Source organism: Alterinioella sp., assembly GCF_058343375.1.
Genome location: NZ_JBTUJH010000023.1, coordinates 1 through 56044, shown reverse-complemented (window position 1 = coordinate 56044; position 56044 = coordinate 1). Strand labels below are relative to the sequence as shown.

General features: G+C 60.6%; 55 protein-coding genes and 1 pseudogene (1 of these 56 cut by a window edge). 28 read left to right on the top strand and 28 right to left on the bottom strand.

Annotated elements, in window-relative coordinates; translation table 11 throughout:
* The 3 genes from ACW8PS_RS04720 to ACW8PS_RS04710 form a co-directional block, all read left to right on the top strand.
* Positions 1-1211 carry the 3' portion of a DUF4910 domain-containing protein gene (locus ACW8PS_RS04720; protein ID WP_491526142.1) on the top strand. It extends 139 nt beyond the left edge of the window, so the window shows 1211 of its 1350 coding nt (coding positions 140-1350); its start codon lies off the left edge, out of view; it ends in the stop codon at positions 1209-1211.
* 148 nt (positions 1212-1359) lie between these two features.
* Entirely contained in the window at positions 1360-2379 is a 1020-nt protein-coding gene (locus tag ACW8PS_RS04715; RefSeq protein WP_491526141.1) for a translocase, read from the top strand.
* A 23-nt stretch (positions 2380-2402) separates the two neighbouring features.
* Positions 2403-3962 carry a phosphate ABC transporter substrate-binding/OmpA family protein gene (locus ACW8PS_RS04710; RefSeq protein ID WP_491526140.1) on the top strand — a complete coding sequence of 520 codons (1560 nt, stop codon included), beginning with the start codon at positions 2403-2405 and terminating at the stop codon, positions 3960-3962.
* Positions 3963-3975: 13 nt separating this feature from the next.
* On the opposite strand, the gene radC is transcribed toward ACW8PS_RS04710, so the two are convergent.
* From radC to map, 3 genes are all read right to left on the bottom strand, one after another.
* Complete coding sequence (gene radC, locus ACW8PS_RS04705) at positions 3976-4761, bottom strand: RadC family protein (RefSeq protein WP_491526139.1); 786 nt, start codon at positions 4759-4761, stop codon at positions 3976-3978.
* Between the two features lie 63 nt (positions 4762-4824).
* Entirely contained in the window at positions 4825-5508 is a 684-nt protein-coding gene (locus ACW8PS_RS04700; RefSeq protein ID WP_491526138.1) for a hypothetical protein, read from the bottom strand.
* A gap of 58 nt (positions 5509-5566) precedes the next feature.
* A complete protein-coding gene (map, locus tag ACW8PS_RS04695) occupies positions 5567-6379 on the bottom strand; it encodes a type I methionyl aminopeptidase (protein WP_491526137.1) in 813 nt (270 codons plus the stop codon).
* A gap of 141 nt (positions 6380-6520) precedes the next feature.
* Between map and ACW8PS_RS04690 the strand changes: the two genes are divergently transcribed.
* The 4 genes from ACW8PS_RS04690 to ACW8PS_RS04675 are packed head-to-tail and all read left to right on the top strand — an operon-like array spanning position 6521 to position 9466.
* Entirely contained in the window at positions 6521-7249 is a 729-nt protein-coding gene (locus ACW8PS_RS04690; RefSeq protein ID WP_491526135.1) for a competence/damage-inducible protein A, read from the top strand.
* Between the two features lie 2 nt (positions 7250-7251).
* Positions 7252-7977, top strand: a complete 726-nt coding sequence (locus ACW8PS_RS04685) for a GNAT family N-acetyltransferase (RefSeq protein ID WP_491526160.1) — start codon at positions 7252-7254, stop codon at positions 7975-7977.
* Positions 7974-8546, top strand: coding sequence for a peroxidase-related enzyme (locus tag ACW8PS_RS04680; protein WP_491526134.1), 573 nt, complete (start codon positions 7974-7976; stop codon positions 8544-8546). The genes ACW8PS_RS04685 and ACW8PS_RS04680 overlap by 4 nt, the downstream gene beginning before the upstream one ends.
* The gene (locus tag ACW8PS_RS04675) at positions 8543-9466 is read left to right on the top strand and encodes an OmpA family protein (protein ID WP_491526133.1); all 924 of its coding nucleotides are present in this window, start codon (positions 8543-8545) and stop codon (positions 9464-9466) included. The genes ACW8PS_RS04680 and ACW8PS_RS04675 overlap by 4 nt, the downstream gene beginning before the upstream one ends.
* Before the next feature lie 110 nt (positions 9467-9576).
* On the opposite strand, the gene ACW8PS_RS04670 is transcribed toward ACW8PS_RS04675, so the two are convergent.
* The 6 genes from ACW8PS_RS04670 to ilvD form a co-directional block, all read right to left on the bottom strand.
* Positions 9577-10482, bottom strand: a complete 906-nt coding sequence (locus ACW8PS_RS04670) for a LysR family transcriptional regulator (RefSeq protein ID WP_491526132.1) — start codon at positions 10480-10482, stop codon at positions 9577-9579.
* Between the two features lie 246 nt (positions 10483-10728).
* Positions 10729-12762, bottom strand: a complete 2034-nt coding sequence (locus ACW8PS_RS04665; protein ID WP_491526131.1) for an FAD-dependent oxidoreductase — start codon at positions 12760-12762, stop codon at positions 10729-10731.
* A gap of 82 nt (positions 12763-12844) precedes the next feature.
* Positions 12845-13222, bottom strand: coding sequence for a hypothetical protein (locus ACW8PS_RS04660; RefSeq protein WP_491526129.1), 378 nt, complete (start codon positions 13220-13222; stop codon positions 12845-12847).
* Positions 13223-13235: 13 nt separating this feature from the next.
* Positions 13236-13991, bottom strand: a complete 756-nt coding sequence (locus ACW8PS_RS04655) for a DUF6478 family protein (RefSeq protein ID WP_491526128.1) — start codon at positions 13989-13991, stop codon at positions 13236-13238.
* 58 nt (positions 13992-14049) lie between these two features.
* Positions 14050-14820: a hypothetical protein gene (locus tag ACW8PS_RS04650; protein ID WP_491526127.1), complete on the bottom strand. Its 771-nt coding sequence runs from the start codon at positions 14818-14820 to the stop codon at positions 14050-14052.
* Positions 14801-16534: a dihydroxy-acid dehydratase gene (gene ilvD, locus ACW8PS_RS04645; RefSeq protein WP_491526159.1), complete on the bottom strand. Its 1734-nt coding sequence runs from the start codon at positions 16532-16534 to the stop codon at positions 14801-14803. Before ilvD ends, ACW8PS_RS04650 begins: the two co-directional genes overlap by 20 nt.
* Positions 16535-16660: 126 nt before the next feature.
* Between ilvD and ACW8PS_RS04640 the strand changes: the two genes are divergently transcribed.
* The 3 genes from ACW8PS_RS04640 to ACW8PS_RS04630 all read left to right on the top strand — a co-directional run bounded on the left by ACW8PS_RS04640 (position 16661) and on the right by ACW8PS_RS04630 (position 19856).
* Complete coding sequence (locus ACW8PS_RS04640; protein ID WP_491526126.1) at positions 16661-17551, top strand: CPBP family intramembrane glutamic endopeptidase; 891 nt, start codon at positions 16661-16663, stop codon at positions 17549-17551.
* 74 nt (positions 17552-17625) lie between these two features.
* Positions 17626-18579: an acetyl-CoA carboxylase, carboxyltransferase subunit beta gene (gene accD / locus ACW8PS_RS04635; protein WP_491526125.1), complete on the top strand. Its 954-nt coding sequence runs from the start codon at positions 17626-17628 to the stop codon at positions 18577-18579.
* Positions 18580-18611: 32 nt separating this feature from the next.
* Entirely contained in the window at positions 18612-19856 is a 1245-nt protein-coding gene (locus tag ACW8PS_RS04630; protein ID WP_491526158.1) for a bifunctional folylpolyglutamate synthase/dihydrofolate synthase, read from the top strand.
* Positions 19857-19965: 109 nt separating this feature from the next.
* Here the strand turns inward: ACW8PS_RS04630 and ACW8PS_RS04625 are convergent, their stop codons facing one another.
* From ACW8PS_RS04625 to ACW8PS_RS04595, 7 genes are all read right to left on the bottom strand, one after another.
* Positions 19966-21006 (bottom strand): lipocalin-like domain-containing protein, encoded by a 1041-nt coding sequence (locus ACW8PS_RS04625; protein WP_491526124.1) that lies wholly within the window; start codon positions 21004-21006, stop codon positions 19966-19968.
* On the bottom strand, positions 20996-23395 hold the full coding sequence (locus tag ACW8PS_RS04620) for an FtsX-like permease family protein (RefSeq protein ID WP_491526123.1): 2400 nt from the start codon (positions 23393-23395) through the stop codon (positions 20996-20998). Before ACW8PS_RS04620 ends, ACW8PS_RS04625 begins: the two co-directional genes overlap by 11 nt.
* A 1-nt stretch (position 23396) precedes the next feature.
* Positions 23397-24056, bottom strand: a complete 660-nt coding sequence (locus ACW8PS_RS04615; RefSeq protein WP_491526121.1) for an ABC transporter ATP-binding protein — start codon at positions 24054-24056, stop codon at positions 23397-23399.
* A 139-nt stretch (positions 24057-24195) separates the two neighbouring features.
* Positions 24196-25284, bottom strand: a complete 1089-nt coding sequence (gene zapE, locus ACW8PS_RS04610) for a cell division protein ZapE (protein ID WP_491526119.1) — start codon at positions 25282-25284, stop codon at positions 24196-24198.
* 185 nt (positions 25285-25469) lie between these two features.
* Complete coding sequence (locus ACW8PS_RS04605; protein ID WP_491526118.1) at positions 25470-26093, bottom strand: HAD family hydrolase; 624 nt, start codon at positions 26091-26093, stop codon at positions 25470-25472.
* The gene (fghA, locus tag ACW8PS_RS04600) at positions 26090-26929 is read right to left on the bottom strand and encodes an S-formylglutathione hydrolase (RefSeq protein ID WP_491526117.1); all 840 of its coding nucleotides are present in this window, start codon (positions 26927-26929) and stop codon (positions 26090-26092) included. The genes ACW8PS_RS04605 and fghA overlap by 4 nt, the downstream gene beginning before the upstream one ends.
* A 61-nt stretch (positions 26930-26990) precedes the next feature.
* Positions 26991-27923 carry an AEC family transporter gene (locus ACW8PS_RS04595; RefSeq protein WP_491526116.1) on the bottom strand — a complete coding sequence of 311 codons (933 nt, stop codon included), beginning with the start codon at positions 27921-27923 and terminating at the stop codon, positions 26991-26993.
* A gap of 108 nt (positions 27924-28031) precedes the next feature.
* On the opposite strand from ACW8PS_RS04595, the gene ACW8PS_RS04590 reads away from it, so the two are divergent.
* On the top strand, positions 28032-28670 hold the full coding sequence (locus ACW8PS_RS04590) for a TetR/AcrR family transcriptional regulator (RefSeq protein ID WP_491526115.1): 639 nt from the start codon (positions 28032-28034) through the stop codon (positions 28668-28670).
* Here ACW8PS_RS04590 and ACW8PS_RS04585 read toward each other — a convergent pair.
* From ACW8PS_RS04585 to ACW8PS_RS04575, 3 genes are all read right to left on the bottom strand, one after another.
* Positions 28644-29354 carry an NYN domain-containing protein gene (locus ACW8PS_RS04585; RefSeq protein WP_491526114.1) on the bottom strand — a complete coding sequence of 237 codons (711 nt, stop codon included), beginning with the start codon at positions 29352-29354 and terminating at the stop codon, positions 28644-28646. The genes ACW8PS_RS04590 and ACW8PS_RS04585 overlap by 27 nt on opposite strands.
* 66 nt (positions 29355-29420) lie before the next feature.
* The gene (locus tag ACW8PS_RS04580) at positions 29421-29834 is read right to left on the bottom strand and encodes a hypothetical protein (RefSeq protein WP_491526113.1); all 414 of its coding nucleotides are present in this window, start codon (positions 29832-29834) and stop codon (positions 29421-29423) included.
* A gap of 56 nt (positions 29835-29890) precedes the next feature.
* Positions 29891-31003 carry an S-(hydroxymethyl)glutathione dehydrogenase/class III alcohol dehydrogenase gene (locus ACW8PS_RS04575; protein WP_491526112.1) on the bottom strand — a complete coding sequence of 371 codons (1113 nt, stop codon included), beginning with the start codon at positions 31001-31003 and terminating at the stop codon, positions 29891-29893.
* A gap of 269 nt (positions 31004-31272) precedes the next feature.
* On the opposite strand from ACW8PS_RS04575, the gene rimP reads away from it, so the two are divergent.
* From rimP to infB, 4 genes are read left to right on the top strand one after another with little or no spacing between them, the layout of a single operon-like run.
* Positions 31273-31863 (top strand): ribosome maturation factor RimP, encoded by a 591-nt coding sequence (gene rimP, locus ACW8PS_RS04570; RefSeq protein WP_491526111.1) that lies wholly within the window; start codon positions 31273-31275, stop codon positions 31861-31863.
* 3 nt (positions 31864-31866) lie between these two features.
* Positions 31867-33489, top strand: a complete 1623-nt coding sequence (nusA, locus tag ACW8PS_RS04565; RefSeq protein WP_491526110.1) for a transcription termination factor NusA — start codon at positions 31867-31869, stop codon at positions 33487-33489.
* Positions 33490-33514: 25 nt separating this feature from the next.
* Positions 33515-34144, top strand: coding sequence for an RNA-binding protein (locus tag ACW8PS_RS04560; protein WP_491526109.1), 630 nt, complete (start codon positions 33515-33517; stop codon positions 34142-34144).
* Positions 34141-36624: a translation initiation factor IF-2 gene (gene infB / locus ACW8PS_RS04555; protein ID WP_491526108.1), complete on the top strand. Its 2484-nt coding sequence runs from the start codon at positions 34141-34143 to the stop codon at positions 36622-36624. Before ACW8PS_RS04560 ends, infB begins: the two co-directional genes overlap by 4 nt.
* Before the next feature lie 116 nt (positions 36625-36740).
* Here the strand turns inward: infB and ACW8PS_RS04550 are convergent, their stop codons facing one another.
* The gene (locus tag ACW8PS_RS04550; RefSeq protein ID WP_491526107.1) at positions 36741-37244 is read right to left on the bottom strand and encodes a c-type cytochrome; all 504 of its coding nucleotides are present in this window, start codon (positions 37242-37244) and stop codon (positions 36741-36743) included.
* Positions 37245-37408: 164 nt separating this feature from the next.
* Between ACW8PS_RS04550 and hslV the strand changes: the two genes are divergently transcribed.
* The 4 genes from hslV to ACW8PS_RS04530 are packed head-to-tail and all read left to right on the top strand — an operon-like array spanning position 37409 to position 41477.
* Positions 37409-37966, top strand: a complete 558-nt coding sequence (hslV, locus tag ACW8PS_RS04545) for an ATP-dependent protease subunit HslV (protein ID WP_491526106.1) — start codon at positions 37409-37411, stop codon at positions 37964-37966.
* On the top strand, positions 37963-39048 hold the full coding sequence (locus ACW8PS_RS04540) for a hypothetical protein (RefSeq protein WP_491526104.1): 1086 nt from the start codon (positions 37963-37965) through the stop codon (positions 39046-39048). The genes hslV and ACW8PS_RS04540 overlap by 4 nt, the downstream gene beginning before the upstream one ends.
* The gene (gene hslU, locus ACW8PS_RS04535) at positions 39045-40352 is read left to right on the top strand and encodes an ATP-dependent protease ATPase subunit HslU (protein ID WP_491526103.1); all 1308 of its coding nucleotides are present in this window, start codon (positions 39045-39047) and stop codon (positions 40350-40352) included. Before ACW8PS_RS04540 ends, hslU begins: the two co-directional genes overlap by 4 nt.
* Positions 40353-40388: 36 nt before the next feature.
* Positions 40389-41477, top strand: a complete 1089-nt coding sequence (locus ACW8PS_RS04530; protein WP_491526102.1) for an alpha/beta hydrolase — start codon at positions 40389-40391, stop codon at positions 41475-41477.
* A 215-nt stretch (positions 41478-41692) separates the two neighbouring features.
* Here ACW8PS_RS04530 and ACW8PS_RS04525 read toward each other — a convergent pair whose 3' ends face one another.
* From ACW8PS_RS04525 to ACW8PS_RS04515, 3 genes are read right to left on the bottom strand one after another with little or no spacing between them, the layout of a single operon-like run.
* Complete coding sequence (locus ACW8PS_RS04525; RefSeq protein ID WP_491526101.1) at positions 41693-42289, bottom strand: Smr/MutS family protein; 597 nt, start codon at positions 42287-42289, stop codon at positions 41693-41695.
* A gap of 2 nt (positions 42290-42291) precedes the next feature.
* Positions 42292-43317 (bottom strand): murein transglycosylase A, encoded by a 1026-nt coding sequence (gene mltA / locus ACW8PS_RS04520; protein ID WP_491526100.1) that lies wholly within the window; start codon positions 43315-43317, stop codon positions 42292-42294.
* 3 nt (positions 43318-43320) lie between these two features.
* Complete coding sequence (locus tag ACW8PS_RS04515) at positions 43321-43983, bottom strand: Tim44/TimA family putative adaptor protein (protein WP_491526157.1); 663 nt, start codon at positions 43981-43983, stop codon at positions 43321-43323.
* 132 nt (positions 43984-44115) lie between these two features.
* Between ACW8PS_RS04515 and ACW8PS_RS04510 the strand changes: the two genes are divergently transcribed.
* Together ACW8PS_RS04510 and secB are read left to right on the top strand one after the other, a co-directional pair.
* The gene (locus ACW8PS_RS04510) at positions 44116-44583 is read left to right on the top strand and encodes an FxsA family protein (RefSeq protein WP_491526099.1); all 468 of its coding nucleotides are present in this window, start codon (positions 44116-44118) and stop codon (positions 44581-44583) included.
* Positions 44584-44637: 54 nt separating this feature from the next.
* Entirely contained in the window at positions 44638-45150 is a 513-nt protein-coding gene (secB, locus tag ACW8PS_RS04505; RefSeq protein WP_491526098.1) for a protein-export chaperone SecB, read from the top strand.
* Here the strand turns inward: secB and dnaQ are convergent.
* The 4 genes from dnaQ to ACW8PS_RS04485 are packed head-to-tail and all read right to left on the bottom strand — an operon-like array spanning position 45147 to position 47846.
* Entirely contained in the window at positions 45147-45836 is a 690-nt protein-coding gene (gene dnaQ, locus ACW8PS_RS04500; protein ID WP_491526097.1) for a DNA polymerase III subunit epsilon, read from the bottom strand. The two genes, secB and dnaQ, sit on opposite strands and share 4 nt — an antisense overlap.
* On the bottom strand, positions 45836-46423 hold the full coding sequence (gene coaE / locus ACW8PS_RS04495; protein ID WP_491526096.1) for a dephospho-CoA kinase: 588 nt from the start codon (positions 46421-46423) through the stop codon (positions 45836-45838). The genes dnaQ and coaE overlap by 1 nt, the downstream gene beginning before the upstream one ends.
* Positions 46420-47253, bottom strand: coding sequence for a shikimate dehydrogenase (locus ACW8PS_RS04490; protein ID WP_491526095.1), 834 nt, complete (start codon positions 47251-47253; stop codon positions 46420-46422). The genes coaE and ACW8PS_RS04490 overlap by 4 nt, the downstream gene beginning before the upstream one ends.
* Positions 47250-47846, bottom strand: coding sequence for a Maf family protein (locus ACW8PS_RS04485; protein WP_491526094.1), 597 nt, complete (start codon positions 47844-47846; stop codon positions 47250-47252). The genes ACW8PS_RS04490 and ACW8PS_RS04485 overlap by 4 nt, the downstream gene beginning before the upstream one ends.
* A 416-nt stretch (positions 47847-48262) precedes the next feature.
* Between ACW8PS_RS04485 and hemJ the strand changes: the two genes are divergently transcribed.
* The 7 genes from hemJ (at position 48263) to ACW8PS_RS04450 (ending at position 55627) form a co-directional block, all read left to right on the top strand.
* Positions 48263-48721 (top strand): protoporphyrinogen oxidase HemJ, encoded by a 459-nt coding sequence (gene hemJ, locus ACW8PS_RS04480; protein ID WP_491526093.1) that lies wholly within the window; start codon positions 48263-48265, stop codon positions 48719-48721.
* Positions 48722-48857: 136 nt separating this feature from the next.
* Positions 48858-50129 (top strand): transcription termination factor Rho, encoded by a 1272-nt coding sequence (gene rho, locus ACW8PS_RS04475; protein ID WP_491526092.1) that lies wholly within the window; start codon positions 48858-48860, stop codon positions 50127-50129.
* Between the two features lie 22 nt (positions 50130-50151).
* Complete coding sequence (gene mnmE / locus ACW8PS_RS04470; protein WP_491526090.1) at positions 50152-51441, top strand: tRNA uridine-5-carboxymethylaminomethyl(34) synthesis GTPase MnmE; 1290 nt, start codon at positions 50152-50154, stop codon at positions 51439-51441.
* A gap of 11 nt (positions 51442-51452) precedes the next feature.
* The gene (mnmG, locus tag ACW8PS_RS04465) at positions 51453-53318 is read left to right on the top strand and encodes a tRNA uridine-5-carboxymethylaminomethyl(34) synthesis enzyme MnmG (RefSeq protein ID WP_491526089.1); all 1866 of its coding nucleotides are present in this window, start codon (positions 51453-51455) and stop codon (positions 53316-53318) included.
* Positions 53315-53941 (top strand): 16S rRNA (guanine(527)-N(7))-methyltransferase RsmG, encoded by a 627-nt coding sequence (rsmG, locus tag ACW8PS_RS04460; protein ID WP_491526088.1) that lies wholly within the window; start codon positions 53315-53317, stop codon positions 53939-53941. Before mnmG ends, rsmG begins: the two co-directional genes overlap by 4 nt.
* Positions 53934-54725, top strand: coding sequence for a ParA family protein (locus ACW8PS_RS04455; RefSeq protein ID WP_491526087.1), 792 nt, complete (start codon positions 53934-53936; stop codon positions 54723-54725). The genes rsmG and ACW8PS_RS04455 overlap by 8 nt, the downstream gene beginning before the upstream one ends.
* Before the next feature lie 14 nt (positions 54726-54739).
* The gene (locus ACW8PS_RS04450; protein ID WP_491526086.1) at positions 54740-55627 is read left to right on the top strand and encodes a ParB/RepB/Spo0J family partition protein; all 888 of its coding nucleotides are present in this window, start codon (positions 54740-54742) and stop codon (positions 55625-55627) included.
* Positions 55628-55726: 99 nt separating this feature from the next.
* Here ACW8PS_RS04450 and ACW8PS_RS04445 read toward each other — a convergent pair.
* Positions 55727-56044, bottom strand: a pseudogene (locus tag ACW8PS_RS04445) (radical SAM family heme chaperone HemW); the annotation flags it as partial.

Here is a 56044-nt window from a genome sequence, read left to right as displayed (position 1 = left end):
TGTTTGATTGGACGGTGCCGCCGGAATGGAGCCTGAAGCGCGCAACCCTCACCGGTCCGGACGGGGCGTTGATTCTGGATACCGACGTCTCGAACCTGCATGTCCTGAACTTCTCAATCCCATTCGAGGGCGAGGTCGAACTTGATGCATTGCAGGCCCATCTGCATTCGATCCCCGAACTGAACGATGCCGTGCCCTATGTCACCAGCTACTACCAGCGCCGTTGGGGCCTGTGCCTGTCGCATCGCCAACGCCTGAGCCTGGAACCGGGTGTCTACAAAGTGTCCATCGACACTGAAATCCGCGATGGCAGCCTGGCTTACGCACAGTGCGAATTGCCCGGTGAGACCGATGAGGTTGTCCTGATCGCCAGTTATCTCTGCCACCCCAGCCTGGCAAATAACGAATTGTCCGGTCCGCTCGGGTTGGTTCGGGTCTTTGAGCTTCTCAAATCCATGCCGTCGCGGCGCTACACATACAGGTTTCTGTTGGTCCCCGAGACCATCGGTTCGATTTCGTTCCTTGCGACCGAGGGCAAGGAATTGGACGATCGGATTGTCGGGGGGGTCGTCTTGACCTGCCTGGGCGGTCCGAGCACGACCGTATCGTTCAAGCTGTCCCGCCAGGACTGGACGGAATCGCCGTCGAAAATGGATGCTCTTGCACGCGAAGTTGCGGCGCTGGATCATGACACCTATCAGGTGCGGCCCTTCACGCCTGCCAGCGGCTCGGATGAACGCCAGTTCTGTTCGCCCGGCGTGAACTGGCCCGTTCTGCAAGCCGCCCGAACGATCTATGGCGAGTATAACGCGTATCACACCAGCCTGGACAACAAGGCCCTGATGACGATCGACGCGATTGAACGCTCGGCATTGGCGGTGTTCCGGTTCCTGCAATTGCACGAGGTCTGCGACCTGTTCCCCGCCTCGATCATCGAAGGCGGTGAGCCGCAGCTTGGCAAGCGCGACCTCTATCCGACGATGAATGGTCCGATGTCGAACACGATGTCGAACGATTCGACAAAAGACGGCCGTTATCTTCTGGATCTGCTGTTGAACATGCTGTCCCTGGCGGATGGCCAAAGAACGATTGTCGACATCGCCCGCAAGATCGATGTGCCTTTGATGGACCTGCTGCCGATTTTGCAAACGCTTGTCGAAAAAGAAATTGTGAGCCTGAAAGCGGGTGCCGGATCATGCGCATCACCCTGATTGCCGGGCGGCAGCCAGGCCTGATATCCGTGATCTGAGGCCAATGCCCTGATCGGCGCGGGCATTTCCCCCGGATTTCCCTATAAGCTCCGTATTGTTGCCCCAATTGGAGGCGATTGTTTTCGGCAACGAGAACCCGGAGACAGACATGCGCATTACCCCCAAAGCAGCGATTGCCCTCAGCCTGGGCCTTGGCGTGATCGGCAGTGCCGCGCTTTACGGGCAGGCCAATGGCACGGGTTTGCGCGGTGATATGGCCCCGCAGCCGGTGACTGCCACGCCGGAAATTATGCCGGTCCCTGTCGCCATGAATGTCGGTCCCTCCACTGCCGTGACAGCGCCCGCCGAGGTCGCGCTGATCTTGCCATCTGATGGCCCGAACACGCCGCCGCTGTCCAATCCCGGTGCCGCCCTTCCGGAACGTCTGGCGCAAGCGGACGCCGCGCAGCCCGTCATGACCGATCAACCGCTCAGCCCCTTTGGCCTGCCCTGCGGGTTGACGGTGACGGCCGAAGCTTTGCCTGCGGCCACTGTCGCGCTTGATATCATGGAGCCTTGCCAGCCCAATGCCCGCGTCGTGGTGGAACATTCGGGCCTGAACCTGACCGGCCGGACCGATGCGATGGGTATTCTGACGATGGATATCCCCGCCTTCGAAAGCCCGGCCTTCTTTACCGTGCGCATGCCCGATGGGGCGACGGCCTCGGCCCTGTCCAGCCTGCCTGATATCACCGGCTATACCCGTGTCGGGGTGCAATGGCAGGAAGACCGCGCGCTGGAACTGCACGCCATGGAGTTCGGGGCCAGCTATGGCGATCCCGGCCATATCTGGCGCGACAATCCCGGCTTTGCCACACGGGCCGAAAATGGCGAAGGCGGCTTCATGACCTATCTGGGCAGCGCGGCGGTGGACAACCCGATGCTGGCCGAGATCTACACCTTTCCGCGCGATACGCTGAACACTGACGGCACCGTGCGCCTGACCATCGAGGCCGAGGTGACACCGGCAAATTGCGGTCAGGACACTGTGGCCCGAACCCTGGAATCCGATGGCGACGGCGATGTCGCGATCATCGAATTGACCTTCACCGTGCCGGGTTGCGACGCTGTGGGTGAATTTCTGGTGTTGCAAAATCTGTTGCAGGACCTGAGAGTCGCCGCCAACTGAGACCTAACCGGCGCACGATTTTCATGCCCTTTTTTGCCCGGGCGGCTGTCATGGCCGCCCTGATGTTCTTGATCTCCGGCCTTGGTGCCGCTGCGCAGGATGTTTCCCTGCGCAGCCATGATGGCAGCGTGGAACTGGCCGGATCGCTGATCGGGTTTGACGGCGAATATTATCGCATCGACACCATCTATGGCCCGCTGACTGTCAGCGCCGAAGGCGTGACCTGCCGGGGGCCCGGTTGCCCTGATCTGGAAAATTTCGTGGCCGAGATCCGGTTTGCCGGGGCGGTGGCCATCACCGAACAACTGTTTCCGGCCCTGATCGAACGCTTTGCCGCCAGCCGCGATTTTACCCTGCGCCGTCAGGTGCTGGATGCCAACAGGTCGGTCTTTTCGCTGATCCGCGCCGATGCCGGCATTGCGGCGCGGTTTTACGTGACCGCCACCAGCACCGATGCCGGGTTGGCCGCGCTTTTGGCGCGTGAGGCCGATATTGCGCTGGCCACCCGCCAGCCCGACCCGGTGGAGGCCGCCGCCGCGCGCGCCGCTGATCAGGGTGACATTTCAATGGTGGCGCGCAGCCGCATCATGGGGCTGGATGCTTTGGTGCCGCTGGTGGCGGCGGGCAACCCGATTGATGCCTTGTCGCTGGAAGATCTGGCGCGGCTCTTTGCCGGAGAGATTGCCAATTGGCAGGATCTTGGCGGGCCGGATGCGCCGATTGCGCTGCATCTGATGGATGCCGCCACTGGCCAGGCGCAGGATGTCGAGGCCCGGGTGCTGGCCCCGTTTGATCTGACCCCGCTGGCCAGCATCACCCGCCACGCCAGCACCGCCGATCTGGCCGATGCGGTGGCCCAGGATCCGTATGCCATTGGCATTGGCAGCTTTTCCGAGATCGGCAATGCCCGGCTGGTGCCTTTGCGGGGTCTTTGCGGGTTTCGCCAACCGGCCACCATCGCCAGTATAAAATCCGAAGATTACCCCCTGACCGCGCCGATGTTTGTCTATTTGCCCCTGCGTCGGATGCCGCAGCTTGGCCGTGATTTTCTGGCGTTTTTTGACAGTCAGGAGGCCGACCGCGTGATCCGTCGGCTTGGATTTGTCAATCAGGCTATCACCGCGCAACCCCTTGGGGCGCAGGGTGATCGGCTGGCCAATGCGGTGATGGCGGCAGGGGATGAGATCGATCTGGGCGATCTGCAGGCCATGATCACCGCCATGACGGGGGCCGAGCGGCTGTCGCCCACCTTCCGGTTCGGCGATGGCACCTCGGAACTGGACGCCTATTCGCTCAGCGCCGTTGCCCGTCTGGCGCGCGCCATTGAGCGCGGGGCCTATGATGGGCGCGAGCTGGTTTTCGCGGGCTTTTCCGATGGTCAGGGCGGGGCGGATGCCAATCTGCGGCTGGCGCGGGGCCGGGCCGAGACGGTGCGGCTGGCCATCATCGCGGCGGCATCGGGCGGCGATCTCAACCGCGTCCGCCTGCGGGTCGAGGCCTTTGGCGAGGCGCTGCCGATGGCCTGCGATGATACCGCTACGGGCCGGGCCGTGAACCGGCGGGTCGAGGTCTGGCTGCGATAGGGATGGCCTGCCCCTACAGATACCCCTCGCTGCGAAAACTGATCTGGGATGCCTTGCCGATGATCAGGTGATCATGGATCACGATGCCCAAGACCTCGGCGGCGTCACGGATGGCGTAGGTCATGGTAATATCGGACTCGGACGGGGTCGGGTCGCCGGAGGGGTGGTTATGGACCAGGATCATCGCCGAGGCGTTCAGTTCCAGGGCGCGTTTCACAACCTCGCGCGGATAGACCGGCACGTGATCGACCGTGCCGCGTTGCTGTTCCTCATCGGCGATCAGCACATTCTTGCGATCCAGATACAGAACCCGGAACTGTTCGATATCCTGATGCGCCATGGCGGTCTGGCAATATTCCAGCAAGCTGTCCCAGGATGACAGAAGCGGCTTCTTGAGGATCCGCGCGCGCGCCATGCGGTGGCCGACCGCCTGCATCAATTTCAGTTCGAACACCACGGCATCGCCGACACCCTGCACATCCTTCAGCCGGGGCGGCGGGGCGGCAATGACATGGTTGAGATCGCCGAACGCCTTCAGCAGCCGCTTGGCCAGCGGTTTGGTATCGCCGCGGCGGATGGCGCGAAACAGGATCATCTCCAGCAATTCGTAATCCGGCACCGCCTCTGCGCCGCCTTGGGTAAAGCGCTGACGCAGGCGCAGGCGATGGTTCTTGCGGTGATCCTCTGCCAGATCGGCACCGGGGCCGGGCCGCGGCGTTCGGGCGGTGACAACAGCGCTGTCGCCCAGATCAAACCCCGGCTGTGGCGCTTCGCAGAATCGGTCAAGGAAACGGGTCATGCCCGCAACCATGCCGCAAGATTGGTTAACGATAGGTTAGGGCCTTGATCCTATGGGGTGACCTCAGCGATAGACCCAGGAATTCAGCACCCGCCCGGTCAGCGATGCGGCCAGCGTTTCACCGTCAACCACCGGCACCAGCGTCGCGTTGATGTTGGATATGGTAAAATAGCTTTCCGGCCCATCGGGGTTCAGCATCATCGTCAGCCGCACCACCATCGGGCCAACCGCCGGGTCACCATAGGTGCCTATCAGATGCACACCCACGACATCACCGAAATTGATCTGCTCGATGGCCAGAATCCGCGGCTCGTCAAACCCTTCCACGGCTTGCGGAAAGACCTGTTCCTGCAACAGGCGCGCGGAAATCTGGATCCGGGTCGTGGTGGGGTCTTCGGCATCTTCTGCCATCGGGATGCTGGCGGTTACAACCTGGATATTCTCCAGAAACTGGCGCGGTTCGGTATCGGTGGCAAAGGTGAATTTCACGAATGCTCCGCCATCGGGCGCGCCATCGGCAATCAGCACCACACCGTCACGGTTGGGCACCGATACCGAAAACGGCACCGGCACGTCGATGCCGAAACGTTCGGTATAGGTTTCGTCGAAATCGAAAGCCTGTCCCACATAGAGGCCTTCAAACTCGAAAAGATTGAAGGTGATCTGCCCCGAAGCGCTTTGCGCCAGCGCCGCGCCCGCCATGCCGACAAGCATCGCGCCTGCGGCCAGAATGGTTTTGAATGTCACAATAGTTCTCCTGTCAAATTCAGGCCCACCCTAGGTCGGGGCGCGCCCCGCCGTCAAATCAGTTGGCATAGGTGGGGTGGAACCTGTTCCCGGGCGACAGGGTGAAAATCTCATACCCGTCCGCGGTCACGCCGATGGAATGTTCAAATTGCGCCGAAAGGCTCTTGTCGCGGGTCACGGCGGTCCAGTCATCGGCCAGAACCTTGGTTTCGGCGCGGCCCAGATTGACCATCGGCTCGATGGTGAAAAACATGCCTTCCTCCAATACCGGCCCGCTGCCGGGGCGCCCGTAATGCAGCACATTGGGCGGCGCGTGAAACACCTGGCCCAGACCATGGCCGCAGAAATCACGCACCACCGACATGCGGTTGCCCTCGACGAAAGACTGTATCGCATGGCCGATATCGCCAAAGGTCTTGCCGGGCCGGACCGCCTCGATGCCCTTGAACAGCGCATCATGCGTGACCTGCACCAGCCGATCCGCCTTGCGCGGCATCCGCCCGGCCACAAACATCCGTGAGGTGTCGCCGAACCAGCCATCGACAATCACCGTGACGTCGATATTCAGGATATCGCCATCCTTCAGCACCTTGGTGCCGGGAATGCCGTGACAGACCACGTGATTGACGCTGATACAGCTGGCATGCTGATAGCCCTTGTATCCGATGGTCGCCGAAATGGCCCCTGCATCCGCCACCATCGCCTCGATCGCGGCATCTATCGCGGCTGTTGTGGCCCCCGGCACGACATGGCTGATGATGTCATCAAGAATGCGGGCAGCCAATGCGCCCGCTACGCGCATCCCGGCGAAATCCTCAGGATTGTGAATGCGGATGCCGTCGCGGGTCAGCCGGCCTTTGAAATCGTCCAATGGGTCTCTCCACCTCGGGTGTCAGAGCCTAGATAGGCCAAGGGCGCGCGGGATTCCAGTGATGGAAATCACCCAGTCTTGCCATCTGGCCCTGCGCCGCGCGGCGCGATAGGCTTGGCCCGACTGACAAGGGGCACGCATATGGCAAATCCAACCGCGGCAATGCTGGTCATCGGCGACGAGATCCTTTCCGGCCGCACCCGCGACACCAATACCACCCATCTGGCGCAGCAACTGACCTCGCATGGCATCGACCTGGCCGAGGCGCGCGTGGTGCCCGACAAGATGGAGGCCATCATCGACGCGGTGCGCAGTTTGAGCGCCGCCTATGACCATGTCTTCACCTCGGGCGGGATCGGCCCGACCCATGATGACATCACCGCCGATGCCATCGCCGCGGCCTTTGATGTGGATCTGGAGGTGCGCGAGGATGCCCGGGCCCTGATGCAGGCGCATTACGACCGCTCCGGGATGGAGTTGAACCCCGCCCGCCTGCGCATGGCGCGCATCCCCATTGATGCCACCCTGATCGACAACCCGGTTTCGACCGCGCCGGGGTTCACGCTGCGAAACGTGCATGTGATGGCAGGCGTGCCGGCGGTGTTTCAGGCCATGGTCGCGAATGTCATTCCGACATTGACCGGCGGCGCGCAGATCCTGTCGCAAAGCCTGCGGGTGCTGCGCGGTGAGGGCGATATCGCCGGGCCGCTGGCCGAGGTGGCGGCGGCGCATCCCGAGGTCTCGGTCGGATCCTACCCGTTCACGCGCGATGGCGTGTTCGGATCGAACATCGTGGTGCGCAGCAGCGATGGGGCCGCGGTGGACGCTGTCATCACCAAACTTGCGCGCCTGTTTCACGTCCGGCAATGATCCTGACCGAAGCCGCCCTGTTTGACGCGCTCGAGGCCACCTGGCCCGCTGCGGCCTGTCACCGCAAAGGCCCCTGGCTGCTGCGGGAGGGGCGCGGCGGCGGCAAGCGGGTTTCGTCGGTCAGCGCCGCAGACGCGGCCTGGAGCGTGGATGACATTGCCATGGCCGAACGCGCCTGCGCCGATCTGGGCCAGGTGCCGCTGTTTCAACTGCGCCGAGGGCAGATGGAACTGGACGCCGCGCTGGATGCACGCGGGTATCAGGTGGTCGATCCGGTCGATCTGCTGGCCGCCCCGGTATCAGACCTGACCGGCGATCTGGACCGGCTCGATACCCTGCCATCCTGGCCGCCGCTGGCGGTGCAGGCCGAGATCTGGGCCGGTGGCGGTATCGGCCCGGCGCGTCTGGCGGTGATGGGCCGCGCCGCCGGCCCGAAAACCGCGCTTTTGGGGCGCCATGACGATCATCCGGTGGCGACGGCGTTCATTGCCTGTCACGGGGACATCGCCATATTGCACGCGCTGGAAGTGCTGCCCGCTGCCCGCAGGCAGGGCATCGCCCGCATCATGATGTGCGGCGCGGCCAATTGGGCGGCGCGTCAGGGTGCGCAAGATCTTGCCGTTCTGGTTGTCAAATCCAACCAACCGGCGCAAAACCTGTATAAGTCTCTGGGAATGGCCCCTGTGGGACACTATTTCTACAGATTAAAAGAGGCTGAGCTGACATGAAACCAGACCAGAACGCCACCGCGCTGGACCTGCCGCCGATGGACCCGCTGCCCGAGGGCACGCAGAAATATTTTGACATCTGCGCCGAGAAACTCGGCCTGATCCCAAATGTGCTGGCAGCCTATGCGTTCGAACCCGACAAGCTGAACGCGTTTGCCGGGCTTTATAATGATCTGATGCTGGATGACAGCGGCCTGAGCAAACTGGAGCGCGAGATGATCGCGGTCGCGGTTTCCTCGGTCAATCGCTGCTTTTACTGCCTGGTGGCGCATGGGCAGGCGGTGCGGCAATTATCCGGCGATCCCGCATTGGGCGAGGCTTTGGTGATGAATTACCGCGTCGCAAATCTGGATGCCCGCCAGCGCGCCATGCTGGATTTCGCGGTGCAGATGACAGAGGCCAGCTACCGGATCGAGGAAGGTGACCGGCAAGCCCTGCGCGATGTCGGGTTTTCCGATCGCGATATCTGGGACATTGCCGCCGTTGCGTCATTCTTCAACATGACCAACCGCATGGCCTCGGCTGTCGATATGCGCCCGAACCCGGATTACCACGGCCAGAACCGGTGATCCGCGCCGCCATCATATCCCTGTTTGCGCTGGCCCCGCCCGCCGCCGCGCTGGAACTGACCCTGCCCGGCGATGCCACGCTGGCCCTGTCTGAAAACGAGAGCGCCACCAGCTACAGCCTGCCGGTATCGCCCTGGTTGGGCACCGGTGCCGAAATGCTGGTGGTCGAGGGCGCGCTGTCGCGCTCTGTCTGGCAGGTGGCGGATTACATCGGCAATGCCACACAGCTGATGACATCGCTGCGAACGCAGCTGGAGGCGGCGGGCTATGCGGCCGTGTTTGCCTGTGACGCGACGCTTTGCGGCGGCTTCGATTTCCGCTTTGCCATGGATGTGGCACCCGAACCTGTCATGCATGTCGATCTGGGTGATTTTTCCTATCTGGTGGCGCGGGCCGAGATCGGCGAGGACAGCGATTATATCGCGCTGGTGACGTCGCGCGGCGGCAGCCGGGGCTTTGTCCATATGGTGCGCATCAGCCCGGCCGATATGGCCCCTGTCGATGTGGCGGTCTCCACCCGGTCCCCCGATGGCGACCAGATCGTTGATCTGCACGAGAGCCTGGACACCATCGGCACCGCCACGCTTGCCGATCTGCAATTTCCGACCGGCTCCTCGACCCTGTCGGACCGCGATTACCCGTCGCTGACATCGCTTGCCGCCTATCTGGCCGAACATCCGGATGCCCGCGTGATTCTGGTGGGTCATACCGACGCCGAAGGCTCGCTGGCCGGCAATATCGCGCTGAGCCGGTCGCGGGCGGCCGCGGTGCTGGATTATCTGGTCGACCGGATGGCGGTCGCGCCTGAGCAAATGGCGGCCGAGGGCGTCGGATACCTGGCCCCGCGTGCCAATAATTCCAGCATCGAGGGCCGCCAGCAGAACCGCCGGGTCGAAGTGGTGATCACGTCAATCCCCTAGCCGCTGAAAAAAAGAGCGCCGTTCATGATGCAATGATCACGATCGGCGCTCTGAGGTGCCCCGCGACGGACATGCGCGGGGGGGGCATGAAATAACGAATTTTCAGAAGCTCACCACTCATCCGGCCCTTTGTTGCGGAACTTTTCGACCAGGAAGTCGATGAAGGCGCGAACCTTGGGCTGCGTGTAGCGGCCCGGCGGATAGACGGCATAGATGCCCTGCGTTTCAACCGGCAGATCGGGGATGGCATCCTCGAGCAGGCCGTCGCGCAGATAATCGGCATATAGAAAGGCCGGCAGATAGGCGATGCCGAGCCCACCCACGGCGGCATTCAGCAGCGACTGGCCGTCATTCACGGTCAGCGACCCGGCGGTGCGGACCTGGCGTTTTTCACCCGACGGTGCGGTTATTTTCCACACATTGCCCGCCGCCTGATTGGAATAATGCAGCAATTTGTGATCATTCAGATCGTCGATTTTCAGCGGTCGGCCAAACTGCCGGAAATAATCCGGGCTTGCGATCATGCGTTTGGTGGTCTCGGTCAGCTTTCGGGCGCGCAATGAACTGTCTTCCAGCTCGCCGACCCGGATGGCCATGTCGAAACCCTCGCTGATCAACTCGACATAGCGGTTGTTCAGCACCATATTGACGGTGATGTCGGGATAGGAGTTCAGGAAACCGCCCAATATTGGCGACAGGTGATTGACACCAAAATCGGTCGCCACGGATAGCCGCAACATGCCCGATGGGGCCGATTGCATCGCCGTGACCAGCGCGTCGGCTTCGCCGGCATCATTCAGCACCCGGCGGGCGCGGTCATAATAGGCCAACCCGATCTCGGTCGGGCTGACGCGGCGTGTGGTGCGGTTCAGCAGGCGCGCGCCAAGGCGCGTTTCCAGGCTCGATACATGTTTTGACACTGCTGATTTCGAGATGCCCATTTTCCTGGCCGCGTCGGTGAATCCCCCCTGGTCCACAACCGTGGCGAAGGCTTCCATTTCCGTAAGACGGTCCATTGGTTCACCTGCTAATCTGATACTTTCTGACTACAGGTATCGTTTCCAAATGCGGCGCGATTGCGGAGCGCGACAGGCCAAACGCGGGTAATACAAAGGATCGTTAATGGCACGGCGGCGCTGATTGTGGCGAAACCGGCGACAATCAGTCGGTTTCTTGCTGATAGGCGTGGCCTTGGGCGTAAATTGTCGATTTCTTAACCGTTTGAGCCGGGTCGAACGGGAAACGATGCGACAGGATCGGGGTTACAGCTCCGCCGCCAGCCGCGCGCCCTGATCGATGGCGCGTTTGGCATCAAGCTCTGCCGCAACATCCGCGCCGCCGATGACATGCGCCTTGATCCCGGCGGCTTCCAACTGATCGGCAAGGCTTCGGTTGGGCAATTGCCCGGCGCATAGAACAATGGTGTCGGCGTCGATCAATGTCGGCCGTTCACGCGCCGCGCCAAAGCTGACATGCAGGCCGTCGGCGTCGATGCGCTCGTAATTCACCCCCGCGATCATCTGCACCTGCTTCATCTTCAAGGCGGCGCGATGGATCCAGCCGGTGGTTTTGCCCAAGCGTTTGCCCGGTTTCTCAGGTTTGCGCTGCAACAGCGTCACCTGGCGGGCCGGTTTTTCGGGTTGCGGGCCTTCGGGGGCCACGCCGCCACGGTCTGTTTCCGGGTCGCTCACGCCCCATTCGCGTTTCCACAGGGCAATATTCTCGGTCGGGCTGTCGCCGGCATGAACCAGATATTCCGCCACATCAAACCCGATGCCCCCGGCCCCGATCACCGCAACCCGGCCCCCTACCGGGGCCTTGTGCAGCAACACGTCTATATAGGACAGCACATTTGCCCCGTCCTGACCGGGAATACCGGGATCGCGCGGCGTGATGCCGGTGGCGATGATCACCTCATCGAACCCGGCCAGATCCTGTGGCCCGGCTTCCACCCCCAGGCGCAGATCAACCCCCGCCTTGGTCACCATATTGGCGAACCAGTTGACCAGCCCGTGAAATTCCTCTTTGCCCGGGATCTCGCGCGCCATGTTCAACTGCCCGCCGACGCGGGTGGCCTTGTCAAACAGCACCACCTCATGGCCGCGTTCGGCGGCGATGATGGCGGTGGACAGCCCCGCCGCACCGGCCCCGACAATGGCGATGCGTTTCGGCGCGTTGGTCATGTCATAGCGCAGCTCGGTCTCGTGGCAGGCGCGCGGGTTGACCAGGCAGGATGTCAGCTTGCCGCTGAATGTATGATCCAGGCAGGCCTGATTGCAGGCGATGCAGGGCGCGATTTCATCGGCCCGGCCCTGCACGGATTTGTTGACGAAATCCGCATCGGCCAGAAACGGCCGTGCCATCGAGACCATATCGGCGCAACCTTCCGCCAGCACCTCCTCGGCCACATCCGGCATGTTGATCCGGTTCGAGGTGATGACCGGGATGCCGACCTGCCCCATCAGCTTTTTCGTGACCCAGGCAAAGGCCTTGCGCGGCACCGATGTGGCGATGGTCGGAATGCGCGCCTCGTGCCAGCCGATGCCGGTATTGATGATCGTGGCCCCCGCGACCTCGACCGCCTTTGCCAGCAGCACCACTTCGTCAAAACTTGATCCATCCGGGATCAGGTCGATCATCGAAAGCCGGTAGATCAGGATGAAATCCGGCCCCACCGCCGCCCGCACGCGGGCCACCACCTCCAGCGGCAGCCGCATCCGGTTTTCATAGGAACCGCCCCAGCGGTCGCTGCGTTTATTGGTGTGGGTGACCAGAAACTGATTGAGGAAATAGCCCTCGGAGCCCATCACCTCGACGCCGTCATACCCGGCCTCCTGCGCCCGCGTTGCGGCGGTCACGATATCGGCGATCTGTTTTTCGATGCCGGCCTCGTCCAGTTCTTTCGGCACAAAGGGCGAGATCGGGGATTTTATGGCCGAGGCCGAGACACATTCCGGCCCATAGGCATAGCGCCCGGCATGCAGGATCTGCATCGCAATCTTGCCATCCGCGGCATGGACGGCATCGGTAACCACCCGATGATTGGCGATGTCCTGATCGCTGAACAGCCCCGCCGCACCGGGAAACACGCCGCCCTCGCGGTTGGGGGCCATGCCGCCGGTCACGATCAGCGCCACGCCGCCGCGCGCGCGTTCGGCATAAAACGCAGCCACGCGCGGCCAATCCCCGGTTTCCTCGAGCCCGGTATGCATCGACCCCATCAGCACGCGGTTTTTCAGCGTCGTGAAGCCCAGATCGAGCGGGGCCAGAAGATGCGGATATATGGCATGTGTCATGGCTGGTATCCCTTTTGCGGCCAAAATGGCGCGGCCAGACCGGCCTGTCACGCGCGACCCGGCGTCACTGGGATATTTCCGGTCAATCCGCGCCGGTTTCGACACAATGGCGGCGAAAGGCGCGTTTCAGCAGCTCAAGTTCTTCACGCAGCAGCAGCATCTCGCCCCGGATATCCTGTTGCAGCGGTTCGCCCGCCAAAATGGTGATCCGGTCCAGCGCCGCACCATCTGCGGCACTGCGCAGGGTGATCATCTGAACCCCATCCGAAATCGCAGTGGCCGGAATGTCGTAACCGGCCAGATGATGGCCCGGATGGCTGTCCATCTCGCGCAATTCGACATGGCCCAACACCCGGTCCAGATGCACCGCCTCGATCACCGGGGGGGTGCCGGAACAGGCCAGAACACCCTCATAGCGGCCAGCGGTCAGGCGGGTCTTGGTCAGGGTGATCTCAGCCATCTTGGGGACCTCTTTATAAATCGGCACGCGGCGCGCGGGTCAGGGTCAGATCATGCAGCGTGACCTGATTCATGCCCGGATTGTCAAGAATCAGGTCGATCCAGATCTTTTCCACCCGTTTTTCATTGATGTTGGAATAGGCCAGATCAAATTCCGCCAGCCCGCGGTCATCGGTAAATTCCAGCTGGCGCACGATCTGTTCGGTATTTGGGCCGTGCTGCACGTTCAGCCTGGCATAGACCTCGATCGGGTTTTCACGCGACATTTCGGTGCGCAGGGTAAAAAAATGATTGCGCGAAATCTGCCGGAACGCGCCGTCGGGCAAGGTCAGGACCAGTGACAGGAACGACCCGTCAAAGCGGTAGACGTCGATCTGATTGCCATATCCAGATGCCGCGCCGGGCAATGTGTTGCGAAACTGGCGCAGACAGATCTCGGATTGGGCGCAATCGTGAAACAGCGTCACATGTTCCGACAGGTTGCAGGGCGAGGGCACCGCGACAAGGCCCGGCTCATCGCCCGGTGCGCACCAGGGATCGGGCCGCCAGGCCCAATCGCATTGATCGGGGCGCCGGATGCCGCCTTGCGGATCGGGCAGCAGGGCTGTCTCGGCGGCAATGGCCAGTCGGTCCAGGCGGCGGCGCAGCCTTTGCGCGGTGGCGTTCAGCGCAACCAGATCCCCGGCCGGCAGGTTCGGCGCGCGATCTGCCAGGTCGGCCCATTTCTGAACCGATCTGCGTAATATCCGCCGTTCGAGAAACCCGCTCATGCCCCTGCGCTTTCGTGCTTGTGGTTGTTACCCCTGCCGGGTTTTATCCCCGATCTGGTTACCGGCTCATTATTCTCCGAAACAATCCAACATTCCAGAGCGTTCCGTCGCTTGTCTGTGGCGCGGCGGCAGGTGGCGCCACCGGGGCCGCCGGCGGCAACACGGCAAGCGGCGACCGGTCGGTGCCGGTATTGGCCGCAATCACCGCATTCGTGAAGCTTTGCAAGGTTGCCAGACTGTCTTCGGCACCGATCGGCGACGCCTCGGTCTCCAGCACTGTCAGCGTGGCGATGCGCGGCCCGACATCAAGATAGGACCGCCAGTATATCTCGGTCACATCCTCGATCTCGCTGGCACTGGTGTCACGCGCATGCAGAAAATAGACATCGCCCTGAAAAAAACTGTCCAGAATCTCAACGCTGTCGGCATCGCCGCCCCGGCTCAACAATTGCCGCCCGTCATCGGATTGGAAGAACCGGTCCATCTCGGGGATGGATTCGCGCAAGGTCGTGCCAAGACCCGCCTCCGAGACCGAGGCCGTCAGCACGGCTTGCACCTGCGGTTGCGCCTCATTGCGCCGGTTCGAGATCACGGCACAATTTCCCAACAGCACAAAGGCGGTATCGGCGCGGTCATCGGTCGAGGTCGGATCGACACAAAAGCCCTGCGGCCCGGTGATGATGATCTGGTCACTTGTCACCGCAATCTGACGCATCGGCGGCGGGCCCTGAGGGCCCAAATTGCGCAAAGGCCCCAACCCGCCGCAGGCCGTGACCAGCACAGTCAACAACAGCGCCGCAATATTGGCCTTAGAGGTCCATGTAGACATGGCGTTCCTCTTTGGCCCCGGGATGGGTCACGGCACCATAGCGGGCGGAGCCGACAAGCTGGGCGTATTTCCACAGCGCGCCCGAGGTATAAATGGTCTCCTTCGGGCCGGTCCAGGCCGCTTTGCGGGCCGCCAGTTCCTCATCGCTCAGCGCGACCGACAATTCGCCGGTCTTGGCGTTGATGGTGATCATATCGCCGTCTTGCAGCAGACCAATCGGGCCGCAATGCGCCGCTTCCGGACCGACATGGCCGACGCAGAACCCGCGTGTGGCACCGGAAAACCGGCCATCGGTGATCAGCGCCACCTTCTTGCCCATGCCCTGACCCGACAGCGCCGCCGTGGTCGACAGCATCTCGCGCATGCCGGGGCCGCCAGCCGGGCCTTCATTGCGAATCACCAGCACTTCGCCTTCTTTGTAAATGCGCGCCTTGACGGCCTCGAACGCCTCTTCCTCGCATTCAAAAACCCGCGCCGGGCCGGTGAACACCTGTTCTTCGTCGCTCATGCCCGCGACCTTCACGATGGCCCCGTCAGGCGCAAGATTGCCCCTCAGGCCAACAACGCCGCCGGTTTTGGTGATCGGAGTGGCGACCGGATAGATCACCTTGCCATCGGCTTCGCCCTCAATGAGGTCCAGTTCCTCGCCCATTTCGCGCCCCGAGGCTGTCATGCAATCCTCGTGCATCAACCCCGCCTTGCGCAGTTCCTTCATCACCACCGGCACGCCACCGGCCTCAAAAAGGTCGACAGCCACATATTTCCCGCCCGGTTTCAGATCGACAAAATAGGGCGTGTCGCGGAAGATGTCACAGACATCATCAAGGCTGAAATCAATCCCGGCCTCATGCGCGATGGCGGGCAAATGCAGGCCGGCATTGGTTGACCCACCGGTGCAGGCCACAACCCGCGCGGCGTTTTCCAGCGATTTGCGGGTCACGACATCGCGCGCGCGGATGTTTTTCTCCAGCAGGTTCATCACCGCCGCACCAGACGCCGTGCCATAGGCATCGCGGCTTTCATAAGGGGCGGGCGCGCCCGAGGAATTCATCAGGGCAAGGCCGATCGCCTCGGATACGCAGGCCATGGTGTTGGCGGTAAACTGGCCGCCGCAAGCCCCGGCCGACGGACAGGCAACCTTTTCGAGCGCCGTCAGGTCCTCGGCCGAGTTCTGGCCCGCCTGGTAACGGCCCACCGCCTCGAACACGTCCTGCACGGTCACATCGCGGCCCTGAAAGCGCCCCGGCAGGATCGACCCGCCATACATGAAGACCGATGGCACATTGAGCCGCACCATCGCCATCATCATTCCGGGCAAGGATTTGTCACAGCCCGCAAGCCCGACCAGCGCATCATAGCAATGGCCGCGCATCGTCAACTCGACCGTGTCGGTGATCGCATCACGCGACGCCAGCGAGGACCGCATCCCCTCATGCCCCATCGCGATGCCGTCGGTGACGGTGATGGTGGTAAATTCACGCGGGGTGCCATTGGCCTGCTTAACGCCCATTTTTACCGATTGCGCCTGACGACCCAGCGCGATGTTGCACGGTGCCGCCTCGTTCCAGCAGGTGGCAACGCCGACAAAGGGCTGATGCACTTCTTCTTCGCTCAACCCCATTGCATAGAAATACGACCGGTGCGGCGCCCGTTCGGGCCCTTCGGTGGTATGACGGCTGGGAAGGTTCGACTTGTCCATGCGGCCCTTGTGCATCCTGGCACTCCTCATCAGAAAATCCTGGCTGAAAAGAGGAATAGAACGCGGATTCACAGGGCACAAGCGTGATTGCCGCAAAGCGTGATGCGCGATAGGGTCGAAAAAAACAGGCAGGCAGCAGTGATGACCTATATCGCGCATGACACATTCGTCGCCCCGGCGCGGGCGCGGCCCGAACTGTGGCGGCTATCTCTTGGCCTGGTGCTGGTCACGGGTGTCTTTATGGCGTGGTTTGTTGCCATCGTTGCCGTCATCTACCTGGTCTCGGGCCAGGGCGGCGGGCAGCAATGGGTGGCCCGCCTGACCATGGCCGACACGCCAACATCGGTTCTGCTGCTGCTGGCCGCAATTCTGGGGCTTGGGTTTGGCGCGATACTGGCCGCCCGGCTTATCCACGCACGCGGAACTGCGACACTGTTTGGCCGCAGGCAGCGGGTAATCCGACATTTTACCATCGCAGCCATGACCTGCCTGGCAATCCTCGCGGCCTCGATGTTGATCCCCGTCGGATATACGCCAATGCCGGGGCTGGATCTTTCCCTCTGGCTGTCTTTTTTGCCGCTGGCGCTGGTTGCCATCCTGGGGCAGACCGGGGCCGAAGAGGTTCTGTTTCGCGGTTATTTCCAGCAACAACTGGCGGCGCGGTTCAAGTCACCGCTGATCTGGATGGCGGTCCCTTCGGTCATTTTCGGGGCCGCGCATTTTGACCCCGGCGCGCCGCCTGCCCTGGCCTGGCTGGTGGTCGGGGCCGCCACGCTCTTTGGCCTCTGCGCCGCTGATCTGACCGCGCGCACCGGAACTATTGGCGCGGCCTGGGGGTTTCACTTTGCCAATAATGTTACAGCGATTCTGATTTTGGCGCTGAACGGTAACCTTTCGGGTCTGGCGCTTTATGTCACGCCTTTTGGGGCCGACGCGGTTGAAACCCTGCAACCGCTTATCCTGCGCGATATGGCCACCACCCTCGTGATCTACGCCGCGATCCGGTTTGCCCTTGCGCGCAGGAGCGCCTAGGGTCGGCCTGCAATTGCATTTCCTTCCCGCCCGGCCTATCTGGGCGGCATCAGAACCGAAGCGGCAGGCAGGTCATGAACTGGATTACCAACTACGTCCGACCCCGGATCAATTCACTGTTTTCGCGCCGCGAGGTGCCGGAAAACCTGTGGTCGAAATGCAGCGAATGCGGAACCATGCTGTTTCATCGCGAGTTGAGCGATAACCTGAACGTCTGCACCAGTTGCGATCACCACATGCCGTTGACGCCGCGCGACCGGTTTCATGCCTTGTTCGATCAGGGCATTTTTTCCGAAATTCCGGTGCCGGTGCCGGTGCCCGACCCGCTGCATTTCCGGGACCAGAAAAAATATCCCGACCGGATGAAGGCCGCGCAGAAAAAGACCGGCGAGGCCGAGGCAATGCTGGTGGCCCAGGGTCAGATCGGACGCACCGAGATTGTCGCGGCGGCACAGGATTTCAGCTTCATGGGCGGCTCCATGAGCATGTTTGTCGGCAATGCCATCATTGCAGCCGCCGAACGCGCCGTCGAACGCAAGCTGCCTTTCGTGTTGTTTTCCGCCGCCGGTGGCGCCCGCATGCAAGAGGGAATTCTGGGCCTGATGCAAATGCCGCGCACAACGGTTGCGGTGCAGATGCTGAAAGAAGCCGGCCTGCCCTATGTGGTGGTGCTGACGCATCCGACAACCGGCGGTGTCACCGCCTCTTATGCCATGTTGGGTGATGTTCAGATTGCCGAACCCAACGCACTGATCGGATTTGCCGGCGCGCGGGTGATAGAACAAACCATCCGCGAAACCCTGCCCGAAGGCTTCCAGCGCTCGGAATATCTGCTCGATCACGGCATGCTGGACAGGGTGACCCATCGCAAGGATCTCAAGGATGAGCTTGTGGCGATTCTGCGCATGTTGACGCACCAGCCGCCGCCGGTAAAAGGCGATCCGCCCGCGCCGGACCCTGCACCCGATGCCCCGACCGATAAGGAAACGGTGGAAACGGCACCCGACGAGGCGTCTGAGACACCGTGAGCGAAGCCAGATCCGACATCCTCCTTGACCGGATGATGGCGCTGCACCCCAAGATCATCGACCTGACGCTGGACCGGATGGACCGGCTGCTGGCCGCGCTTGGCCACCCCGAACGCGCCCTTCCGCCGGTGATCCATGCCGCGGGCACCAATGGCAAGGGCTCCACCCTTGCGATGATCCGCGCCGGGATTGAGGGCGCCGGGCGCAGGGCTCATGTCTATACCTCGCCGCATCTGGCCCGGTTTCACGAACGTATCCGGCTGGCCGGTGATCTGATTGATGAGGATCTGCTCGGCCGGATGCTGGATGAATGCCTTGCTGCGAACGGCCCCGATACGATCACCTATTTCGAGATTACAACCTGCGCCGCCATCCTGGCCTTTTCCCGCGTTGATGCCGATTTCACCTTGCTGGAGACTGGTTTGGGTGGGCGGCTGGACGCCACCAACGTGGTTGAGACACCGCGTCTGACGGTGATCACACCGATCGACATCGACCATCAGCAATATCTTGGCGACACGCTGCAAGAGATCGCGTTCGAGAAGGCAGGCATCCTGAAACGCGGCGTTCCTTGTGTGGTCGGCCCGCAGGCAGAAGTGGCCATGGAGGTGATCGAGGCCCGCGCCGCCCGGCTTGGTGCCCCGCTTCTGGCCCATGGTCAGCACTGGCATGTCTGGGAGGAACGCGGGCGGCTGGTGTTTCAGGATGAAACCGGGCTGCTCGATCTGCCGATGCCGGCGCTGGTCGGGGCGCATCAGGTGCAGAACGCCGGGGCTGCGCTGGCGGCTCTGCGCGCTTTGGGGCTGGATGAACCGGCCTGCGAGGCCGCCATGATCAATGTCACCTGGCCCGCCCGGATGCAGCGACTGGCCTCTGGTCCGCTGGTTGATCTGGCCAACCAAGTCGGGTCAGACCTGTGGCTGGATGGCGGCCATAACCCAGCCGCCGCCGCCGCCATCGTCGAATCGCTGTCGCGCCTGCCGACCCGGCCCACGCATCTGATCTGCGGCATGTTGAACACCAAGGATGTGCGCGGGTTCATGCAGGTGCTGGCCGGTGTGGCGGGCAGTCTGCACGCGGTTTCGATTCCCGGCCAAGCCGCCACGCTCAGCGCCGCACAAACCGTCGCCCATGCAAGCGCCGCCGGGCTACGCGCGGATACGGCCGAAACCGTGGAGGCCGCGCTGGCCGCCATCCTTGCGGAACAACCCGGCGCGCGGGTGCTGATTTGCGGCTCGCTTTATCTGGCCGGAGTGGTCTTGCAGGAAAACGGCTGACCAAACCTGCAAGCAGCGCACCACCGCCCGCCAATGCCGCGATTCATATGCGCCCATCGCGTATGCACAGCTTGTGCACAGCTTGTGGCACCCTGCGAAAGGCCCAAACCTAATACCCGGTCATCTCCAGATAGCCGCGCCCTGCATGGCTGCCGGTAAACGAAATCGGCCCCTCCCAATAGGCAATGCTCAGATCCATCCAGGCTTGCGGGTTCAGCGGCACGGTCTCGATATCCACCCCGCGTTCGGGCAGTTCAAACCGCCAGGACACCGGCACATCGCGCCCGGCAACTTCGGCCCATTCCAACGGTGTCAGACGGATCGCGCCATCACCGTAGGGCGTGACGCTGCCATCCGGGTCAATCCAGGTGGCGGAGGTAAAAACAGTCTCTGAACCGCGCAATCCGAACCCCATCAGCCGCGCGCCATCACCAAATTGCAACGAAAACCAATCCCACCCGGTTTGCCCCGATGACAGCGGCTGCGACGACCATTCCCGGTCCAGCCAGCCATTGCCGGTTACCGCCACCGGGCCTTCGGGCAGGTTGAGCGTTCCGGTGACGCTGTAGAAGGGTTGCGAGTAATACATGCTCGCCTGGCCCTCGGGCGACTTCACGGAATAGCCCGCTTCCCCATGCAATATGATCGGCCCATCGGCGACCAGATCCAGATCATAAGAAAAATCATCACCGCGCGCGAACAGCGAAAGCCTTTGCAGATCAACCCCTTCGCCCGCCATTTCCCAATCGTCTATATAGGCGATGAATGGATCGGCCGTAACACCGGCCTGCCCGATGCCGCCGCGCGCAAAGCGTTCCGCGCTGTATTGCCTATCGGCGGTGGTCAGCCCGGCATGCCCCAGCCAGATCTGCGCGCTGTCCCATCCCGCGGCCTCCTCGGGCCTGAGAGCGGATCGAAACAGGGTCCATTGCACGCCGAATTGGCGGCCATCCTCAGCCTCCAGCGTTGCGGTCAGATACCACCATTCGACGCGGAAATCAGGATGGGGCCCGTGGTCACGCGGAAAGGTGATCCGAGTGTCGGGATCGGGGTTGGAGAACCCGGTGGCATCGGTTCCCAACCCCGCAAACCCCTGTGTCAGAGCCTGATTTGCCCAGAATAACGCCACCAGAAATACTTTAACGTTCATTGGAAAACACCCTGAGCAACTGCGCCGGCGGCATCCGCAACAGGCTGAGCGCCGGAAGGGCTGCCGCTATGGTGGAAGATAGCATCGCATAACCCAACAGGCGCAGGTATTCGCCGGGGAACAGCATCATCGGCAAACGCCAGCCAAACGCCTCCACATTGACGACGGCCAGCAGCACCCAGGCAAGCGCCAGCCCAACGGGCAGGGCAATGACCCAGGTGATGGCAACGATACCAAGCGTGCGGATCAGTTCGGCCCGGGCCAGCGTGGCGCGGGTCTGGCCAAGCGCCCAAAGCGGCGCGACCTGCGGCAGGCGCATATTTGCAAGGGTCAGAAGGCTCGCCAACAGGGCAAAGCCGGCAACCGCAAGGGTCAGGATGTTCAATGCGCCGGTGACACGAAACGTCTGCTCAAAAACCCGCAGCGCCACCTGTTTCTGGCTGGCTTGATCGCGGATATTGGCGGCGGGCAGGTCGAACCTCTCCAGAACCGCGCGGCGCAACGCGCTGACATCGGCGGTGCCGGTTCGAACCGCTGTGCGGCGTTGATCTATCTGCGAAAAGTTCTGCAGCAGAACCTGCAGCCCGATCATCGCCTGGCCATTGGGGTTGCCGTAATCGGAATAGATCGCACCGATGGGCAGGGTCAGCCCGGGGCGCAGGGTAACGGTGTCACCCAATGACAGGCCGGACCGGCGCGCCATTTGTTCATTGATCATGACAAGCCTGCCATCGGCCAGGCCGTCCCAAGAGCCTGAAACAGTCTCTAACAAGGGCCAATTATCCCTGTAAGTGACATCATCGACAATGCCGAACACCGTGGCGGGCAAGCCGTCGATCCGGGTCTCGGCATGGGCAATGGGCAGAACCGACACCACTTGCGGGGCCAGAAAGGCGCGGATCTGCGCGGCTTCGACCTCGGATCGCGCGGTCACGTAAAGTTCGGACACCAAACGCTGGTTGAGCCATCCGGTAAATGTCAGCCGGAACGACCCCACCATGGTCGAGACCCCGATATTTGCCGCCAGCGCCAGCAGCAGCGCCATCAGCGCCAGCGACAGGCCGGGCAACAATTGCCGCGTATCGGCCAGCATCCATTCCCCAAAAGCGGTGCGCGCCCGACCCTCGGCCAGGCGAAGCACCGGCGTCACAAGGCCCGGCAGCAAAAGCGCCGCGCCGGTCAGCAATGCCCCGAGGCTGAGAAACCCGGCGCTCAGCGATCCGCCATAGGCGGCCAGTCCCGCGCTGGCCAACAGCAAAGCCAGACCCAGGCCCGCCTGCCGCTGAGCCGTGCGCGCCGAGCTGAGCGACCAGGCGCGCGGCTGCGCCGGGGCCAGCAGCGGCATATTCATCAACTTCCAGAAGGATTGCGCGGAGGAAACCCAGGCCCCAAGCACCGCGATGGCCAGACCAAGAACCGCCCAAAGCGGCCGGAACGACAACACACCGCTGATTTCGGCACCGTAAAGGCTGCGCAAAGTGCCCGCGACATCGGGCAAAAGCGCGGCCGCGATGACATAGCCAAGCACAACGCCGGCCCCCCCTGCGATCAGCGCAATCAGGGTCACCTCAACCGCCAGGGCGACAAAAAGCCGGCGCAAAGGCACGCCGATGGCGCGAAGGGTGCGAAACACCGGGCGGCGCTGCTCAAAGGCGAGGCCAATGGAGGCATGGACGATGAACAGACCAACGGCGAAGGACAGAAAGCCGAAAGCCGACAGGTTGAGGTGGAAACTGTCGGTGAGCCGGGACAGGTCATCGCGGGCGCGGGGGGCCTCCAGCCGCAGATTGGTCAAATCCGCAAGCTGTGGCAGGCCGGCGGGTTGATCGGGCGCGACGGTCAGGAATGAAAGGGACTGACGGTTCAGCAGCCGCGCGGCGGTGCCGATATCGGTGATCATCAGACCGGGGGCGACGGCGCTGTTTTCGATGATGTCGGGGAACGCTTCGGGCAAGTCGGGCAGGATTGTGTCGGGGGCGACGAAGATCAGCCCGGGCGCGCCGAAGAAATCCGCGATATCGGCCTCGGGCCCGAAGGCCCCCTGTGGCAGGGATTGAAGCGGCGCGGTCAGCGGATCGACACCGATCATGCGCCAAATGTCCTGGCCGATGGTCAGCCCGCCCTCCATCACCGGCGAGACCTGCCAGCCGGCGCGGCGCAGTAAAACATAGTCTGCAACAGGGATTTCGGCCCCTTCGGGATGCACCAGCCGCGCCAATTGATTGGCCCCAAGCGTGTCCGCGGCACGGGCATAGCTTTGCCGGGCCTCTTCATTGATCGCCTGCACCCCGGACCACAGCGCGGTGGCCAGCGCCAAACCCAGAACCAGCGTGCCCAACTGACCGGGGTGGCGACGCCAATGGGATAAAAACGTCTCTAACACAAGCATTTCAGCAGGTTTCCAAATGGCCGTGGCGCAGATGAATGCGCCGGGCAAAACCTGCGGCCAACCGGTGTGAGTGGGTGGCCATTACCAATGCCGCGCCGGATTCCGCCACAAGTTCATGCATCAGGGCCATCACGGTATCACCGGTTCGTTCATCAAGATTGCCAGTGGGTTCATCGACCAGCACAAGCCGCGGGTTGTTGGCCAGCGTCCGCCCGATGGCGACCCGCTGCTGCTGCCCGCCAGAGAGCTGTTCGGGATAGCGGTTTTCCAGCCCCGACAGGCCGAGCCGCGCGACCAGGCGCGCGACATGGGCCGCATCATGATTGCCTGCCAGCCGCGCCTGAAGCGCCAGATTCTGCGCCACGGTCAGAGACGGCACAAGATTGAACTTCTGAAACACCAGCCCGATCCGGCTGCGTCGGACCGCCGCCCGCCCGGCATCGGTCATTGCCAACAGATCCTGCCCCTCAAAGAAGATCTGCCCGCTATCGGCATCATCCAGCCCCGCCATGAGATGCAGAAGCGTGCTTTTCCCCGACCCGCTTTCCCCCGTCAGCACCAAGGCGTCACCGGGCGCGACTGACAGCGAAATATCGCACAAGACGGGCACGCGGCCCTCTGCGGTGTCAAAGCTCTTGGAAAGATTCAGGATATCGAGCACGTGTGGGGGTCCGCAGGCTTGGCTTGGGGGAACAGGAACAGATTTCGGGCGATCCGGATTGGATTGAAGTTGATCCTGCCCGGGGCACAAGCGCAAGGTCACAATATCGCCTGTTCAGATCCGATCGGCACATAGCGGCCTATTCGGTGGCCCAATCCGCGCTCTGCATTTCGCGCAGCCGCGACGCGGTGCGTTCAAACTCGAAACTGCCCGATCCTTCGCAATAGAGCCGTTCCGGACTATCCTCGGCCGAGATGATGACCCGCGTCTGCGCCTCGTAAAGCGCATCAATCAGCGTGACAAAGCGTTTCGCTTCATTGAATTTGGAGCTGTCCAGCCGCGGCACGTTTTCCAGCACCAGCAGTTTTACCGCCCCCGCCAATGCCAGATAATCGGCCGGGCCGAGCGGGCGACCGCAAAGATCCCAGAAATCGATCCGCGCCATCCCGGCCCAGTATTTCGGCAGATGCACCTCGCGGCCTTTGACCTCCAGCACCAGTTCTTCGCTTTTTCCGCCGGTCAGATCTTTCCAGATCTCATCAATCGCCGCGCGGGCGGCAGCGTTGGCGGGTGTGAAATAGGTCTGCGCACCTGCCAGCCGGTCCTGCCGGTAATCGGTCAGGGCGGCAATCTCAACCACGCTCAGCTTTTCCTTCAGAAGCGCGATAAAGGGCAGGAACAGCTGCCGGTTCAGCCCGTCCTTATACAGATCATCGGGCGGACGGTTCGAGGTCGCCACGATCACCACGCCTTGCTGAAACAGCATTTCAAACAGGCGGCCCACGATCATCGCATCGGTGATATCGGTGATCTGCATTTCGTCGAAACACAAAAGCCGCAGGTCTTTCGCCACCGCATCGGCCACCGGTTTCAGCGCATCATCGACGCCGGTTTTGCGTGCCTCATGCAGACCGGCATGGATCTCCTGCATGAAGGCATGGAAATGCACCCGGCGTTTCTGGGCGATGGCTGCATGCGCATAAAACAGGTCCATCAGCATGGATTTGCCGCGCCCGACACCGCCCCACAGGTAAACGCCGCGAACGCCTTCGGGGATCACCGGCTTGAAGAACCGGCCGAGCAGACCCTTTGGCGGCTGCACGGGGCGGTCTTCCAGTGTTTCGCGCAGCGCCTCCAGCACCAGCAACACCTCGCGCTGGCCGGGGTCGGGGCGCAACAGGCCTTCGGCCACGCGGGTGTCATAGATCGCCTGAAGATGCTGTCCCATGCAGGGGGTGGTAACGCGAACCCGTGCCCCTGTGCCACCAGAAACCTGATCTTGCGGGTCGCAAGGCCCCGTTCAGCAGACCCGGAGCGCGCCCTGCGACATGGTCAAAGGATTTCCCTCGGCGGCCCCGGCTGCGCATGGCAGGGACGGCGGCGGCAAGCGGACGATCATGCGGATCCCGCCGGTCACGGGCGGGCCTCCTCCTTGGTCAACAGCCGCTCTGAAATCAGCCGTTGGGCCCAGTTTTGCGGCCCGTCAAACAGATGCGTCTGCCAGCCGCGCGCCTTTGCTGCTGCGATATTGTCTGCCCTGTCATCCGCAAATAACAGATCACCTGGTGCGATGCCGCTGGTTCGCTCGACATGGGCGTAAATCGCGGGGTCGGGTTTGGCCATCCGCAATTGGCCCGAGATATAGAGCCGGTCAAAGGCGTTGAGAAAATCATATTGGGTCTGGGCATAGGCAAAGTTCTCGACGCCGAAATTCGACAAGGCAAAGACCGGAACGCCGCCGGCTTGCAGCCGCCCCATCAGGGCCACGGAATGCGGGATGGCGGGCTGTGCAAGTTCGATCCAGCGATCATGCCACATGCGGATCTCGTCGCGGAATTCTGGATAGGCCTCGGCCGTTTCATAGATCACGTCGCGGAATGGTTCACCCCGATCGACCCGGTCATTCATCGCGTGCAGATCGACCGCGGCGAACATCCGGTGGCGCCGTGCCGTGCCTATTTCGCGATCATAGAACCGTTCCGGCTGCCATTCGATCAGCACATTGCCGATATCAAAGACAACCGCCACGATGGTCAATCCGTGACCCCATACAGCGCCTCGGCATGAAACGAGATGTGATCCTCGATAAAGCTGGAGATGAAGAAATAGGAATGGTCATAGCCCGGTTGCAGGCGCAAGGTGGCGTGTTGCCGGCGTTCCGCGATGGCCTGCGCCAGGGCCTCGGTCTTCAGCAGATCGCCAAACTGATCGGCGGTGCCGGTGTCAATCAGAACCGGGCCGGGAAAGCCGCGTTCGCGCATCAGAACCGTGGCGTCATGCGCTGCCCAATCGGCCTCGTTTTCGCCCAGATAGGCGGTGAATTGTTTGCGGCCCCAATCGCTGTCGGTCGGGTTGCAGATGGGCGCAAAGGCAGACACGCTGGCGAAGCGGTCGGGCAGTGACATGGCAATTGTCAGGGCACCATGACCACCCATGGAATGGCCAGTGATGCCCTGGCGGGCCGGGTCCAGCGCGAATCGGTCGAATATCTGGTTCGGCAGATCCACGGTAATGTAATCCCACATCTGGAAATGCTCGGCCCAGGGGTCTTGCGTGGCATTGACATAGAACCCGGCACCCTGGCCCAGATCGTAAGCCTCGTCATTGGCCACGCCTGCGCCGCGCGGCGAAGTATCGGGAAAGACCAGAGCGATGCCCTGTTCCGCGGCCCAGAGCTGCGCGCCGGCTTTGACCATCGCATTTTCATGGGTGCAGGTCAGGCCCGACAGAAACCACAAAACCGGCACCGGCATGTCGGCGGCTTCCTCAGGCAGGAACAACCCGAAGGTCATGTCGGTTGCGGTTGCACTGGAAGCATGGCGATATACGCCCTGGGTGCCGCCGAAGCAACGATTTTCAGAAAGAGTTTCCATGCATGTTCTCCTGTCTCGATCGGTCTCAGGCCTATCGCGCGGGGCCGGAGGCGGCAAGCCTTCACAACAAGGGTGTGACCCAGCCAATCACAAGCGAGACCGTAACGATGGACAGCGCCGTTGAAATCAGAATCGAGGCTGAAACGCGCTGTGGGGCAACGCCGTAATGTTGCGCCAGGATATAGACGTTGCCCGCAACCGGCAGGGATGCGGCGGCAATCATGACCCCGGCATCGAAGGCGGCTACCGGGAACAGCACCAGCGCCGCAAAGGCCACCGCCGCCGGGTGCAGCAGCAATTTGCAAAAGCTGAGCCATGCCGCGACCGTCATGCGTTCTGCTGATTTGGTGGCCAATGACGCGCCGATGGCAAACAGCGCGCCGGGCGTGGCAGCGGCCCCCAGAATGATCAGAAATTCATTGGCAACATCTGGAACGGGCACCGACAGGCTGGAAAAAATCAGGCCGAGGCTGATGGCCATGATCATCGGATTTTTGACCAGCCCAAGACTCACCGTTTTCAGCACACCAAGCGACATGCGCCCGTCACGAGACCCTGTGATCAGGATTGTGATCAGGCTGGAAAACACCACGAGGTCGATGGTCAGAACCATCAAAATGGGGCCTGCGGCAGCTTCGCCCATCAAGGCCACCAGCATCGGCACGCCCAGAAACCCGGTATTGCCAATGACCGCGCATTGAGCTTCGACCGCAGCCTCGGCGATCCCGACACGGCGGATCATCGCCACCATGGTGGCCAGCAGATACACAATTCCGCTGCCCAGAAGATAGGCCGCGACAAACCACCAATTGAAAATCTCCGAAATCGACAGATTGGCCGCAAAGTTGAACAGCATTGCAGAGAGGGCAAAGTAAAACACGAATTTGGTCAGATAGGCGGTGGCTTCGGCCGTAAAAAACCCGGTCCGACCAGCTTGATAGCCCAAGGCAATCAGCCCAAAGAAGGGCAGGGTTTTCAAAAAGATCTCGATCATTTCCGCAAGGGCTAGGCCATCGCTGCGAGGCTGTCCAGCACCGGCATCGCTTGCGGAACTGAACAGATCAGTCTATTTTTCAGGCTCCAACCGAAAAGGACGACCAAGGTGAACGCCCCACTGCGCAAAGGCCGCAAGTTTGACCAGGTTCTGGAGGGTGCCCGCTCGGTCTTCATGCGCGAAGGGTTCGAAGGGGCCAGCGTCGATGAAATTGCCCGCGATGCCGGTGTATCAAAGGCCACGCTTTACAGCTATTTCCCCGATAAGCAGTCGCTTTTTCTGGCCGTTATCACCAGTGATTGCCAGTCACAGGCCAGCAACGCCATGGCGGACGAGATCCTGCAAAAACCCGTGCCCGATGCGATCCACGCCATCGCGCATTCATTCGTGTCGTTTTTTCTGACCGGTTTCGCGCTTCAGATGTTTCGCCTTTGTGTGGCCGAATCAACGCGCTTTCCCGAGCTTGGTAAGGCCTTCTATGAAAGCGGCCCGAAAAATTCCCAGGATCAGATCATCGCCTATCTCGAAAGCCCGCGGGCGCGGGCTGAACTGGATATCAAGGATAGCTATGTCGCCGCCGATCAGTTGCTGCAATTGTGCCGAACCGATCTGTTGCTGAAACTTCTGTTTGGAGTTGCCGATCAGGTCTCGCCCGAGGAGGTCGACCATATCGCATCAGAAGCGGTGGCGACATTTCTGGCCCGGTATCGGCGGCACCCCTCAGTCGAGGCGACGAACCAGAATTGAATTGCCGTCGCCGCGCTTGGTTTCAAGCGTTTTGATTTCTCCCACCAGATCCGACAGTTTGGCCTTGCCATAGGTGCGGGTGTCGAAATCAGGCTTTGCCGCGATGATGGCCTGACCGATGGTGCCCAGATTGACCCAGTCGCTTTCCTGATCAATCGCGTCCATGGCCCGGACAATCAGGTTTCGCGCATCGTTCAACAGCTGCGTGTTCGGTTTGCTGGCCGAACGGTCATTCGGGGCGGGCAGCCCTGACAGGTTTTCGACGAACAGGAACCGTTTGCAGGCATTGCGGAAGGCCTCTGGCGTCTTTTTTTCGCCGATCCCGAACACATCCAGCCCCTGTTCCCGGATGCGGCTGGCCAGCCGGGTGAAATCACTGTCGGAACTGACCAGAACAAAGCCGTCAAAGCGGCCCGAATGCATCAGGTCCATCGCGTCGATCACCAAGGCGATATCGGAGGCGTTCTTGCCGACCGTATTGGCAGGCTGGTGATGTGGCACAATCCCCAGCTCGGCCTGCACAGAGGACCAGCCCTTCATCTGCCCGGACGAGAAATCGCCGTAGATGCGGCGCACGCTGGCCTCGCCAAACCGGGCGATTTCATCAAATACCGGCTTGGCGTGTTTATAGGATGTGTTGTCGGCGTCGATCAAAACGGCAAGCAACGGCATGTCTCGGGTCATTTTTGTTGGGTGCTCGATCAGAGGGAGAAAGGGCAGCGCCACGGCCCGCCGCAGCGCTGCGGCATTTTATTTCGACGGATCCGACGGTCCGGGGGCGGGGGCGGGGGCGGGAACACCGGAGATCTGTTGGTCCCAGATATCCTCCAGCCGTTCAGCAATGGCTTCGCGCGCGTCATTGTCGCCATCCGAGTTGTAGACAATCAGGAAAGGCGCAACCAGACCGGCCTCGATCGGGCACATGAACAAGGCATCGACAACATCGCCGCGCAGATCATAGCCGCCAATGGTCCATTCGCTGCGCCCGGTAAAGCCGTCGCCGCCATAGGTCGCCCGATAGGCATCAACCGTTGCCTCGGCCAACCGCATGCATTCGGCGCGGTCATCCAGCGAACCCAGATCGGTGACCGTCCAGCCTTCGGCACCGGCAGCGCCTGCTGTCAGCGCCAGGCCAAGCCCGGCAATCATCAGGGAATGTTTCATTTCAATCCTCCTGGTTAGAAATAGCGGCCGGTCCGTTCTGGACCGGGGCGCAGGGTTCAATATACCACAACGGCGCGGATGGATTCACCTGAATGCATCAGGTCGAACCCCTTGTTGATGTCATCCAGGCTGAGAACGTGGGTGATCATCGGGTCAATCTCGATCTTGCCATCCATATACCAATCAACGATCCCGGGCAGTTCGGTCCGCCCACGCGCGCCACCAAAGGCCGTTCCTTTCCAGGTCCGGCCGGTGACCAGCTGAAAAGGCCGGGTAGCGATTTCGGCCCCTGCGGGGGCTACGCCGATGATCACCGATTCGCCCCAACCCTTGTGGCTGGCCTCAAGTGCTGTCCGCATCACCTGCACATTGCCGGTGGCGTCAAAGGTGTAATCGGCCCCGCCGCCGGTCAGTTCGACCAGATGGGCAACCAGATCGCCCTCGACCTTGGCCGGGTTCACGAAATCGGTCATGCCGAATCGGGTGGCCATCTCGGCCTTGTCTTCATTCAGATCAACGCCGACAATCTGATCGGCCCCGGCCAGGCGCAGGCCCTGAATGACGTTCAGGCCGATACCGCCCAAACCAAAGACGATGCCGCGGGACCCGATCTCGACCTTGGCCGTGTTGATCACGGCACCGATGCCGGTGGTCACACCGCAGCCGATATAGCAGATCTTGTCGAACGGTGCGTCCTTGCGGACCTTGGCCAGCGCTATTTCGGGCACCACGGTATGGTTCGCAAAAGTCGAGCAGCCCATATAATGATAGATCGGCGTGCCATCGAGCATCGAAAACCGCGTCGTGCCATCGGGCATCAGCCCTTGCCCCTGCGTGGTGCGGATCGACTGGCAGAGGTTGGTCTTTGGGTTCAGACAATACTCGCATTCGCGGCATTCCGGCGTATAGAGCGGGATCACATGATCGCCGGGTTTGAGCGATTCTACCCCCGGCCCGACCTCAAGCACCACGCCCGCACCCTCATGGCCCAATATGGCCGGGAAGATGCCTTCGGGGTCTGCGCCCGAGCGGGTGAATTCATCGGTATGGCAAATACCGGTGGCCTTGATCTCGACCAGAACCTCGCCCGCCCTGGGGCCCTCGAGGTTGACGTCCATCACTTGCAGCGGTTTTCCGGCTTCCAGGGCAACGGCGGCTCGGGTGCGCATCTTCACATCCTCCTGTAACATGTCGCGTTGGGCCAAGCCTGTGGCAAACGCGGCGGCGTTTCAATGGGCCAGTTGCGCGATGCGCCAGAATGTTTCGGGTGAAGTCAGGTATCTGATCGGTATTATTACGCGGGTGACGTGCGGGTGACTTGCGCCCGCTGCTGTTCTCCCCTATATCCCCCTTAACAGCGGCGCGTCGGCCTCCACCCCCAACGCTCCACCGGGAAATATCAACGGGCCGCGCGCCCGTTTTTTTGTGCTTGGAACCCATGTCAGACCTGATCGCCAAAACCGCAATCGACAAACGCCTGGCCGGTATCCTCACCCCCATGATCGAGGGGATGGGGTTCGAACTGGTGCGTATCCGGTTGATGAGCGGCAAGACCCAAACCCTGCAAATCATGGCTGAGCGCCCCGATGGCAGCATCAGCGTGGATGAATGCGGGCAGATATCCGCCGCCATCAGCGCCTTGATGGATGTGGAAGACCCGATCGAAGATAATTACGCGCTGGAAGTGTCCAGCCCCGGCATCGACCGGCCGCTGACCCGGCTGAAGGATTTCGACACCTGGCAGGGCTATGAGGCCAAGCTTGAAACCACCGAAATGATCGACGGACGCCGCCGCTTCAAGGGCGTGCTGGCCGGTGTTGAGGGCGACGAAGTGCTGGTCAATCTCGATACGGACGGCGCGGACCCCATGACCATCGGATTGCAATTCGACTGGCTCAGCGATGCCAAGCTGGTGCTGACCGACGACCTGATTACTGAAATGCTGCGCCAACGCAAGGCCGCCGGCATCATCGACGAAACCCAGTTTGACGAGATCGAAACAGACATGCCCAACGAGGCGGAGGACTGAGACATGGCCATTACCAGTGCAAACCAGCTGGAGCTTTTGCAAACCGCCGAGGCCGTGGCCCGGGAAAAGATGATCGACCCCGTTCTGGTGGTCGAGGCTATGGAGGAATCCCTCGCCCGCGCGGCCAAATCGCGCTACGGGTCTGAACTGGATATCCGGGTCCATATCGACCGCAAAACCGGCAAAGCAACCTTCACCCGTGTGCGCACGGTGGTCGAGGAGGTTGAAAACCACTTTACCGAGCTGAACGTGAAAGAAGCGCAGGAAATCAAGGAGGGTGCGGTGATCGGCGATGAGATCATCGACGAAGTGCCGCCTGTGGAAATGGGCCGGATCGCCGCGCAATCGGCCAAACAGGTCATCCTTCAGAAGATTCGCGAAGCCGAACGCGATCGCCAATACGAGGAATTCAAGGACCGCGCCGGCACCATCATCAACGGCCAGGTCAAGCGCGAAGAATACGGCAATGTCATCGTCGATATCGGCCGGGGCGAGGCCGTTCTGCGCCGCAACGAGAAGATCGGCCGCGAAAGCTATCGCCCGAATGACCGGATCCGCGTCTATATCAAGGATGTCCGCCGCGAACCGCGCGGGCCGCAGATCTTTCTGTCGCGCACCGCGCCGGAATTTATGGCCGAACTGTTCAAGATGGAAGTGCCCGAAATCTATGATGGCATTATCGAGATCAAGGCCGTGGCCCGCGACCCCGGCAGCCGCGCCAAGATCGCCGTCATTTCCTATGACAGCTCCATTGATCCGGTCGGGGCCTGTGTCGGCATGCGCGGCAGCCGGGTGCAGGCGGTGGTGAACGAGCTTCAGGGTGAAAAGATCGACATCATCCCGTGGAACGATGATCAGCCGACGTTTCTGGTGAACGCGTTGCAGCCCGCCGAAGTGAGCAAGGTGGTTCTGGACGAGGACGCCGGCAAGATTGAAGTTGTCGTTCCCGATGACCAGTTGAGCCTTGCCATTGGCCGCCGCGGTCAGAACGTGCGTCTGGCCAGCCAGCTGACCGGCCTCGATATCGACATTCTGACAGAAGAAGAAGAAAGCACGCGTCGTCAGGCTGAGTTTGCCGAGCGCACGCAGATCTTCATGGACAACCTCGATCTGGATGAATTTTTCGCGCAGCTTCTGGTTGCCGAAGGCTTCACCTCGCTTGAGGAAGTGGCCTATGTCGACCAAAATGAACTGCTGGTCATTGATGGCGTCGATGAAGATACCGCCAAGGAGCTTCAGGCCCGCGCCCGCGACCATCTGGAAGAACTGAACAGACAGGCCCTGGAACGCGCCAAGGAACTGGGTGTGGAACAAAGCCTGATTGATTTCGAGGGTCTTACACCCCAGATGCTGGAGGCATTGGGCGAGGATGGCGTGAAAACGCTGGATGATTTCGCAACCTGCGCCGATTGGGAACTGGCCGGTGGCTGGACAACGGTCGACGGGCAGCGCGTCAAGGATGACGGGCTGTTGGAAAAATTCGACGTCAGCATGGAAGAAGCGCAGAACATGGTAATGACCGCGCGCCTGCAATTGGGATGGGTGACCATCGAGGAACTTGAAGAACGTGCCGCAGCCGAGGCGGAAGCCGCCGCCGCCGCACTGGAAGAGGAGGCCGAAGCCTGATCTCAGGCTTCGGAATCTGACCGGAATGACCCGGGGCGGCCAAACCAAATCGCGCGATGAAGCCGAAAGGCGCTGCATCGCAACCGGCGAAAGCCAGCCCAAATCGGGGCTGATCCGCTTTGTTGTGGGGCCGGATAATGTGATTGTGCCGGACCTGCTGGAAAAGCTGCCCGGCAGGGGGATCTGGGTTTCGGCCGATCCCGCAGCGCTGGCCAAGGCGGTTGACAAGAACCTGTTCAGCCGAGGGGCCAAGCAAATGGTCACGCTGCCCGATGGTTTGATTCAACAGGTCGAGGCCGGGCTGGCACGCCGCGTTGTGGATCTGATTTCACTGGCCCGGAAATCGGGCCGGGCGGTTTGCGGGTTCGAAAAAGTAAAGGGTTGGCTGGCCGATGGGCGGGCCAAGGTTCTGCTTCAGGCCTCTGACGGGTCCGAGCGGGGGAAAACGAAACTCTGGACGCCAGAAGGTGCTCGATACTTCGGCTGCCTGACGGCGCAGGAATTGGGTTTGGCATTCGGCCGCCAAAGTGTGATACATGGCGCGCTTGCGGCTGGTGGACTCGAACGACGTGTTGTAGAGGAGGCCTCGAAGCTGCGAGGCCTGCGCGGCACATACGGCGAAACTATCGCCGAGAAGGATGCGAAAGACGGATGAGCGATCAAGACGGTAAAAAAACACTGGGGCTATCTGGCGGCGCACGCAATGGCCGTGTGAACCAGAGCTTTTCGCGCGGGCGAACCAAAAGCGTTGTGGTAGAAACCAAGCGCAAACGTGTCGTGGTGCCCAGGCCCGGTGCATCGGGTGGCAGCGGATCGGGTGAAACCACCAAGCGACCCTCGGGCATTTCCGACGCCGAGATGGAGCGCCGCCTGAAGGCAATCAAGGCTGCGAAATCACGCGAAGTCGAAGAGGCCGAAACCCGCGCCCGCATCGAGCGTGAGCGCGAAGAAGAACGCAACCGCCGCCGCGCCGATATCGAGGCCAAGGAACGCGCCGAGCGCGAGCGCGTCGAGGCGCTGAAGACCAAGGCCGAGGATGACGAACGCCGCCAGGCAGAAGAACAAGCCCGCCGCACTGCCGGTCAAACCGCCGCTGCGGCCCCTGCGCCGGCAAAATCAGCCGCGGCCTCGCAACGTGCGCCGGTCAACAAACCCGGAACGCCCACCCCATCGCGTCGCGACAAGGACCGTGACGACAAGGGCGGACGCAACAAGGGCGGTGAACGCGACGGTCGCCGCACCGGCAAATTGACGGTGAACCAGGCCCTGACCGGCGGCGAAGGCGGTCGGCACCGGTCGATGGCAGCGATGAAGCGGAAACAGGAACGCGCCCGGCAAAAGGCCATGGGTGGACCTGTCGAGCGTGAAAAGATCATCCGTGACGTTCAGGTGCCGGAATCGATTATCGTGTCCGAACTTGCCAACCGCATGGCTGAACGTGTCGCAGATGTGGTCAAGGCCCTGATGAACATGGGGCTCATGGTCACCCAGAACCAGCCGGTTGATCAGGATACCGCTGAACTGATCGTCGAGGAGTTTGGCCACAAGATGGTCCGGGTTTCCGATTCCGACGTGGAACAGGTAATCGATTCGATTGATGACAAGGACGAAGATCTGGTCCCGCGCCCGCCGGTTATCACCATTATGGGCCATGTCGATCACGGCAAGACATCGCTGCTGGACGCGATCCGCAATACCAAGGTTGTCGCCGGCGAAGCAGGTGGCATCACGCAGCATATCGGGGCCTATCAGGTGACCACCGACACCGGCGCGGTGCTCTGCTTTCTGGATACGCCCGGCCATGCGGCGTTCACCTCGATGCGGGCCCGCGGGGCACAGGTGACAGATATCGTGGTGCTGGTCGTTGCCGCAGATGATGCCGTGATGCCGCAAACGGTTGAGGCGATCCACCATGCCAAGGCGGCAGGTGTGCCGATGATCGTTGCCATCAACAAGATCGACAAACCCGCCGCCGACCCGAACAAGGTGCGCACCGATTTGTTGCAGCATGAAGTTGTCGTCGAGGCGATGTCGGGCGAAGTTCAGGATGTCGAGGTTTCGGCCGTGACCGGCCAGGGCCTGGATGAATTGCTGGAATCCATCGCCTTGCAGGCCGAGATTCTGGAACTGAAAGCCAACCCCGATCGCGCCGCGCATGGGGCCGTTATCGAAGCGCAGCTGGATGTCGGACGCGGCCCTGTGGCCACGGTTCTGGTGCAAAACGGCACGCTGAGGCAGGGCGATATCTTTGTCGTGGGCGAACAATGGGGCAAGGTCCGGGCGCTGATCAACGATCAGGGCGACCGTGTGAAAGAGGCCGGGCCTTCGGTGCCGGTCGAGGTTCTGGGCCTGAACGGCACGCCCGAAGCGGGGGATGTTCTGAACGTCGTTGATACCGAAGCGCAAGCGCGCGAAATCGCTGATTACCGCAAACAGGCGGCCAAGGACAAACGCGCTGCTGCCGGGGCGGCCACGACGCTGGATCAGCTGCTGGCAAAAGCCAAGGCCGATGAAAGCGTCGCCGAATTGCCGGTGCTGGTGAAAGCGGATGTTCAGGGTTCGGCCGAGGCCATCGCACAGGCGCTGGACAAGATCGGCAATGAAGAAGTTCGCGTGCGGATGCTGCATTCGGGCGTTGGAGCCATCACCGAATCCGATATCACGCTTGCCGAAGCGTCCGGCGCGCCTGTGATTGGCTTTAACGTGCGGGCCAATGCGCCGGCACGCAGTGCGGCCAACCAGAAAGGCGTCGAAATCCGCTACTACTCGGTGATCTACGATCTGGTTGACGACGTAAAAGCGGCGGCCTCCGGTCTTTTGTCTGCCGAAGTGCGGGAAAACTTCATCGGATATGCCGAGATCAAAGACACGTTCCGCGTCACTGGCATTGGCAATGTCGCCGGTTGTCTGGTGACCGAAGGCATCGCTCGCCGGTCTGCCGGGGTGCGTCTGCTGCGCGACAATGTGGTGATCCACGAAGGCACGCTGAAAACCCTCAAACGCTTCAAGGATGAGGTGAAAGAGGTTCAGTCCGGTCAGGAATGCGGCATGGCATTCGAAAATTACGACGATATCCGCAAAGGCGATGTCATCGAGATCTTCGAGCGCGAGGAAATCGAGCGCGCGCTGGCCTGATCCGATCAGACCCCATTGAAATCCGAGGGCGTCCCGGCGGGGCGCCCTTTTTCTGTTGAACAAATGAAACCGGGCGGCCCGATCGGCCGCCCGTTACAATCTGATGGGTTGGAAAATCAATCGGAGGATTCTTCCTCCTCCATCATGTCGTCATCATCCATCATATCATCATCATCCATCATCATCGGGGCCAGCGACACCAGCATGGCCCAGATATTGGCGATATCTTCCTCACTCGCGCGCTGCGGAGACATCGAGCTGCGCACGCCGTCCTGCCCGGTATATTCGCGCAGGAATTCGGTTGCATTCGGGACATATTCTTCAAAGGTTTCTTCAGACCAGACCAGACCGGCTTCGGCCGCGGCAACCATTGCGGGGCTATAGCGGAAGCCTTCGACTGATCCCGCCGCGCGACCTGCAATGCCAAAAAGATTGGGGCCGGTGCGGCCGTTACGACCTACAAGAACCTCACCATCATCATTGCGCACGACATGGCAGGCAATACAGGACCGAAATGCAGCTTCGCCCGCCGCGGCATCGCCAGAGGGGCCATCATCGCTGTCGGCATAGGCCATCGGTGCCGCCAGAAGTGCGGTGACAAGAGTAAGATTGCGGATCATTTAGGTGCTCCTTGTTAAGGTGTGCCTGTTGTATAAACGGTTCCATTCCCGAATGACCCGGATAATTTGTTACAGGCGATCAAATATGAGCGATCAAGTGTTCCTGACCTGCCCTTGTGACCGCTTTCGCCGGGGGTCATATATGGCCCCAGAAGGAGAGCGCCATGAGCACATCAATTTTTCCGGGCTGGCACGGCACGACCATAATCGGCGTTCGCAAGGGCGGCGAAGTTGTGGTCGCCGGGGACGGTCAGGTCAGCCTTGGCCAAACCGTCATCAAGGGAACCGCCAAGAAAGTGCGCCGCCTGTCGCCCGGTGGATATGACGTTGTGGCGGGATTTGCCGGATCGACCGCCGATGCGTTCACTCTGCTCGAACGTCTTGAGGCCAAGCTGGAGGCAACGCCCGGCCAATTGGCGCGCGCCAGCGTTGAACTGGCCAAGGATTGGCGCACCGATAAATACCTGCAAAAGCTGGAGGCGATGCTGATCGTGACCGATGGCACCGATCTGCTGGTGATCACCGGGGCCGGTGACGTTCTGGAGCCTGAACACGGCATCGCGGCCATCGGATCGGGTGGCAATTTTGCGTTGGCCGCTGCGCGCGCCCTGATCGACAGTGACAGGGGTGCCGAGGATATCGCGCGGCGGGCCATGGCCATCGCTGCCGATATCTGTGTCTACACCAACGGAAACCTGACGGTCGAGCGGATCGGAAAATGACCGCTATCTCGCGCGACGACCTTCGCGCCGCCGTGGGCGCAGGCATGCTGACCGAAGCACAGGCCGCGTCGCTGATTGCGCTGTCGCAAACCCGCAGCGGCGTTCGGCAACACATGTCGGGGCTGGATGAACCGTTCGAACTGTTTCGGGGTTTCAACGAGGTTTTCATTATCGTCGGGCTGACCATTCTGTTCAGCGGCTGGCTTGGACTGACCGGCGCAACACTCACCGGTTTCACCAGCAATGGATCCATCCTGACGATGATCTATGCGGTTGTGGCAATGGCAACGATTACCCTGCTGGCCCGCTATTTCACTCTCAAACGCCGCATGGTTGGCCCGTCCATTGCGCTGGCGATCTTTTTCGCTCTGACGGCGGGCCAGTTGGGGGCATCACTTGGCTGGATGATGCGCGCCAACCTGCCGGAATGGCTTACCATGGCTGCGGGCACGGCCACGGTTCTGCTATGCGTCTACTACCTTTTGTTCCGGGTGCCCTTTACCATGGCGTTGATCGCCGTTGGCGTTTTCATGACGGGTTTTGGCCTGGTCTCGATCGGCGGCACATTGCCCGAAGACCCGACCGACATGTTCCTGCTGACCAATGACGGCCCCTTTGCCATTCTGACCATGGCGCTTGGGCTGGTCGGTCTGACCATAGCGATGTGGTTCGATATGAGCGATCCGCACCGCATTTCGCGCCGCGCCACCAGCGGGTTCTGGCTGCATATCGTCGCTGCCCCCGCCATCGTGAACACCGTGGCACTGACCCTGTTCGAGATCGGCACCCTGCCGGCGCAACTGGCGCTTATCGGTTTCGTTACCGCGATGGCGGTTTTCGCAATCGTGATCGACCGCCGGTCTTTCCTGGTTTCTGCCGTGGGTTACATCGTGGCGCTGTCGATGACGGTGATCGAGGGCCAGGCCTTCATCGCTATTTTGTTGCTTGGCCTCGGCCTTGTTCTGTTGGGGGCAAAATGGGAAGCCATCCGCCGTGCCCTGATGACTATTTTACCCGCCTTTCCCGGCAAAACCCGCCTTCCGCCCTGGGAATTGCCGCCACTTGAGGAGCCCACCCCATGACCGACCTGACCCCGCGCGAAATCGTCAGCGAACTGGACCGTTTTGTCATCGGCCAGAAAGACGCCAAACGCGCCGTCGCCGTGGCGCTGCGCAACCGGTGGCGGCGCAAGCAACTGGCCGACGATCTGCGCGATGAGGTCTATCCAAAAAACATCCTGATGATCGGGCCCACGGGCGTCGGCAAGACCGAAATCAGCCGTCGCTTGGCCAAACTGGCCCATGCGCCGTTTCTGAAGGTCGAGGCCACGAAATTCACCGAAGTCGGCTATGTCGGCCGCGATGTGGAACAGATCATCCGCGATCTGGTCGATAATGCGATCCTGCAACAGCGCGCCACGATGCGCGAAGAGGTCAAGGCGCGGGCCGAAGCCGCGGCCGAGGAACGGGTGATCGAGGCCATCGCAGGAACTGATGCCCGTGAACAGACCCGCGACATGTTCCGCAAGAAGCTGCGGGCCGGGCTGCTGGATGATCACGAGATCGAGCTGGATGTGGCCGACAATTCCAACCCGATGAGCATGTTCGAGATCCCGGGACAGCCGGGCCAGAATATGGGCATGATGAACCTGGGCGACATGTTCGGCAAAGCCTTTGGCGGGCGCACCACACGGCGCAAACTGAAGGTGCGCGAAAGCTATGATATTCTGATCGGAGAAGAGGCCGACAAGCTGCTGGACGATGAGAAGGTTACCAAGGCGGCGCTGGAGGCTGTCGAACAGAACGGTATCGTGTTCCTGGATGAGATCGACAAGGTTTGCGCCCGGGCCGATGCCCGCGGGGCAGATGTCAGCCGTGAAGGCGTGCAGCGCGACCTGCTACCGTTGATCGAGGGCACCACCGTTTCCACCAAACACGGGCCCATCCAGACCGATCATATCCTTTTCATCGCTTCCGGGGCGTTCCATACTGCCAAACCGTCCGACCTGCTGCCCGAACTTCAGGGCCGCCTGCCGATCAGGGTTGAGCTGCGCCCCCTGACCGAAGAGGATTTCGTGCGTATCCTGACCGAAACCGATAATGCCCTGACCCGGCAATATACCGCCCTGATGGCGACCGAGGAGGTCGAAGTCAGTTTTACCGATGATGGCATCGCCGTGCTGGCCAATATTGCGGCTGAAGTAAACCAGAGCGTCGAGAATATCGGCGCGCGCAGACTGTATACCGTGATGGAGCGGGTGTTTGAGGAGCTGAGCTTTACCGCGCCCGACCGCGGCGGCGATGCGGTGATCGTGGATGCCGCATTTGTAGAGGAAAACCTGGGCGCGCTGATGAAATCCGCTGATATCGCGCGCTATGTGCTATAGCGGCTGCGACACCGCATTTTTCCGGGCCCCGCCCCCATGATTCGACACACGCTGTTCGCCTTGGCATTGCTGCTTTCCGCCTGCGGCGATCCGCCCCGCATCGCCATGGTGACCGACAGCGCCGAGATTTCGGCCACCCGAACCGTGTTTGTTGCCACCAACCGCATCTTTGAAGATCAGCGGTTCACAGCCGGCCGCAGCGATGCGGTGGAATATACTCGGTTCGAGGTCTCGATCCCGCCTGAGCGCGAAGTCGGAGAGATTTCCTGGGCGCGCGGTCGGTTTGACCCGCGCCGCGATTTTGGCGTGTCACGCGCAGATCGCTATGTCAGCGATGCCGGGTTCCGCGCCGATATTTCGCGCCAATTGCGCGCCCTTCCGGCCCGCGACCGAGAAGTCGTGGTCTTTATCCACGGCTATAACAACAATTTTGCCTCGGGTCTGTTTCGGGTGGCACAACTGGCGCATGATTATAATACGCCGGGCATTGTCACGCATTTTTCCTGGCCCAGTGCCGGCCAACCCCTTGGCTATGTGTTTGACCGGGAAAGCGCCACCTTCTCTCGCGACGCATTGGAGGTGTTCCTGCGCGATCTTTCCGCCGCTGGCGCTGATCGTATCTTGCTGGTCGGCCATTCGGTCGGCGCGTTCCTGACCATGGAAACCCTGCGCCAGATCCGTATTTCGGGCGATGACGCGGTGCTGCGAGACCTGTCGGGGGTGGTCCTGATCTCACCCGATATCGACATCGAGGTGTTCCAGTCCCAGGCCCGCGCGCTGGACCCCTTGCCGCAGCCCTTTGTCATTTTCACCTCGCGCCAGGATCGGGCACTTCGCCTGGTGGCCGGGATCACCGGGCGTGAAAACCGGCTTGGCACGCTTGGCACGGTCGAGGATGTGGCCGAGTTTGAAATCACCATGATTGACCTGTCGGAATTCGATGGCGGCCCCGGCGATTGGGCGAACCATTCCACCTTTGCCACCTCACCAACGTTGATCGGGTTGCTTGGCGGTATTCCTGCCTTTGGCAACGCACAAACAGAGAACCCCGTTGGGCTGTTGCCTGGAACTGTCCTGACCATCCGAAACGCAACCCAGATTCTGCTGACCCCCAACCTTCAATGACCGGGTTCATCGGCTTTCTGCGCGCCATCTTCATATGCCGGGGCAGATGTCGGGTATCGCAATATGATTTTCATCGCCTCGCTATTGCCGGCTGCGGGCGTGATGGGGGCACGCGCGGGCCCATGGCCGTCGCGCGAAAGCTCGTCACAATCGCAAATGCCATGTGCAAATCACGCCAGATATGGGGCGTTCAGAACGCGTGAGGGGTATTGTTGCTAGCGTGCCCGGCGCAAATAGACGTAATAGGCCCCGGTTCCACCATGGCGCAGATGCGCCTCGCGGATATCCAGAACGAACCGCCCAAGCGGCGGTGCATGCAGCCAGTTTGGCACCTGATGTTTCAACACCCCGCGGCGTATCGGGATCGGGCCGGGATCATCGCGGTGTTTGCCCTTGCCGGTGATGACCAGAAGCAGCCGCTTGCCATCATCATGGGCGGATTGAATAAATCGGATCAGCGCAGGGTGGGCCTGTGCCAATGTCATGCCATGCAGGTCGATACGCCCTTCTGGCTTCAGCTTGCCGCGCTGCATCTTCTTATGTGTGCCGTGATCCATCTGGATCGGGGCCTGCGCCAACCGCTCCGAGATTGACGGGGCCAATTGACTGCCCGGAATCATGTCGCGCGCGGTTTCGCCAATGCGGAAATCCTGAACTTCGAAACTTTGCTTGCGTTTTGCTGGGGTGGGGGTGGCCTTGGCTTCGTCCACAAACCGCGGTTTTTGCAACCGTGCCGGGGCAACGGTTCGGGCCACGGCTGACCAAAGTTTCCGGTCCTCCTGGCTGAGGGTTCTTGGCGGGCGACGGGCCATGATCAGATCCCTGGCGCGGCCAGATTGGCGATCTCGATCGGGAGCAGGACAACCATCCGCCCCGGGTCGCGGATGCGGCCTGCCGCCAATCCCGCCGCATCGCCGGTGCCGTAGAAAATATCGGCACGTTGCGGCCCCTGAATAGCCGAGCCGGTATCCTGGGCAATCATCAATCGACGCAAGGGGGTTTCGCCGTCCTTTTCGATCCAGACCGGTGCGCCAAGGGGGGTGTAATCGGGATCCACCGCAATCGTGCGCATCGCCGTGATGGACCGGTTCATCGCGCCCAACGGACCATCTTCGGGGTTGCGGGTGCTGATCTGACGGAAAAACACGTAAGACGGGTTGGTATAGAGCAATTCACGCCCCTGATCGGGGTTGCGACGCACCCAGTTCCGGATCACCTGCGCAGATACCTGATGTGGCTGATACACACCGCGCCGGACCAGCTCCTGCCCGACCGAACGATACTGGTGCCCGTTGCGCCCGCCATAGCCCACACGGATCACTGTGCCATCAGGCAGGCGGATCTGGCCGGAGCCCTGGATTTGCAGAAAAAACAGCTCAACCGAATCGTCGACCCAGGCGATCTCGAGCCCGCGCCCCTCCAGCACGCCGCTTTCCTCGATTTCCCGGCGGGTGCGCCAAAGGCCGGTAACTTCGGGCGGCAGGCTGTAAACGGGGAAACGGAAGCGGCTGGTGCGCACGCGCGATCCGTCCAGCTCAGGCTCGAAATACCCGGTGAAAAGCGCAGGGTCGGCCCCGCCGAATATCACCGGGCGAAAGAAAAGTTCGAAAAACGTGCGGGCATTTGGCCCCTGATCGGCCAAGGCGCACATACGGGACCATTCGCCCTCGGCCATATCGGGGCAGGTGTTGCGAAAAACAGCCAGGGCGGCTTCGTGGTCATCCTCGGCCCAACCGTCGAGGTCGTCAAAACCGAGAATTTCGGCCCTAACCTGGGCCATGGCCTCGGTTCCAAATGCGGCAAAGGCCGAAAACAGGAATGCTATCAGCCCGCCGCGCATGGTTCATCCGCCGGTGGCCACCAGGACCCAATTGGGATTGTCGCTGCCCATCTTGCGGGCAAATGTCCAGACGTCGCGTTGGCGTTTGATCGCGTTGGGATCACCCTCGACAATTTCACCGTCGGCATTGCGCACAACCGAAGTCAGCTCGGCCACAAAGCGCACGGTGATCTGTGCCTCGGACGTGTTGCGGTTGAATTCGGCTTCCTGCAATACCAGTTCTCGCACCCCGACAAAGCTTGCTTCAATGGTCAGGCCCTGCGCTTCACGGTCGGAAATCACCTGCTCGAATGAGTCCATGACATCATCCGCCAGGAACGGGCGTAGCGCTTCGACATCGCCGTTTTCAAAGGCCATCAGAATCATTTCATATGCACCACGCGCGCCGCCCAGAAATTCCGAGACGCTAAAGTCGTTTTCGGCCATCTTCATTGCGGCCAGTGCCTTGGCCGACGCGCTGCCCTCTTCGACATGGTCGGTAATATCGCGGTCCGGTCCGCCCTCGATCACTTCGAAATCGCGGCGTCGGTCGGGGGGTCTGCGGGTGACGCGCTGAAGGGGCTGCGATTCGTGTCCATCCCGTGTTCCCAACACGCTGCGCAGCTTGAGAATCAGGAAAATCGCAATCCCGACCAGCACCAGCAATTGCAAAAGGGATGAGTTCATCATCACGGCGACCTCTTCATGGGTTATGGGCCTACAAATCGGCCCCAATGGCACATATGTAGGGATGAGGGGCGGGCAAGTCCATGCGCCAAAGCCCCTGAAAATCGGTGCTTTGACAAGAAAGGATGCGTTATGTGGCTGTTTTTTCTGTTCATCGGCGTGCCGATCATCGAGATCGCCCTGTTTATCCAGGTAGGCGGTTGGTTGGGCCTGTGGCCGACGCTGGCGATTGTGGTTCTGACCGCACTTGCCGGCACGATGATGGTCCGGTCTCAGGGCGCGCAGGCTTTGGCGAATTTACAGCGCAGCTTCAATGACCTGCACGATCCAACCGAGCCTCTGGCCCATGGCGCGATGATCCTGTTTTCCGGTGCTTTGCTGCTTACACCGGGGTTTTTCACCGACGCGTTGGGCTTTGCACTGCTGATCCCGGCCTTTCGCAAATATGTGATGCGCCAGATTGGCAAGCGCATTCAGGTCAGGTCTGTTGTGGCAGGGCAGGTGCAATGGGCCTCCGATACCCGCGATTCCGTCATTGATGGCGATTATGAGGTCGAGGAAGGCACAAACAGGCCGCCTTCGGGCTGGACCCGGCATTGAGGCCGCCAGACGGGTCTGATAAACCGCGTCGAGTGAGAATTATTGGAGAGCCTCATGGCCGAAGAAAACGGGGCCGACGCCCCTGAAGAAACCGCCGCCGCGCCAGATGCGCCGGTGATGCCGAAAATGCAGATCCTCGGGCAGTTCATCCGCGACATGTCGTTCGAGAACATCGCCGCCCAGAAGGGTGTCCAGGGCAATGCGCAGCCCGAAGTGCAGTTGCAGATCGGTGTCGAGGGACGTAAGCGGCCTGCCGAAAATCAATATGATGTCATCGTTAAACTGAAGGTCGACAGCAAGACCAAGGAAGACAAAGCACAGATATTCCTGATCGAAATGGAATATGCAGGGATTTTCTCGATTGAAAACGTCAAGCCCGAGCAGCTGCACCCATTCCTGCATATCGAATGCCCGCGGATGCTGTTTCCCTATATCCGCCGGATCGTCTCGGATGTGACCCGTGATGGCGGGTTCCCGTCGCTTAACCTTGATAACGTGGATTTCGTGCAGGTCTACCGCACCGATCTGGCCCGCCGCGCACAGGCCAAACCGCGCGCGGACGCCTAAAGCGTCTTCCAGACTGCACCGTCGCCCAGATCGTCAATGAAACTGTCATGGGCGGCGGTTTCCTCTGCCGTCAGGCGGGGGGGCAGCGATGTCGGGCGCGGCCGTGGACGCCAGGTTTCGGTATCCTGACCCATGCCAGAGCTTTGACGCTGCGTTTTCAGCACGAAATCTGGCTGTCGGCCGCCGACCAGTTCAAGGTAAACCTCTGCCAGAATCTCGGAATCGAGCAGCGCACCGTGCTTTTCGCGGGATGAGTTATCAATTCCAAAACGTCGGCAAAGCGCGTCGAGCGAGGCCGGGGAGCCGGGGAATTTTCGCCGTGCGATCGCCAGGGTATCCAGCGATCGAGACATCGGAAGGACCGGTCTTCCGGCCCGTTCAAGCTCTGCATTCAAAAATTTCATGTCGAAACTGGCATTGTGGATGACCAATAGCCCATCACCGATGAAATCCAGAAATCCCTGTGCAATGTCACGAAAGACCGGGTGACCGCGCAAAAATTCGTCGCCCAGTCCATGCACCGCAAAAGCGGCCTCGGGCATTGCGCGTTCCGGATTGATATACTGGTGATATACCCGCCCGGTGGGCAGGTGATTGAACAGCTCGACGCATCCGATTTCAACAATCCGGTCCCCTTCGGCGGGTTCAAAACCGGTGGTTTCGGTATCAAGAACGATTTCACGCATCACAGGCCTTCCGTCAGATTGTCAATCAATGCATTCACTTTACGCCGCGCCAAGCCCATGTCGTATGTCTCGATAACATAGTCTGCTTGTTGTCTTTTTTCTGCATCCGGCATCTGTCGGGCAAGGATGGCGGCAACGGTTTTCTCGGTCATTCCCGGGCGTTCCATCACGCGGCGGCGTTGCTCTTTGGCATCAACCGATACGACCAGAACGGCGTCCATCCGGTCGGCCGCGCCGGTTTCGAACAGCAGCGGGATATCCAGCACCACCAGAGGCGCATCAGAATTGTCGTCCAGAAACGCGGCCCGGTCCTGCGCAACAAGCGGGTGAACCACGGCCTCGATCTGTTTCAACGCCGTCGGATCCCGGGTGATCCATTCCTTCAACACGGCCCGGTCAACCGCCCCATTCATCACGGCCTCCGGGCAGATCCGGGCAATCATCGGCCCCGCAGCACCACCAACACCATAAAGCCGATGCACCGCGGCATCGGCATCCCAGACCGGAACGCCCGCCGCGCGAAAGAAATCAGACGTCGTTGACTTGCCCATTCCGATGGACCCTGTCAGCCCGAGAACAAAGCTCATTCCGCCAACACCGCCACGCGCAGATCATCATCAACTTCCGGGGTTTGTCCGAACCAGCGTTCAAACCCCGGAGCCGCCTGATGCAGCAGCATGCCCAGGCCGTCGATGGTGTGGCAGCCGATCTCGGCGGCGTCGCGCAACAAATCAGTTTCCAGCGGCGTATAGACGATATCAGAGACTACGGTTTTCGGGTGCAGCCGGTCCAGATTGATATGAAGCGGCTGCCCGCCCGCCATGCCCAGGGATGTGGTGTTGACCAAAAGGGCGGCTTCATCCAGCAGTTCGGGAATGCGGGTCCAGTCCATGACCTGCACCCGGGCCCCGAAATTCTGGTGCAAGGCCTCAGCCCGGGCGCGGGTGCGGTTCACAACAAAGACTTTCGGGCAGCCTTCGGCCAACAGCGTGCAGATAATGGCACGTGCGGCACCGCCCGCCCCCAGAACCAGCGCCGGGCCTTCCGCGGCGCTCCAGCCCGGGGTGTATTGTTTCACGTTCTCAATGAACCCCGCGCCATCGGTATTATCGGCCTGAAGCCTGCCATTGGCGGTAAAGGTCAGCGTATTGGCGGCCCCGATCAACGCCGCGCGATCCGTCACGCCATCGGCGATCTGCAGCACGGTTTCCTTATGCGGGATCGTGACATTGACCCCGGAAAAACCAAGTTCGGGCAACAGACGCAGCGTATCATGCAAGGTGTCGCGGGTGACATGCAGCGGCACGTAATGCCCGTCTATGCCATAGCGCGCCAGCCAGTGGCCATGCAGACGCGGTGATCGGCTATGCGCTATCGGGTCACCGATCACTCCGGCAAGCAGCAGCTTTTCGATCATCCCTCGATTACCCCCCGTTGGGTCAAAAAGCCGATCAGCTCGAGCAGCGGCAGACCCAGAACCGTAAAGTAGTCGCCTTCGATGTGACTGAACAGCCGCGATCCCTCCTGCTCCAGTTTGTAACTGCCCACGGAATCGGCAATTCCCGGCCAGTTCCGGCTCATGTATTTGGCGATGTAATCGTCGCTGAGATCCCGCATCAGCAACCGCACCTGCCCGACATGACGCCAGACAGGTTCTCCGTTTTCATAGATGACGATGGCCGAGAGCAGTTTGTGTTGCTGCCCGCGCAGCATGATCAACTGTGAAATCGCATCCTCCAACCCGGCGGGTTTCGACAGCACGCTGCCGCGGAAATCCAGAACCTGATCACAGCCAATAACCATGGCGGCGGGGTGCCTGGTGGCGATTTTGCGGGCTTTCAATTCGGCCAGGGTATCAGCAATATCACGCGCGGTGGCACCGTCATGGACCATCGAGGCCACGATCGTCGTCTCGTCGATCCGGGCGGTCTGCGCCTTGAACTGGATACCAGCCTGCTTGAGCAGATTTTGACGGATCTCGGATGCAGAGGCCAGGATGAGAGCGGTCATTGTATAACTCTATGAACAAGTCACGGGAAAACCCCGGGACTGGACTCTGTATAACTTGGGGCTTTGGCGAAATTCAACGAAGTTGGTCGGGTTATCGGGGATTAGTCCGCAAGTTACCCCTGGGGATCAACAACCCACAGATGTTGGTTGAAAAGGCGGACCCTGTGCCAGGTTATCCAATGGATGTGGTGAAACCATGCACTGGCAATCTTAATGTAACCATTTGTAAATAAATGATATAAAATGTTATCCAAGGCATCCCACATGGGTTGGTGACATCTGTGAAAGATGTGGGTGGTTCTGTGGGTGGTTCGCGCCAATCTGACTTATCCTTGTTATCCAGAGGACCAACAACAACAACATCTTTTCTTTCTTTCTAATTTATTATTGAAGAGAGGCATGCAAAGGAGCGTGACATGATCGGTGAATATCTGGCGGCGGCCTATCCTTGGACCAAGAGCCTGCATGTCATCTCGGTCATTGCCTGGATGGCCGGCCTGTTCTATCTGCCGCGCCTTTTTGTCTATCACGCAGAACGCGTTGAGACCGCTGGTGAAACCGACGCATTGTTTCAGATAATGGAATATCGGTTGCTGCGCGCGATCATGAACCCCGCGATGATTGCAACCTGGGTGTTCGGCCTTGCCCTGGTGTTTACACCGGGCGTCCTTTACTGGGGCGATCTTTGGCCCTGGGCCAAGGCTGGTGCCGTTCTGGCCATGACGTGGTTTCACCACTGGCTGGCATTGCGCCGCAAAGAGTTCTCAAAAGGTGAAAACATACGCACCGGGCGCATCTATCGGATCATGAACGAAGTGCCGACCCTGTTGCTGATCATCATCGTTGTCTCGGTGATTGCGCGGCCTTTTAGCTAGGGCCGGTTGACTTGGCCGCCAACGCGACTTATTTCGCTGATCAACGGGGCCGTCCGGCCTTTGCCGTTTTCCTCTGTAAACGACTTCTCTGGTGTGCCGCGTGAGGTATTGCCATGCGAGCGACGAGATAATCATCATGACAACTGAACAATTGCACCTGGCTGATCTGAAGGCCAAAACCCCCAAAGACCTGCTGGCGATGGCCGAGGAACTGGAGATCGAAAACGCGTCGACCATGCGCAAGGGCGAGATGATGTTTTCGATCCTGAAAGAACGCGCCGAAGATGGCTGGGAGATCTCTGGCGATGGTGTGCTGGAGGTGTTGCAGGACGGGTTCGGCTTCTTGCGGTCACCCGAGGCCAATTATCTGCCCGGTCCCGATGATATCTATGTTTCGCCCGAAATGATCCGAAAACATTCGTTGCGCACCGGCGATACGGTTGACGGGGTTATCAATGCGCCGCGGGAAAATGAGCGCTACTTTGGCCTGGTGAAGGTCGTCATGATCAATTTCCAGGATCCCGAGCAGGCGCGCCACAAGATCAACTTTGACAATCTGACGCCGCTTTACCCCGATGAGCGGATGATCATGGAAACCGCGGATCCCACAAGAAAAGACCGGTCCGCACGTATCATCGATCTTGTTTCACCGATCGGAAAAGGCCAGCGCTGTCTTATCGTGGCACCGCCGAGAACCGGTAAAACCGTTCTGCTGCAAAATATCGCCCATTCGATCGAACAAAACCACCCGGAATGCTATCTGATCGTGCTGTTGATCGATGAGCGGCCGGAAGAAGTAACCGACATGCAGCGCTCGGTAAATGGCGAAGTCGTGTCCTCTACCTTTGACGAACCGGCAACCCGGCATGTTGCCGTGGCCGAAATGGTGATCGAGAAAGCCAAACGTCTGGTTGAACACAAGCGGGATGTTGTCATCCTGCTCGATTCGATCACCCGCCTGGGGCGCGCCTTCAACACTGTGGTTCCATCATCGGGCAAGGTTCTGACCGGCGGTGTGGATGCCAACGCGCTGCAACGGCCGAAACGGTTCTTTGGTGCCGCGCGCAATATCGAAGAGGGCGGGTCACTCACCATCATCGCCACCGCGCTGATCGACACTGGCAGCCGCATGGATGAGGTGATCTTTGAAGAATTCAAAGGCACCGGCAACTCCGAGATCGTGCTGGACCGAAAGGTTGCCGATAAACGCGTGTTCCCGGCGATGGACATCCTCAAATCCGGCACCCGGAAAGAGGAACTGCTGGTCGACAAGGGCGATCTGCAAAAGACATTCCTGCTGCGGCGCATTCTGAACCCGATGGGGACCACGGATGCCATCGAGTTTTTGATCTCGAAACTGAAGCAGACCAAGACCAATGCCGATTTCTTCGATTCAATGAACAGCTGACCTTCTGGCCGGAGGCCGTGCGATGGAAACGATCTATGCACTGGCCACCGCGCCGGGCAAAGCGGGCGTTGCCGTGATTAGACTTTCCGGGCCTGAGGCCGGTCAGGTCGCCACGGCGCTTGCCGGCGACCTGCCGGGCATTGGCACCGCGCGATTGCGCATGTTGCGTGATGCGGCCGGTGCGCCGCTTGATAGTGCGTTGGTTTTGCGATTTGCCGCCCCAAACAGCTTCACTGGCGAGGATGTGGTCGAGCTGCAGACCCATGGCAGCCCCGCCAGCGTCAGGGCGGTGCTGAACGCGATTGAAGCCACCGGTCGGGCGCGCATGGCAGAGCCGGGGGAATTTACCCGCCGCGCCCTGGAAAATGATCGGATGGATCTGGCGCAGGTCGAGGGGCTTGCCGATTTGATCGACGCCGAGACCGAAGCGCAGCGGGCGCAGGCTTTGCGGGTTCTGTCTGGCGCATTGGGCGATCTGGTGGAGCGTTGGCGGGCGGATCTTTTGCGCGCGACGGCTTTGTTGGAAGTGACCATCGACTTTGCCGATGAAGAGGTGCCGGTGGATGTCGGGCCGGAGGTGCGTGATCTGCTTGCCGGTGTGATTTCCTCGTTGCAGAGCGAGATTGCGGGCGTCGCCGTGGCCGAGCGGATCCGGGACGGGTTCGAAGTGGCAATTCTTGGGGCCCCGAATGTTGGGAAATCTACACTTCTCAATATGTTAGCGGGCCGAGAGGCTGCTATAACTTCTGAAATCGCAGGTACGACTCGCGATGTGATCGAAGTTCGGATGGACCTGCACGGATTGCCTGTGACCTTTCTGGATACCGCAGGTTTGCGGGAATCCGGTGACGCCATCGAGCGGATCGGCGTTGACCGCGCCCTGGCACGCGCCGAGGCTGCCGACATTCGGGTGTTTCTTAAATCCTCCCCGGGTGATGAGCCTTTGATCGAACTCCGCGAGGGGGATCTTGTCTTGCTAGGGAAGGGCGATCTGTTCCTGGATTCCGCTGACGGAATTTCCGGTGTGACCGGCCTGGGTGTGCAAAAACTGATTGATACTTTGGTTGCCACGCTTGAAAGGCGAACCGCCCGACAGGCCACGGCCACGCATATTCGCCATCAACAGGCGATGGAGGCTGCCATGGCCTCTTTGGAAACAGCGCTTTCTGAGGTAAAAGCCGGATCAGACCGGACGGAAATTGTTGCGGAGCATCTGCGCCATGCTATTCGGCGGTTGGATTCGCTGATTGGGCGGCTGGATGTCGAGATGGTTCTGGGCGAAATATTCTCTCGGTTCTGTCTTGGGAAATAGGAGTGTTTCACGTGAAACATCTTGATTTCGATATTGTGGTTATCGGCGGCGGTCATGCCGGTGCAGAGGCGGCGCATGTCGCAACCCGTGCCGGCGCGCGTGTGGCTTTGCTGACATTGAAAGCTGAAAACATTGGGGTCATGTCCTGCAACCCGGCAATCGGCGGTTTGGGCAAGGGCCATCTGGTACGAGAGATTGATGCTTTGGGCGGCGCTATGGGCCGCGCAGCAGATGCGTCAGGCATCCAGTTTCGGCTGCTGAACCGGCGAAAAGGACCCGCCGTGCAAGGGCCGCGCACGCAAACGGACCGAAAGCTTTATCGCCTGGCCATGCAAGCGGAGCTGGCAAACCTGCCGGACCTGACCGTGATTGAAGGCGAAGCCGCCGACTTTCTGATGGATCGGGGCCGTGTTTGCGGCGTCAGGCTGGCCGATGGGTCGGAAATCAAGGCGCGGGCTGTCGTTTTGACAACAGGCACCTTCCTGCGCGGTGTCATTCATATTGGCGACATCCAACGCCCGGGTGGTCGGATGGGCGACAAGCCTTCCGTGTTACTGGCCGATCGTATCGACGAGTTTGGACTGCCGCTTGGGCGCCTGAAGACCGGGACGCCGCCGCGTTTGAGCGGTAAGACCATTGATTGGAATGTTTTGGAGCTTCAACCGGCCGATGATGACCCGGTGATGTTTTCTTTCCTGTCCAAAGGCCCTCAGGCCCGCCAGGTGTCCTGTGGGATTACCCATACAAATGCCCAGACACATGAGATCATTCGCGAGAACCTGAATAGATCTGCGATGTATGGCGGCCATATTGAAGGTGTCGGCCCGCGTTATTGCCCGTCGATCGAAGATAAGGTGGTTCGGTTTTCCGACAAGGACTCGCACCAGATCTTTCTTGAACCAGAAGGGCTTGATGACGACACCATCTATCCGAACGGAATATCGACCTCTCTGCCCGAAGATGTGCAGGTAGATTATGTGCGGTCGATCCGTGGGCTTGAACAGGCCAGGATATTGCAGCCCGGTTACGCCATTGAATATGATTACGTCGATCCGCGCGCCCTGACACCGACATTGGAGGTCAAGGATGCGCCCGGCTTGTATCTTGCCGGTCAGATCAACGGCACCACCGGATATGAAGAGGCCGCAGCGCAGGGTTTGGTGGCGGGGCTGAATGCAGCTCATGCGGTTCTTGGCCTGGATCCGGTGCATATTGGCCGCGACGAAGGGTATATCGGCGTGATGATTGATGATCTTGTGACCCGCGGCGTTACTGAACCCTATCGGATGTTTACCTCGCGCGCGGAATTCCGGCTGACGCTGCGTGCCGATAATGCGGATCAACGCCTGACCCCGAAGGCAATGGCGCTTGGGATTATCGGGTCGGAGCGGGCGGCTGTTTTCGAAGATAAAATGGAGCGCTTGACGAAAGGGTATGTCGTTATGCGCGGGCTTAGCCTGACCCCGACCGAGGCGCGGCGGCATGGGTTGAACGTCAACCAGGATGGTCAAAGGCGCATCGCTTTGGATTTACTTGGTTTTCCCGATATATCCATGGAAGATCTTGCAGGTATCTGGCCGGTGTTGAATTCGCTCGATACCGAAACGCGGGCACAGCTTTCACGTGAGGCGCTTTATGCCAAGTATATTGAACGGCAAAAATCCGATGTCGCTGCGTTGCGGCGGGACGAGGCCGAACATATCCCGGAAAATCTCTCTTATGACGGTATCGATGGTTTGTCGAACGAACTACGCGGCAAACTGACCTTGATCCGCCCGCAGACCCTTGGCCAAGCTGGCAGAATCGACGGTATGACACCGGCGGCGCTCACGATATTGCTGATGAAAATCCGCCAGTTTGACCGGAAACGCGCATGAATGAGGCAGAGGCCAAGGCGTGGTTTCAGCACAATGTTTCACGTGAAACAATTGAGCGATTGGAGATCTATGCCGCAGCATTGGCCAAATGGCAAAAGGCCATCAATCTGGTATCAAGCAGCACGATACCGGACCTTTGGACGCGCCACTTTCTTGATTCGGCCCAGATTTTCAACCACACCGCCGCGAAATCCGGGCTTTGGCTTGATATCGGCACCGGTGGCGGATTCCCCGGCCTGATCTGTGCAGCCCTCGCAGCCGAGAGCAAACCCGACTTGCGGTTTACCTTCATTGAATCAGATCTGCGCAAATGCAGTTTTTTGCGAACCGTCGCGGCCGAAATGGGATTGAAAGCTGGTATCCTGACTCGGCGGATCGAGGATACGCCACCGCAGAATGCGCGCGTCATCAGCGCGCGCGCATTGGCCTCCCTGACAAGGCTCTGCGGGTTTGCCGATCGACATTTGGCCGAGGATGGCACAGCGCTGTTTATGAAAGGCGCAACACATGCGCAAGAAATTACCGAGGCCCTTGAGGCCTGGACCATGAAGATGGAGATTATTCCCAGTCAGACAGCCGACGGGGCTGTGATTCTGAAAATCGGAGACATCCGCAGTGCCTGAAATCGGTCGACCGCGTTGTATCGCCATTGCAAATCAAAAAGGCGGGGTTGGAAAAACCACCACCGCCATCAACCTGGGCGCGGCACTTGCGGCAGAAGGCCAGCGGGTGTTGATCATTGATCTTGATCCACAGGGCAATGCCTCGACCGGCCTCGGAATTGATGTCGACCAGCGCAATTTTACCACCTACGATCTGCTGATCGAGGGGATGAGCCTGAAGGAGATCGTTCTGCCAACCGGGGTGGAAAACCTCTCGGTCGCGCCGTCCACAACCGATCTCAGTTCTGCCGACGTGGATCTTGTTTCCAATGAAAACAGGGTTTTTCTACTGAAAGATGCGCTCGCACCAGTAACCCTGCGTGAATTTGACATCATCTTGATGGATTGCCCGCCATCGCTGAACCTGTTGACAGTGAACGCCATGGCGGCCGCCGATGCCGTTCTGGTGCCGCTTCAAACAGAGTTTTTCGCGCTGGAAGGTCTGTCACAACTGATGATCACGATCCGTCAGGTTCGCCAATCCGCCAATCCCGGGCTTCGGATTGAAGGCGTGGTTCTGACCATGTTCGACATTCGAAACAACCTGTGTCGCCAGGTTGAGGAAGACGCCAGGGAATACCTGGGGGAACTGGTCTATCAAACCCGCATTCCCCGCAATGTCCGGTTGAGCGAAGCACCGTCTTATGCGATGCCGATCCTGCAATATGACCCGACCTCTCGTGGCAGTGCCGCCTATCGAGATCTGGCGCGCGAAGTTCTTGCGCGGCAACTGCAACCCGTTTGACAGGAGTGACCCGGATGGCAAATCGAGAACGACGCGGGCTAGGGCGCGGTTTGACGGCGTTGATGGCAGATATCCCGCAGCCCGATAGCGAAACAGCAGCCCCCGACTCCCCACGCAGGCCGGATATGGCGGTTCCGATTGAACGTATCCGGCCGAACCCACATCAGCCACGTCGCGCCTTTACCCAGGAAGCGTTGGATGAGCTGGCGGCGTCGATCGCTGAAAAGGGCATCATTCAGCCGTTGATTGTGCGACCGGACCCGGACAGTGACGGAGCCTATCAGATCGTCGCCGGCGAACGCCGTTGGCGTGCCGCACAGATTGCGCAGCTGCACGAAGTTCCAGTCATCATCCGGAATTTTGACGATACGGAAGTGCTGGAAGTCGCGATAATCGAGAATATTCAACGCGCGGACCTGAACCCACTTGAAGAGGCGACCGGATACCGTCAGCTGATGGATCGGTTCGACCAGACCCAGGAACATCTGGCCCAGGCCATGGGCAAAAGCCGGTCCCATATTGCCAACCTCATGCGGCTATTGACCCTGCCCGATGAGGTTCAGGCAATGCTGAGGGATGGCAGCCTGTCAGCAGGTCATGCGCGCGCGCTTATCAACCGGGATGATGCGGTTCAAATCGCACGTGACGCTGTGCGCAACGGGTTGTCAGTTCGGGATGTCGAAAAACGAACCCGGAAACAGCCGGGAAAATCTGCCAAAACAGGTCGTAAAGCGCCCGAAAAAGACGCCGACACGCAAGTTCTGGAAAGCGATCTGAGCGCGGTCCTGGGGATGGCCGTGACAATTGAACATGATGCCGACAAAGGCTCGGGCAGGCTGTCGATCAAATATGGTGATTTGGGGCAGTTGGATGACATCATCCAGATATTGAACCGCACCTAGAGCACTTCTGGGAAAACCTGAATCACCTGACTCTGCCTGAAATCAAGGATTTCAACGCGTCAGGTGATGCATCATGTCCCAGGCATTCCCAGAAGTGCTTCAAACCAGCAATTCCCGCAATATTGCGTTCAGGACCGGGCGGCCCTTGTCGGTGGCGGAAATTCTGTCGCCAATTCGGGTCAGGAAACCCTCATCACATAGCCAGGCCAGCGATGTTGCGGAAATTTCTGTCCCATTCATGGCAGAAAAACGCGCAAGCGAACTTCCTTCGCGCAATCGCAGGCTCATCATAAGGTATTCGACCGCCTGATCCGGGCCGGAAATTAGTTCACTGGACAGATTGCCCGATCCGGTTTTTTCGACCTGAACAAGCCACAAAGACGGCGAAGACAGGGTTTCAGTGGCAAACCGGCCCGC

What these genes read in the sequence shown, in the direction of transcription:
- ACW8PS_RS04715 (WP_491526141.1), top strand. Translation starts at nt 1,360, where the DNA reads ATGCGCATTACCCCCAAAGCAGCGATTGCCCTCAGCCTGGGCCTTGGC.
- ACW8PS_RS04710 (WP_491526140.1), top strand. Translation starts at nt 2,403, where the DNA reads ATGCCCTTTTTTGCCCGGGCGGCTGTCATGGCCGCCCTGATGTTCTTG.
- radC (WP_491526139.1), bottom strand. Translation starts at nt 4,761, where the DNA reads ATGACCCGTTTCCTTGACCGATTCTGCGAAGCGCCACAGCCGGGGTTT.
- ACW8PS_RS04690 (WP_491526135.1), top strand. Translation starts at nt 6,521, where the DNA reads ATGGCAAATCCAACCGCGGCAATGCTGGTCATCGGCGACGAGATCCTT.
- ACW8PS_RS04680 (WP_491526134.1), top strand. Translation starts at nt 7,974, where the DNA reads ATGAAACCAGACCAGAACGCCACCGCGCTGGACCTGCCGCCGATGGAC.
- ACW8PS_RS04670 (WP_491526132.1), bottom strand. Translation starts at nt 10,482, where the DNA reads ATGGACCGTCTTACGGAAATGGAAGCCTTCGCCACGGTTGTGGACCAG.
- ACW8PS_RS04665 (WP_491526131.1), bottom strand. Translation starts at nt 12,762, where the DNA reads ATGACACATGCCATATATCCGCATCTTCTGGCCCCGCTCGATCTGGGC.
- ACW8PS_RS04660 (WP_491526129.1), bottom strand. Translation starts at nt 13,222, where the DNA reads ATGGCTGAGATCACCCTGACCAAGACCCGCCTGACCGCTGGCCGCTAT.
- ACW8PS_RS04655 (WP_491526128.1), bottom strand. Translation starts at nt 13,991, where the DNA reads ATGAGCGGGTTTCTCGAACGGCGGATATTACGCAGATCGGTTCAGAAA.
- ACW8PS_RS04650 (WP_491526127.1), bottom strand. Translation starts at nt 14,820, where the DNA reads ATGTCTACATGGACCTCTAAGGCCAATATTGCGGCGCTGTTGTTGACT.
- ilvD (WP_491526159.1), bottom strand. Translation starts at nt 16,534, where the DNA reads ATGCACAAGGGCCGCATGGACAAGTCGAACCTTCCCAGCCGTCATACC.
- ACW8PS_RS04640 (WP_491526126.1), top strand. Translation starts at nt 16,661, where the DNA reads ATGACCTATATCGCGCATGACACATTCGTCGCCCCGGCGCGGGCGCGG.
- accD (WP_491526125.1), top strand. Translation starts at nt 17,626, where the DNA reads ATGAACTGGATTACCAACTACGTCCGACCCCGGATCAATTCACTGTTT.
- ACW8PS_RS04630 (WP_491526158.1), top strand. Translation starts at nt 18,612, where the DNA reads ATGATGGCGCTGCACCCCAAGATCATCGACCTGACGCTGGACCGGATG.
- ACW8PS_RS04625 (WP_491526124.1), bottom strand. Translation starts at nt 21,006, where the DNA reads ATGAACGTTAAAGTATTTCTGGTGGCGTTATTCTGGGCAAATCAGGCT.
- ACW8PS_RS04620 (WP_491526123.1), bottom strand. Translation starts at nt 23,395, where the DNA reads ATGCTTGTGTTAGAGACGTTTTTATCCCATTGGCGTCGCCACCCCGGT.
- zapE (WP_491526119.1), bottom strand. Translation starts at nt 25,284, where the DNA reads ATGGGACAGCATCTTCAGGCGATCTATGACACCCGCGTGGCCGAAGGC.
- fghA (WP_491526117.1), bottom strand. Translation starts at nt 26,929, where the DNA reads ATGGAAACTCTTTCTGAAAATCGTTGCTTCGGCGGCACCCAGGGCGTA.
- ACW8PS_RS04595 (WP_491526116.1), bottom strand. Translation starts at nt 27,923, where the DNA reads ATGATCGAGATCTTTTTGAAAACCCTGCCCTTCTTTGGGCTGATTGCC.
- ACW8PS_RS04585 (WP_491526114.1), bottom strand. Translation starts at nt 29,354, where the DNA reads ATGACCCGAGACATGCCGTTGCTTGCCGTTTTGATCGACGCCGACAAC.
- ACW8PS_RS04580 (WP_491526113.1), bottom strand. Translation starts at nt 29,834, where the DNA reads ATGAAACATTCCCTGATGATTGCCGGGCTTGGCCTGGCGCTGACAGCA.
- ACW8PS_RS04575 (WP_491526112.1), bottom strand. Translation starts at nt 31,003, where the DNA reads ATGCGCACCCGAGCCGCCGTTGCCCTGGAAGCCGGAAAACCGCTGCAA.
- rimP (WP_491526111.1), top strand. Translation starts at nt 31,273, where the DNA reads ATGTCAGACCTGATCGCCAAAACCGCAATCGACAAACGCCTGGCCGGT.
- nusA (WP_491526110.1), top strand. Translation starts at nt 31,867, where the DNA reads ATGGCCATTACCAGTGCAAACCAGCTGGAGCTTTTGCAAACCGCCGAG.
- ACW8PS_RS04560 (WP_491526109.1), top strand. Translation starts at nt 33,515, where the DNA reads ATGACCCGGGGCGGCCAAACCAAATCGCGCGATGAAGCCGAAAGGCGC.
- infB (WP_491526108.1), top strand. Translation starts at nt 34,141, where the DNA reads ATGAGCGATCAAGACGGTAAAAAAACACTGGGGCTATCTGGCGGCGCA.
- ACW8PS_RS04550 (WP_491526107.1), bottom strand. Translation starts at nt 37,244, where the DNA reads ATGATCCGCAATCTTACTCTTGTCACCGCACTTCTGGCGGCACCGATG.
- hslV (WP_491526106.1), top strand. Translation starts at nt 37,409, where the DNA reads ATGAGCACATCAATTTTTCCGGGCTGGCACGGCACGACCATAATCGGC.
- ACW8PS_RS04540 (WP_491526104.1), top strand. Translation starts at nt 37,963, where the DNA reads ATGACCGCTATCTCGCGCGACGACCTTCGCGCCGCCGTGGGCGCAGGC.
- hslU (WP_491526103.1), top strand. Translation starts at nt 39,045, where the DNA reads ATGACCGACCTGACCCCGCGCGAAATCGTCAGCGAACTGGACCGTTTT.
- ACW8PS_RS04530 (WP_491526102.1), top strand. Translation starts at nt 40,389, where the DNA reads ATGATTCGACACACGCTGTTCGCCTTGGCATTGCTGCTTTCCGCCTGC.
- ACW8PS_RS04525 (WP_491526101.1), bottom strand. Translation starts at nt 42,289, where the DNA reads ATGGCCCGTCGCCCGCCAAGAACCCTCAGCCAGGAGGACCGGAAACTT.
- mltA (WP_491526100.1), bottom strand. Translation starts at nt 43,317, where the DNA reads ATGCGCGGCGGGCTGATAGCATTCCTGTTTTCGGCCTTTGCCGCATTT.
- ACW8PS_RS04515 (WP_491526157.1), bottom strand. Translation starts at nt 43,983, where the DNA reads ATGAACTCATCCCTTTTGCAATTGCTGGTGCTGGTCGGGATTGCGATT.
- ACW8PS_RS04510 (WP_491526099.1), top strand. Translation starts at nt 44,116, where the DNA reads ATGTGGCTGTTTTTTCTGTTCATCGGCGTGCCGATCATCGAGATCGCC.
- secB (WP_491526098.1), top strand. Translation starts at nt 44,638, where the DNA reads ATGGCCGAAGAAAACGGGGCCGACGCCCCTGAAGAAACCGCCGCCGCG.
- dnaQ (WP_491526097.1), bottom strand. Translation starts at nt 45,836, where the DNA reads ATGCGTGAAATCGTTCTTGATACCGAAACCACCGGTTTTGAACCCGCC.
- coaE (WP_491526096.1), bottom strand. Translation starts at nt 46,423, where the DNA reads ATGAGCTTTGTTCTCGGGCTGACAGGGTCCATCGGAATGGGCAAGTCA.
- ACW8PS_RS04490 (WP_491526095.1), bottom strand. Translation starts at nt 47,253, where the DNA reads ATGATCGAAAAGCTGCTGCTTGCCGGAGTGATCGGTGACCCGATAGCG.
- ACW8PS_RS04485 (WP_491526094.1), bottom strand. Translation starts at nt 47,846, where the DNA reads ATGACCGCTCTCATCCTGGCCTCTGCATCCGAGATCCGTCAAAATCTG.
- hemJ (WP_491526093.1), top strand. Translation starts at nt 48,263, where the DNA reads ATGATCGGTGAATATCTGGCGGCGGCCTATCCTTGGACCAAGAGCCTG.
- rho (WP_491526092.1), top strand. Translation starts at nt 48,858, where the DNA reads ATGACAACTGAACAATTGCACCTGGCTGATCTGAAGGCCAAAACCCCC.
- mnmE (WP_491526090.1), top strand. Translation starts at nt 50,152, where the DNA reads ATGGAAACGATCTATGCACTGGCCACCGCGCCGGGCAAAGCGGGCGTT.
- rsmG (WP_491526088.1), top strand. Translation starts at nt 53,315, where the DNA reads ATGAATGAGGCAGAGGCCAAGGCGTGGTTTCAGCACAATGTTTCACGT.
- ACW8PS_RS04450 (WP_491526086.1), top strand. Translation starts at nt 54,740, where the DNA reads ATGGCAAATCGAGAACGACGCGGGCTAGGGCGCGGTTTGACGGCGTTG.